General features: G+C 70.4%; 48 protein-coding genes (1 of these 48 running past the window's edge). 18 read left to right on the plus strand and 30 right to left on the minus strand.

Annotation, left to right across the window (positions count from 1 at the left end; genetic code table 11):
• Positions 1-205 precede the first annotated feature (205 nt).
• The 6 genes from ABEA43_RS58400 to ABEA43_RS58425 form a co-directional block, all read right to left on the minus strand.
• Positions 206-1984 (minus strand): hypothetical protein, encoded by a 1779-nt coding sequence (locus ABEA43_RS58400; RefSeq protein ID WP_345576498.1) that lies wholly within the window; start codon positions 1982-1984, stop codon positions 206-208.
• A gap of 139 nt (positions 1985-2123) precedes the next feature.
• A complete protein-coding gene (locus ABEA43_RS58405) occupies positions 2124-3056 on the minus strand; it encodes a hypothetical protein (protein ID WP_345576500.1) in 933 nt (310 codons plus the stop codon).
• 274 nt (positions 3057-3330) lie between these two features.
• Positions 3331-3522, minus strand: coding sequence for a hypothetical protein (locus ABEA43_RS58410; RefSeq protein ID WP_345576502.1), 192 nt, complete (start codon positions 3520-3522; stop codon positions 3331-3333).
• A gap of 788 nt (positions 3523-4310) precedes the next feature.
• Entirely contained in the window at positions 4311-5501 is a 1191-nt protein-coding gene (locus ABEA43_RS58415; protein WP_345576504.1) for an NsdA family TPR-like regulatory protein, read from the minus strand.
• 32 nt (positions 5502-5533) lie between these two features.
• Positions 5534-6073, minus strand: coding sequence for an RNA polymerase sigma factor (locus ABEA43_RS58420; RefSeq protein ID WP_345576506.1), 540 nt, complete (start codon positions 6071-6073; stop codon positions 5534-5536).
• Positions 6060-6296, minus strand: coding sequence for a hypothetical protein (locus ABEA43_RS58425; RefSeq protein WP_345576508.1), 237 nt, complete (start codon positions 6294-6296; stop codon positions 6060-6062). Before ABEA43_RS58425 ends, ABEA43_RS58420 begins: the two co-directional genes overlap by 14 nt.
• A 925-nt stretch (positions 6297-7221) precedes the next feature.
• Between ABEA43_RS58425 and ABEA43_RS58430 the strand changes: the two genes are divergently transcribed.
• On the plus strand, positions 7222-9213 hold the full coding sequence (locus ABEA43_RS58430) for an FHA domain-containing protein (RefSeq protein WP_345576510.1): 1992 nt from the start codon (positions 7222-7224) through the stop codon (positions 9211-9213).
• Positions 9214-9292: 79 nt separating this feature from the next.
• Entirely contained in the window at positions 9293-10684 is a 1392-nt protein-coding gene (locus ABEA43_RS58435) for an FAD-dependent oxidoreductase (protein ID WP_345576512.1), read from the plus strand.
• A gap of 1 nt (position 10685) precedes the next feature.
• Here the strand turns inward: ABEA43_RS58435 and ABEA43_RS58440 are convergent, their stop codons facing one another.
• From ABEA43_RS58440 to ABEA43_RS58455, 4 genes are all read right to left on the minus strand, one after another.
• Positions 10686-11501: an alpha/beta hydrolase fold domain-containing protein gene (locus ABEA43_RS58440; RefSeq protein WP_345576515.1), complete on the minus strand. Its 816-nt coding sequence runs from the start codon at positions 11499-11501 to the stop codon at positions 10686-10688.
• Positions 11498-12772: an amidohydrolase family protein gene (locus ABEA43_RS58445; protein ID WP_345576517.1), complete on the minus strand. Its 1275-nt coding sequence runs from the start codon at positions 12770-12772 to the stop codon at positions 11498-11500. Before ABEA43_RS58445 ends, ABEA43_RS58440 begins: the two co-directional genes overlap by 4 nt.
• A gap of 115 nt (positions 12773-12887) precedes the next feature.
• Complete coding sequence (locus tag ABEA43_RS58450; protein ID WP_345576519.1) at positions 12888-13712, minus strand: IclR family transcriptional regulator; 825 nt, start codon at positions 13710-13712, stop codon at positions 12888-12890.
• Between the two features lie 94 nt (positions 13713-13806).
• Positions 13807-14394, minus strand: a complete 588-nt coding sequence (locus ABEA43_RS58455) for a PadR family transcriptional regulator (protein WP_345576521.1) — start codon at positions 14392-14394, stop codon at positions 13807-13809.
• 206 nt (positions 14395-14600) lie between these two features.
• On the opposite strand from ABEA43_RS58455, the gene ABEA43_RS58460 reads away from it, so the two are divergent.
• From ABEA43_RS58460 to ABEA43_RS58475, 4 genes are read left to right on the plus strand one after another with little or no spacing between them, the layout of a single operon-like run.
• Positions 14601-15356 carry an SDR family NAD(P)-dependent oxidoreductase gene (locus ABEA43_RS58460; RefSeq protein ID WP_345576523.1) on the plus strand — a complete coding sequence of 252 codons (756 nt, stop codon included), beginning with the start codon at positions 14601-14603 and terminating at the stop codon, positions 15354-15356.
• Between the two features lie 49 nt (positions 15357-15405).
• On the plus strand, positions 15406-16278 hold the full coding sequence (locus ABEA43_RS58465; RefSeq protein ID WP_345576525.1) for a fumarylacetoacetate hydrolase family protein: 873 nt from the start codon (positions 15406-15408) through the stop codon (positions 16276-16278).
• Positions 16275-17102 (plus strand): fumarylacetoacetate hydrolase family protein, encoded by an 828-nt coding sequence (locus ABEA43_RS58470; protein WP_345576527.1) that lies wholly within the window; start codon positions 16275-16277, stop codon positions 17100-17102. Before ABEA43_RS58465 ends, ABEA43_RS58470 begins: the two co-directional genes overlap by 4 nt.
• Before the next feature lie 17 nt (positions 17103-17119).
• Entirely contained in the window at positions 17120-17905 is a 786-nt protein-coding gene (locus ABEA43_RS58475) for an SDR family NAD(P)-dependent oxidoreductase (protein ID WP_345576529.1), read from the plus strand.
• A gap of 64 nt (positions 17906-17969) precedes the next feature.
• Here the strand turns inward: ABEA43_RS58475 and ABEA43_RS58480 are convergent, their stop codons facing one another.
• The gene (locus ABEA43_RS58480; protein ID WP_345576531.1) at positions 17970-19823 is read right to left on the minus strand and encodes a glycoside hydrolase family 3 protein; all 1854 of its coding nucleotides are present in this window, start codon (positions 19821-19823) and stop codon (positions 17970-17972) included.
• Positions 19824-19901: 78 nt separating this feature from the next.
• Positions 19902-20642, minus strand: a complete 741-nt coding sequence (locus ABEA43_RS58485) for an IclR family transcriptional regulator (RefSeq protein WP_345576533.1) — start codon at positions 20640-20642, stop codon at positions 19902-19904.
• Positions 20643-20887: 245 nt separating this feature from the next.
• On the opposite strand from ABEA43_RS58485, the gene ABEA43_RS58490 reads away from it, so the two are divergent.
• From ABEA43_RS58490 to ABEA43_RS58505, 4 genes are all read left to right on the plus strand, one after another.
• Positions 20888-22204 carry an MFS transporter gene (locus ABEA43_RS58490; protein WP_345576535.1) on the plus strand — a complete coding sequence of 439 codons (1317 nt, stop codon included), beginning with the start codon at positions 20888-20890 and terminating at the stop codon, positions 22202-22204.
• 57 nt (positions 22205-22261) lie between these two features.
• A complete protein-coding gene (locus ABEA43_RS58495; RefSeq protein ID WP_345576537.1) occupies positions 22262-24871 on the plus strand; it encodes a family 78 glycoside hydrolase catalytic domain in 2610 nt (869 codons plus the stop codon).
• 107 nt (positions 24872-24978) lie between these two features.
• Entirely contained in the window at positions 24979-26577 is a 1599-nt protein-coding gene (locus tag ABEA43_RS58500; RefSeq protein ID WP_345576539.1) for an ATP-binding protein, read from the plus strand.
• A 347-nt stretch (positions 26578-26924) separates the two neighbouring features.
• Complete coding sequence (locus tag ABEA43_RS58505; protein ID WP_345576541.1) at positions 26925-27449, plus strand: MauE/DoxX family redox-associated membrane protein; 525 nt, start codon at positions 26925-26927, stop codon at positions 27447-27449.
• 9 nt (positions 27450-27458) lie between these two features.
• On the opposite strand, the gene ABEA43_RS58510 is transcribed toward ABEA43_RS58505, so the two are convergent.
• Both ABEA43_RS58510 and ABEA43_RS58515 read right to left on the minus strand, forming a co-directional pair.
• Entirely contained in the window at positions 27459-27908 is a 450-nt protein-coding gene (locus ABEA43_RS58510; RefSeq protein ID WP_345576543.1) for a hypothetical protein, read from the minus strand.
• 37 nt (positions 27909-27945) lie between these two features.
• A complete protein-coding gene (locus ABEA43_RS58515) occupies positions 27946-28314 on the minus strand; it encodes a hypothetical protein (RefSeq protein ID WP_345576545.1) in 369 nt (122 codons plus the stop codon).
• 211 nt (positions 28315-28525) lie between these two features.
• On the opposite strand from ABEA43_RS58515, the gene ABEA43_RS58520 reads away from it, so the two are divergent.
• The 5 genes from ABEA43_RS58520 to ABEA43_RS58540 all read left to right on the plus strand — a co-directional run bounded on the left by ABEA43_RS58520 (position 28526) and on the right by ABEA43_RS58540 (position 38111).
• Positions 28526-31726 (plus strand): AfsR/SARP family transcriptional regulator, encoded by a 3201-nt coding sequence (locus tag ABEA43_RS58520; RefSeq protein ID WP_345576547.1) that lies wholly within the window; start codon positions 28526-28528, stop codon positions 31724-31726.
• Positions 31727-32500: 774 nt separating this feature from the next.
• Positions 32501-34426 carry a multicopper oxidase family protein gene (locus tag ABEA43_RS58525; protein ID WP_345576549.1) on the plus strand — a complete coding sequence of 642 codons (1926 nt, stop codon included), beginning with the start codon at positions 32501-32503 and terminating at the stop codon, positions 34424-34426.
• A 207-nt stretch (positions 34427-34633) separates the two neighbouring features.
• Complete coding sequence (locus ABEA43_RS58530) at positions 34634-35191, plus strand: copper resistance CopC family protein (RefSeq protein ID WP_345576551.1); 558 nt, start codon at positions 34634-34636, stop codon at positions 35189-35191.
• Positions 35178-36299 carry a copper resistance D family protein gene (locus ABEA43_RS58535; protein WP_345576553.1) on the plus strand — a complete coding sequence of 374 codons (1122 nt, stop codon included), beginning with the start codon at positions 35178-35180 and terminating at the stop codon, positions 36297-36299. The genes ABEA43_RS58530 and ABEA43_RS58535 overlap by 14 nt, the downstream gene beginning before the upstream one ends.
• A 300-nt stretch (positions 36300-36599) precedes the next feature.
• Entirely contained in the window at positions 36600-38111 is a 1512-nt protein-coding gene (locus tag ABEA43_RS58540; RefSeq protein WP_345576555.1) for an arsenate reductase/protein-tyrosine-phosphatase family protein, read from the plus strand.
• Here the strand turns inward: ABEA43_RS58540 and ABEA43_RS58545 are convergent.
• Positions 38081-38779, minus strand: coding sequence for a nitroreductase (locus ABEA43_RS58545; protein ID WP_345576557.1), 699 nt, complete (start codon positions 38777-38779; stop codon positions 38081-38083). The genes ABEA43_RS58540 and ABEA43_RS58545 overlap by 31 nt on opposite strands.
• A gap of 68 nt (positions 38780-38847) precedes the next feature.
• Here ABEA43_RS58545 and ABEA43_RS58550 point away from each other — a divergent pair, with 68 nt between their 5' ends.
• Entirely contained in the window at positions 38848-40065 is a 1218-nt protein-coding gene (locus ABEA43_RS58550; protein WP_345576559.1) for an acyl-CoA dehydrogenase family protein, read from the plus strand.
• Positions 40066-40074: 9 nt separating this feature from the next.
• On the opposite strand, the gene ABEA43_RS58555 is transcribed toward ABEA43_RS58550, so the two are convergent.
• Genes ABEA43_RS58555 through ABEA43_RS58580 form a run of 6 tightly spaced genes read right to left on the minus strand, consistent with a single transcriptional unit; the run spans position 40075 to position 45898 of the window.
• Positions 40075-40959, minus strand: a complete 885-nt coding sequence (locus tag ABEA43_RS58555) for a hypothetical protein (protein WP_345576561.1) — start codon at positions 40957-40959, stop codon at positions 40075-40077.
• On the minus strand, positions 40956-41777 hold the full coding sequence (locus ABEA43_RS58560; RefSeq protein WP_345576563.1) for an LLM class flavin-dependent oxidoreductase: 822 nt from the start codon (positions 41775-41777) through the stop codon (positions 40956-40958). Before ABEA43_RS58560 ends, ABEA43_RS58555 begins: the two co-directional genes overlap by 4 nt.
• 2 nt (positions 41778-41779) lie before the next feature.
• Positions 41780-42559, minus strand: coding sequence for a hypothetical protein (locus ABEA43_RS58565; protein WP_345576565.1), 780 nt, complete (start codon positions 42557-42559; stop codon positions 41780-41782).
• A gap of 29 nt (positions 42560-42588) precedes the next feature.
• Positions 42589-43653, minus strand: coding sequence for an LLM class flavin-dependent oxidoreductase (locus tag ABEA43_RS58570; RefSeq protein ID WP_345576567.1), 1065 nt, complete (start codon positions 43651-43653; stop codon positions 42589-42591).
• Positions 43650-45206 carry a type I 3-dehydroquinate dehydratase gene (locus ABEA43_RS58575; protein WP_345576569.1) on the minus strand — a complete coding sequence of 519 codons (1557 nt, stop codon included), beginning with the start codon at positions 45204-45206 and terminating at the stop codon, positions 43650-43652. Before ABEA43_RS58575 ends, ABEA43_RS58570 begins: the two co-directional genes overlap by 4 nt.
• Positions 45194-45898 carry a class I SAM-dependent methyltransferase gene (locus ABEA43_RS58580; RefSeq protein ID WP_345576571.1) on the minus strand — a complete coding sequence of 235 codons (705 nt, stop codon included), beginning with the start codon at positions 45896-45898 and terminating at the stop codon, positions 45194-45196. Before ABEA43_RS58580 ends, ABEA43_RS58575 begins: the two co-directional genes overlap by 13 nt.
• 734 nt (positions 45899-46632) lie before the next feature.
• Here ABEA43_RS58580 and ABEA43_RS58585 point away from each other — a divergent pair.
• Entirely contained in the window at positions 46633-47094 is a 462-nt protein-coding gene (locus ABEA43_RS58585; protein WP_345576573.1) for a hypothetical protein, read from the plus strand.
• Between the two features lie 42 nt (positions 47095-47136).
• Here ABEA43_RS58585 and ABEA43_RS58590 read toward each other — a convergent pair whose 3' ends face one another.
• A complete protein-coding gene (locus ABEA43_RS58590; RefSeq protein WP_345576575.1) occupies positions 47137-48537 on the minus strand; it encodes a beta-propeller fold lactonase family protein in 1401 nt (466 codons plus the stop codon).
• A gap of 321 nt (positions 48538-48858) precedes the next feature.
• Here ABEA43_RS58590 and ABEA43_RS58595 point away from each other — a divergent pair, with 321 nt between their 5' ends.
• Positions 48859-49821 carry a golvesin C-terminal-like domain-containing protein gene (locus tag ABEA43_RS58595; RefSeq protein ID WP_345576577.1) on the plus strand — a complete coding sequence of 321 codons (963 nt, stop codon included), beginning with the start codon at positions 48859-48861 and terminating at the stop codon, positions 49819-49821.
• A gap of 253 nt (positions 49822-50074) precedes the next feature.
• On the opposite strand, the gene ABEA43_RS58600 is transcribed toward ABEA43_RS58595, so the two are convergent.
• The 8 genes from ABEA43_RS58600 to ABEA43_RS58635 form a co-directional block, all read right to left on the minus strand.
• Entirely contained in the window at positions 50075-51247 is a 1173-nt protein-coding gene (locus ABEA43_RS58600; protein ID WP_345576579.1) for an MFS transporter, read from the minus strand.
• Positions 51248-51314: 67 nt separating this feature from the next.
• Positions 51315-52625 carry a TfuA-like protein gene (locus tag ABEA43_RS58605; protein ID WP_345576581.1) on the minus strand — a complete coding sequence of 437 codons (1311 nt, stop codon included), beginning with the start codon at positions 52623-52625 and terminating at the stop codon, positions 51315-51317.
• A 1-nt stretch (position 52626) separates the two neighbouring features.
• Complete coding sequence (locus ABEA43_RS58610) at positions 52627-53769, minus strand: YcaO-like family protein (RefSeq protein ID WP_345576583.1); 1143 nt, start codon at positions 53767-53769, stop codon at positions 52627-52629.
• A complete protein-coding gene (locus tag ABEA43_RS58615; protein WP_345576585.1) occupies positions 53766-54815 on the minus strand; it encodes a SagB/ThcOx family dehydrogenase in 1050 nt (349 codons plus the stop codon). The genes ABEA43_RS58610 and ABEA43_RS58615 overlap by 4 nt, the downstream gene beginning before the upstream one ends.
• Positions 54816-54910: 95 nt before the next feature.
• Positions 54911-55039 (minus strand): hypothetical protein, encoded by a 129-nt coding sequence (locus ABEA43_RS58620; RefSeq protein WP_345576587.1) that lies wholly within the window; start codon positions 55037-55039, stop codon positions 54911-54913.
• Positions 55040-55168: 129 nt separating this feature from the next.
• Positions 55169-55561: an STAS domain-containing protein gene (locus ABEA43_RS58625; RefSeq protein ID WP_345576589.1), complete on the minus strand. Its 393-nt coding sequence runs from the start codon at positions 55559-55561 to the stop codon at positions 55169-55171.
• Positions 55562-56101: 540 nt separating this feature from the next.
• Positions 56102-56368 carry a hypothetical protein gene (locus tag ABEA43_RS58630; RefSeq protein WP_345576591.1) on the minus strand — a complete coding sequence of 89 codons (267 nt, stop codon included), beginning with the start codon at positions 56366-56368 and terminating at the stop codon, positions 56102-56104.
• Positions 56369-56499: 131 nt separating this feature from the next.
• On the minus strand, positions 56500-57671 hold the 3' portion of the coding sequence (locus tag ABEA43_RS58635; RefSeq protein WP_345576593.1) for a glycoside hydrolase family 130 protein. Its footprint extends 304 nt past the window's final position; the window shows 1172 of its 1476 coding nt (coding positions 305-1476); the start codon falls outside the window, past its right edge; it ends in the stop codon at positions 56500-56502.

Below are 57671 nucleotides of genomic sequence, written 5' to 3' on the forward strand. Positions count from 1 at the left end.
GGATGCGCCCGTCGGGGAACAGCTCACGGTTGTGGTGACCCCAGCGGACGGCGAGCGCCGTCTTGCCCACGCCCGCGGTGCCGCAGACGACCGCGATCCCCGGTGGGCGGCAGGCGTTCGCGGCGTCCAGCAGGGCCAGCTCGCCGGCGCGTCCGGTGAAGTCCGGCACCGGCGCCGGGAGCGGAGTGGGCTCCCCGCCACCCGCTCACGGCTTCAGCTTGACCCTCTTCCCCGACGCACCCGGGAACACGACGACCAGGTGCTGCTCCTCCCCCGCATCGTCGACCCGCACGTAGGCACGGAGCCGGTAGCGGCCCTTGCCCGCGATCGCCAGGTTCGGCATCGGGGCGCCCGCGCCCACCTCTCCGCCCTCGCCCATGTACGGCACGGTGAGCCGGCCGCTGCGGCTGACGATCGGCACCTCGTTGACCTGATCCCACCCGGCCGTCCGCCGTGGCGGCGCAGCACGGAAGGCCTTCACCGTCAGGCACAGATCGATGACGTCCGCGACATGCCCGACCAGCACCGCACTGCCGGCCACCCCGATGAGCGAGCTGTCGTCATAGACCTTGTCCATCGCCTGCTCCGCCAGCTCGTCGGCCGCCTCGTCCTCAGGGTCCTGGACCAGATAGCCGTGATCGCCGTCGGCGAACAGGAAGTATTTGGCCGTGGCCTGGACGACACCCTTCGTCCGGGGCCACGGGTCGCGGCACTTCGCGTTCTCCCCGGCGATGTAGGCGGTGTACGCCGCCTCCGTCTCCGCGGCCGACCGCAGCAGCTCGGGATGGGTCGCGCCGACGATCTCCGGGCAGACGTACACGAGGTCCCATGGGCCCGCGGCCCCGGCGGACCGCTTACTCCCGGCCCGCGCCAGAATCGCCTCCTGCTCGTCGCTGTCCTTCGCCCGGCACAGCGCCCGCCCATACGCGAGGATCGCCTGGTCCGACACGCTGTCCGGGAACATGGGCGAGCCTCCGCCCTCTCTGCTGCGCGCCCGGCACAGGAACGCGGCGTCGCGTTCCGCGGGTTTCAGGTCGCCGAAGCTGGGCCGGGCATAGCAGTCCGTCGACCCGTGGGTGTAGGTGAGGTGCGCGGCCTCCTCCGGGTGGATCATCGCGATGACCGGCAGTACGGCCACGGCCGCCACCGCGACGCGGATCACGCGCCGCCGCGCTGGAGGAGGGTCCGCCGGGCGGCCCTCGACCGGCAGTTCGCGGGCGGTCGCCGCGATCCACACGGTGCTGACGAGCCCCACCGCGTCCATCATGACCAGCATCGCCAGATGGCCGCTGTAAATCCTTCCGCTGAGCAGGTTGAGCGCGATCACCAGCGCGTAGACGCCCACCGACAACCATCCGGCGGCCAGCGTGCCGCGGCTCCACCGGCCGTCGCGCCACTGCCCGACGACCGTGAGGATGGTCGCCGCCACTCCGCTCGCCATCAAGCCCCATACGACGACATCGCTTGAGCCAAGCTCTGGGAGGTCGAGTTCGTCGAGCAGCTCGTTGGCCATCCCGGCCAGCTCGACCGCGAACACCGCTCCGGCCACCGCGCGCAGCAGGCGGGACCGCCAGCGGATGACGAGCAGGTAGAGGACATCGATCGCGGTCCACAACGTGAGCTGGAATGCCGCGTCGACCGCGTCGGGGAGCAGCGCGATCGGATACCACAGCACGAGGCTGTTGGCCACCACCAGATACAGCAGCCGGCGCAGCGCCTTCGCCCGGCGGTCCAGCGGTCCCGGCGCGGGGGCACGCAGGATCAGCCACAGGAGCGCGGCCTTCGCCAGAGCGGCCCCGAGCAGCGCCACAACCGTCGGGGTGTCGAACCCGTCGCGCGCGTAGAACTCCATATGAGCCAGCGGCGACCATTCGACGGCCACCCAGAGCCAGGCGTCGCCGAGCACCAGGCCCGCGACCGCCGCCGACAGAACCAGACCTACTGCTCCAAGCCTGATAATCCGCCATAAACCATCCGGAAGCATGGGACGCGATCTTAGCGCGGCACCGCAGGACCGGCGGAACGAGCGGTCCCGCCCGCGGAAGGCAGGCGGTGAAGCAACCCGGCGGCGCGCAATAGCGAGACCGCTACCTGAACGGCTTTGGCCTGCGGAGATCAGGTACTCACCGGACCGGATGTCTCGCGGCGGTTCGCGGGACCCAGCCGACGAAGACGCCCTCGGGGCTGTACGTCGACAGCGCCGCCGCGATCGAGCCGTGCAGGGTGGCGTCGTCGGGCAGCCTGAGGTGGTGCTCGTCCGGCTGGTCGTAGAACGACAGGTCGAGCCGCGCCGACGGGTATCTGCTGATTCCGTCCACGACCGCCGCTTCGCCCTTGTACGACAGGGCGACCGAGCGAAGCCTGGACCAGGGGTGCTCGTTGATGTGCCGCTCGGTGATGGTCAGCACGCCCATCGCCCCAGCCTGGCTGTTTATCTTGATATATCCGGCTATGCCGATGAGCACCACCACCACTACGCCGACCATGAAGGCGACGTAGTCCGGGGCATCCGTCCCCCGGTCCGCGGGCAGCGTCGCGCCGATGACACCGACCACGAGCAGCATGAGCACGGCGACGACGATCATCAGGCAGCCGAACAAACCCTTGCTTCGGCGGAGCGCGGCAGAACGCAGGTCGAAGGCGGTTCCGTCGGACGGCTGGCGGACCGTACGCACCGCGACGGTGGACAGGCTCCACCTCTTGACGTCCCCGCGGCTGAGCAGCACCCCGCCGGCGATCCCGCACAATGCGGCCGCGACCCCGACCAGCTGCGACGGATACACCGCGCCGTCGCTGATCCCGATGGCCACGGCGGTGCCGACGATCATGAGCGGGCAGATCCCGAAGAGCGCCTTGCGCATCAGCCCGATCGCCATCGGGCCGCCCAGCCAGATCCGGGCAAGCCAGAAATACCACACCAAGCTCCAGAACACCCCGACGAAGATCTCGAAGGGGGCGGCGTCGTCCCGCCAGACGAGCACGATGCCACCGACGAGACCGGGCCAGAGGACGGCCAGCAGGCCGACGGCCGACTTGTGGGCAAGGGGGCGACGCATGCGCGGAATCCTAGCCTTGATGATTCACGGGGTTGGGTGGCTTCGCCCAGGGTGACGGCTGCGTGATTTGTTGATCTCCGATTTGGTTTCTGGGCAGGGTGTTGAGCCGGCAAGATCACGCCGGTGGTGCCGGGTCCACGGGCCGGTGGGGTCTTTCCATGAGGGTCAGGGCGGGTCTGGTGCGCAGGTGAGGGCGGGCAGCATCAGGACGGATGCGATGGTGTCGTCGTTGGTAGGCCCAGAGCCAGGTGCCGGGGATCTTGATGGTGCGTCGTCATTGGCCGCGGACCAGGCGGGCGCTGGTGTGCAGCAGGGTGGCCGGTTCGGCGATCGCCAGCGCGGTCTCGCAGCATAGAAGGCGAAACCAGGTGAGCAGGTCCCAGCCGATCGCGGCGGCGATGGTCCAGGGCTGGTTGATGGCCAGCGACCAGGTGGCCAGCCTGTCGCCACCGGCCGACTGCCTCAACAGGCCCGTGTGCTCCGCGACACCCCGCGCCCTCCATGCCGCGGGCCTGGCCCTCGTCGTCGAGCACGCACGACCACGCATTGGTGAGCAGTGCGGTGATCGCGATCTGGGCGCGTTCATCGAGGTCGAAGCCGACCGAGTAGTGGGCCCGGCGGCTGCGCGTGTTCAGCATGGTGATGAAGGCCGGCAGCCGATCGTGGGCGCCGGCCCCGTCGCAGGTGATAAGGATCCGCCTGCGGTGCTTCGGCGGGATCCGCGCGACCGCGGCGGCCACAACCTCGAGATGATCGGCGATGGTGTTGGCGCCCACGTTGCCCGGGCGCAGCTCCATGGCCAGGCACTCGCCGGTGTTGTCGCACCACGCGGTCAGCGGGAACAGCCCGTAGCCGCCTTGAACGTCCCGACCGCGGCTTCCTTGTCTCCGTGGCAGAGCTGGAGATGGCATCCATCCGGATCACGATCCATTCTCCGAGGTCGCCGTACCAGGTCCGAGAAGCCGGAATGCCGGGCGGCGATCATCACGCCGAGATCCGTGAACACCTGGCCCGGTCGTGCCTCACCCAACGGCACCGGATCCGTAACGCGGCCATGAGTTCACGGGTCGGGCCGCTCTTGAACGCCGGTATGCGCAGCCCCGCCGTACCGACGTGAGAAACCACGCCGTGACCGTCAGCCTTGCATCCACTTCGGGATAGTCTGCACGCGAGGAGTGCTTCTCGCTCCGGAAGCTTGTCGCCATCGATCGTCGAGCGCAGCGCTACGCCCGCTGGCCTTCCCCACTGTGCCTGTCAATCGGGCGCGGATCCTGCGTCTCCCCTGGCGGGCAGGAGCGCGACCGCGGATTCGAGTTGGCGGACGCGACGCTGGACGATGTTCCAGCGATACTCCGGCGCCAGTTCGCGGGTGGCCTGCGTGGCCAGTCGGAGAGTCTCCTCCGGCTCGCCTCCAGCCACCCGGCAGAAGGCCCGATCGAGCTGTATCAGTGTACGGTCAAGCTGCTCGTGGTGATCGTAGAGTTTCAGTGCCTGGGTGAGGTAGACGTAACCGTCACGGAAGTAGCCCAGCTCGACCAGCGCCTCGCCCAGGTGAAAGAACATCTGTCTGTGCGTGTAGCCGAAGACCGGGTCGCTCCCGTTCACCGCCGCCAGCACCGTTTCCGCTCTGGTCCTGGCCTCTTCCGCGGCGGCCAGGACATCGTCGCGCGCGGAGAAGCTGGCGTCGCGTCCCTGCTGCGCCAGCCGTGCCTTGGCCCGGAGCTCGGCGACGGGCGCCATGGCCCTGACCGCGCACACCTGCTTGTCCGCAAGGTCGCCGGCCGCCCGCGCCAGCTTCAGGCTGTCGAGAGGGTCGCCGTAGTAGTGCGGCAGCATGGATTGGCGGAGCATGACCCAGGCTCTGAGCGCAGGTTCCTCCGTTTCCTCCGCTGCTCTGCGGGCGGTTTCGAAGAACGAGCGGGCCAGGTCCCACCGGCTCAGATTGATCAGCAGCATGCCGATGAGGCCCGCCAGCTTCGCCGTGATCCGGTGCAGGCGGCGATGACGATCAATCGGGTGGCGCTGCTCGCACAGGCGGCCGATTTCCTCGAAGTCCCCCAGAACGTCCGTGAGCAGCTCAAGTGGCGCTGTCGCGGTGATGTACCGCTCACCGTGGCGGATGGTGCGCGCCTCCCACTCGTCCAGGACGGCTTCCGGCAGCACCGTGCCGACCAACGTCGTGTCCATTCGCTGGCGGGCCAGATTCAGACGGCTGTAGAGCGTGACGCCCCGCTCCGAGCCCGGAGTGTGGCCTCCCTGCTCGGGCCAGAGCTCGTTCTCGGCGGCCGGAAGGGGGTCCTGGCAGGCCATGATTGCCAGGAGCGTGGCCGTGGGATCGGTGACGCCACGAAGGTGGTCCAAAAGATCCTGAGCGGCGCGAGCCAGCACGATATCCAGTTCCTCGTCGGACAACTCGTCTCGGTGGGCTTCGTCGTCGGTGCTCATTGAGGTGCACCTCCCTCCATTGCACGTGCTGGCTAGAGCCGTGCCTTCAGAGCCTTGCGCGCCTTCTTCAGTAAGTCGCGCACTTTCTGGGCGCTTATGCCGAGCTGCTCGGCTATCTCGACAGAGGTATAGCCGTCCATGCAAAGGGCCATCACGATCCTGCTGTTGTCGTCCAGTTCACGGAGCACGGCCAGCACGTCCAGAAACTCAGCGGCCGGCCCAGCATGGTCGGGAACAGGACGGTCCGGAGGTTCTCCCATGGAGATCGGGAACGGCTGGCGGCGAGGGCCATGGGGTCGCAGGTACCTGCGGTATGCCACCTTGCGCAGGTAAAGCGAAGGCTTCTTGATTTCGCCCTGGCCCCGTCCCCAGCGAGCCCACACCTCCACAAAGGCCTGCTGAGTGGCGTCCTCGGCGTCGATCCTCGGGGCGCCGCAGTACATCAGAAATCTCACCAGTAGGTGATATTCGCGATCGTAGAAGTCGAGGAACTCCGTGCGTGCGACGACACCGTCTTCGGTTGAACCGGGAAGGTGCTCCACCGGAACGGGTAGGTGATCATCGGTCGCCATCGTCTGAAACCTTTGGGTTGGTGACAGGACCGAACTCGATCAGCATGCCGCGCTTGCCCAGGTCAAGGATGCGGCTCCCCGTGGGGAGGCGACGTACGAGGTCACGCCGTGCCACGTCCCTGTTCCTCTCGCGCCTGACGACGCTGCGCAGCCACGCTCCGACAATCGTGACACCGGCGACCAGCACGGCCGACACGATCGCGCCGACTTGGACGGGATCCATGGTTTGCCTCCCTTGCGGGCGGTTGAAGGGGTTTTACCCGAAGTCCCGCTCTTTGCCTATAAGTGGCCGCGAGAAGCATTGATCGGGAGGTGTATGCGTGATTGGTTTACACCGGCCTCCGAAGGTGTATCCAATTCTGCGGTCCTGGTCCTACCGGAGCACTCCTTGTAGGTCAGCCGGGCGGCGGGCGCACGGCCTTCATGCCGACCGCGTGCCGCTCGAAACTCGAACCTGGGTGTGAGCTGGGCTTCGGGAGCAGGTGTGTGACCAACCTTGCGAGGCGTGGCCCCTCGCTTACATGATCGTGCGGCGCATGTTGAGCTGATCGTCGTGCTGGTTCGCAACGAGAGCTCCAAGAACGCTGAGTTGCGGGTGTTGCGGCACGAGAACGCGGTGCTCCGCCGTCACATCACCCGTCCCCCGCCACGACCCCGCCGATCGATTATGGTTCTCGGCCCTGTCCCGGCTGATTCCCCGAGCCGGCTGGGCCAGCAGGTCTTCCAGCCGTTGTCCTGCACGCGTACGAGCGGCGCTGCGCGATCACAGGCGACAAGGTCCGACCAGTTCTTCAAGCGGCCCATATTCACCCTGTCTCGGCGGGCGGCGAGCATCCCCCTGGTGAGGGTGCCGTCAGGATCGCGTCCATGCTCAGGACGCGCTTGGCCCTGAAGCAGGCCAGACCGTTGCGGGCGCTACACAATCTTCGGCATCCACTCATGCGGAACGCTCGAAGATCGCGGGTTCGATGAAGAGCGCACCGGGCCAACGGCCAGCATCCCCTACCGGGTGAAATCGATGCGATCCGCAAGACTGGGCCACACATCGCCGATAAGCGTACTTTTCTCTTACGTGGCTACTTTTGGTCGCACATGATGGACTTGAACTCATTGATGATCAGCGCTCTTGTCACGATAAGGAAGGCATCATGCCCCCTGTCATCGTCGGACACGACGGCCCCCTCACCGACCGCCGCTTCCCGCTCGGTGACACGCCGGCCACCTTCGGCCGGAGGCAAGACTGCAGCGTGGTGATCGCCAGCGGACGAGCTTCGCGCCTCCACGCGGAGATACGCCACGAGGACGGGCAGTACATCCTGAACGACCTGGGAAGCCGCAACGGAACGCTGGTCAACGGCAGGCGCGTCACCTCACACGTGCTCCAGCCGGGCGACCTGATCTCGATCGGCGACGAGCAGTTCCGCTTCCTGCCCTCCGACGACGACGCGACGGTCTTCGGCGGCGCCGGATCTCCGCAGGCGAGCGGATCCGCGCCGCCGGCCGGCCCGGGACCGGTGCTCCGGGTGACCGTTTCCGGCGGCGGGCCCGTCGGGCTGAGCCTCGCGCTCCTCCTGGAGCACCTCATGGGCCCGCGGGTCGCCGTCACCGTCTACGACGGCCGCTGGACCCATGACGGCTCCCGGGTGGTGTGGAAGGGCCAAGATCTGGGCAATGTACGGCGCCAGCAGGTCGTCACGGTCCAGAGCCGCCAGTACCTGAACCTCCCGGGCCCGGTGCAGGCTCGGCTGTTCAAGCCCGGGGCGTACTCCGAGATGTGGCCGCCCGGCCCCGACTCCATCCGCGGCCACGCTCCGCGCAACCTCCGCATCGCCTACATCGAGGACACGCTGCTGGAGATTGCCGGCGAGAAGTCCGACAGCATCCGGCTCGTCCCCACCCGCTTCAATCCCGACGAGGATGGCGACAGCGCGAAGCAGGACCACGTGCTCGCCATCTGCGAGGGCGGCCGTTCGCGCACGCGGGAGCACTTCACCGGCAAGTTCGGCACCGCCGACAGCTCGATCTACTCCCTGAACGGCGAGCACCTGCTGGATGTCGTGCTGGGCTTACGCGTCAAGTCCGACCTGCCGGACGCCATGTCGGTCCTGCTGACCGTGGCCCAGAACCGCTACCTGCTCAACGCCCTGGGCGGCGAGGGCTTCCTCAACATGCGGCTCACCGACGAGGAGGCCGCGGAGGTCATCGGCATCGATCCCGTCCGCCGCGTGTTCGAGGAGTGTGTCGCCGCCAACCCGTGCATGATGGGCCGTACCGACGACGGCGACTTCCACTGCTCCACCCACGGCACCCTGTTCCTGCCCTCCCTGATCAAGGGGTCTGCCCTGTGGCGGCGGGTGCAGGAAGGGCTGGCGATGTTCGGCGTGGCCGACTACAACCTCAGCGCCGTCACCGCCTTCCGGCTCGACATGGTGCAGCGGCCGCGCTTCACCGCGCGCCTGCACGCCCCGACGTCCACCACCCCGGGCACCTACGGTTTCCTGCTCGGGGACGCCGCCAACGCCATCCATTTCTGGCCCGGTCGCGGGCTCAACAGCGGGCTGGCCTCGGTCATCTCCCTGGCCCGCTCGCTCAGCCAGGCCTGGCGCGGGCGAGCCTTCCGCGACGCGGACTTCATCCGCCACGAGGCGGCCATGGCGATGCTCCAGTACCGGCACAAGAGCCGTGCCTGGCAGGCGATGGTCACCACCGACGAGGACGGCGTCACCCGGGCCATCAAGGACAACATCGCCAAGGGCTGCGCCGGCCCGCAGTCCGCCCCGAGCTCCGACGCGCAGGCCGCGGCGGACATCGACACGCTGATGGACCGGCTCGTGCTCATCCGGGGCCGTCTGTCGCAGCGCGTCTCCGGCCTGCCCGACGACGTCTCCCTGCGCGCCCACCTCGGCCGGCTGTCGGCCGAGACCCTGCGCATCCTGGTCATCAGCGACGCGTGGGACACGGTGGTCATGGGCGGCGAGGAGGTCGACATCGACATCTTCTACCGCGAGGAGCCTGCGGCCGCTCCGGATGGGGAGCCCGTGTGGGCTCCGCAACTCGCCAGCGAGCGCGAACAGCACACCCGGGTGATCTCCAGATCGACCGGCCGGTCGCCACGGCCGGCGGCGCAGGCCCCCCGGTAGATCCCCCTGCCCGGCCACACCCGCATCTCCGTCCCGAGCTAGGTAGGCTCCAAGCCGTGCCCTCGATTGACGTGACTCGGTGAGCGCCACCCGTCTGCTGGTCATCGGAGCCGATGCAGCGGGGATGAGTGCCGCGCACCAGGCGATCCGGGCGGCCGAGGCGGCCGGGACCAAGCTGGCCGTGACCGCGCTGGAGGCGACCGGCGACACGTCGTACTCCGCGTGTGGCATCCCCTACTGGGTCGCCGGCGACGTGTCCGGCGGCGACGCCCTGGTGGCCCGCACCGCCGAGGAGCACCGGGCGGCCGGGATCGACCTGCGGCTCGGCGCCACCGCGACCGGGATCGACCGGCAGGCCCGCACCGTCACCTACCGGGAGGCCGGCGGCGAGCAGGTGCTGGGCTACGACGAGCTGGTGATCGCGACCGGTGCCTCGGCCGTGGTGCGGGGCTGGGCCATCGACCCCGGCACCGGGCAGCGGTATGCCGGCGTCGCGCCGGTCAAGACGCTCACCGACGGCGCCGTCTGGCTGGACCTGCTCGCGGGGCTGCCCGAGGGCCCTGGCCGGGTGGTGGTCGCCGGTGGCGGCTACATCGGCGTCGAGATGGCCGAGGCCGCCAGGAGGCGTGGCCACGAGGTCACCGTGATCACCCGCGCCCGGGTGCTGAGTCCCTTGGACCCGGACATGTCCGCCCGGGTCGAGAAGGGGATGCGCGAGGCGGGCGTCCGGGTCGTGGCCGGCTCACCGGTCGTGCGGCTGGACGTGGCGGACGGACGCGTACGTGGCGTCTATTCGGCGGACGGCGAGCGCTATCCGGCGGACCTGGTCGTGCTGGCTCTGGGGATCGCACCGAACACCGGTTTCCTCGACCTCGGCAAGCTGCCGAGCGGCCCGAGCGGCGGTTTGCGGCCCGGGCCGGACGGGAGACTGGCCGACGGGATCTGGGCCGCCGGTGATTGCTGCGAGGTCCGCCATCGGCTCACCGGCACGTGGACCTACGTGCCGCTCGGCACCCACGCCAACAAACAGGGCCGGATCGTCGGCACGAACCTCGTCACGCCGGGCGCGCTGCGCTTCGGCGGCGTGCTGGGCACCGCGATCACCCGATTCGCCGTCGGCGCGACCTACCTGGAGATCGCCCGCACCGGTCTGAACGAGCGTGAGGCCGCCGCCGCCGGCGTCGAGGTGACGTCCCTGGTCACCGAAGGCAGCACGGCCAGCGGCTACATGAGCGAGGCCGACCCGGTCGCGGTGAAGGTGCTGGCGGCGCGGTCGGATCGCCGGCTGATGGGCGCGCAGATCGTCGGCGGGCGTGGCGCGGGCAAGCGCATCGACACCGTCGCCACCGCGTTGTGGCACGGCGCGACCGTTGACGACCTGGCCTGGTCCGACTTGTCCTACGCGCCGCCGTTCGCCACCGCGTGGGACATCGTGCAGGTCGCGGCCCGGCGGCTGGCCGAGAGGCTGTGAGTCACCGGGCCGGCGCGCGGCTGGGGCCGGCGCGGCGTACGAGCCAGCCGGCCGATCGCTCGGCCAGCCGCCACTGTGCGCCGGGGTCGAGCTCGGGGAACATGTGCCCCGCGCCGGGAATCTCCTCGACCTGAACGTCGCCGCCCACTGCCCGGAGCGCCTGCGCGAGCCGGTGGCTCTGCCTGCGGGGGACGGCGGTGTCCTTGTCGCCGTGCAGCAGCAGGAACGGAGGCGCGCCGGGCCGCACGGCGTGCACCGGGCTCGCCGCTCGTGCCAGGTCGGGGCGTTCCGCGGCGGTCGCGCCGAGCAGCAGCGCCTCCCTGGAGCCGGGTCCGCGGTCGGGCTCTCCCCCGGCGTCCTCGATGTCGTCCGGCATCTGGAGCAGGTCGGTCGGCGGGTACCAGCAGACGACCGCGGACACCGCGGCCGGCTCGGTCAGCGCGTGGAGGGCGGCCAGGTGGCCGCCGGCCGAAACTCCCCAGCTCACCGTGGTGTCCGTGGTGATCCCGTGGTCGCCGCGGTGCTCGGCGAGGTAGCGCGCCGCGCTGGTCAGGTCCTCCAGCGGGGCGGGGAATCGCGCCTCGCCGCTGAGCCGGTACTCGATGCTCGCCACGGCGAGGCCCAGCCCGGCGATGCGCTCGAAGAACGACGGACTGGCGACGGGCGGCTGTGTGCGGTGGCCGACTCGCCAGCCGCCGCCGTGCACGTACAGGCACAAGGCAGCGGGAGCGGGCGGCACGTAGAGGTCCAGGGAGAGCGGGCGGAAGCCGGGTGGCTGCGCGTAGACGATCTCCCGGTGGACGGCCACCTCGGTCACGACGCGGCGGCCTCGATCAGGGGCTCCTTGTGGAAGCGGCCGCCCTGCATGATCGCCGTGATGTTCCGCTGATCCTGCAGGATCGTGACGTCCTGCGCCGGGTTCCCCCGCACCATGAGGAGGTCGGCCAGGTAGCCGGGGGCCAGCAGGCCGAGCTCGTCGCCCATGCCCATGACCTGGCCGCCGTACTGTGTGGCGGCGCGCAGGGCCTCCAGCGGGGTGTAGCCGAGCAGCTCGACGAAGAGCTGCAGGTCGCGGGCGTTCCTGCCGATGGGGTTGTTGGGGAATCCGTAGTCGCCGCCGGGCAGGGCGCGGATGCCGCGGGCGCGGATCTCCGGGTAGATGGCGGCCATGCCCTCCAGGGCGGCGACCGAGCCCATCTTCTCCGCCACGCCGCGGTCGATGCCGAACTCCGCGCCCTCGTGGACGTTGGCGTAGATGATGCCCGGCGCCGGCGAGACGAAGACCTCGTCCTTGACCGACTCCAGCAGGTCGAGGGCCTCCTCGTCCGCGTAGGTGCAGTGGTAGATCGAGCGGAAGCCGGCGCGTACGGCGATCTTCACCGATTCCGCGGACTGCGCGTGACAGTTGAGCCACACCCCGCACTCGCGGGCCGCCTCGCCGGCGGCGGTGGCCTCCTCCTGGCTGTACTGGGTGATCTGGGAGCCACCGGGGATGAAGACGTCGTCGTTGCTGAGCAGGAACTTGACGCTGTCGAAACCCATGGCGGCCTGTTCGCGGACGAAGGCACGGCAGGCGTCGGGGCCCTGCCAATCGGGCTCGACGTGGCCGTCCGGCCGCACGGGGTGGTTGTCGCGCTCCATGCTGGCCGCGCGCAGGCGCGGGCCCGGCACCGCCCCCGCCGCGATCTTGCCGCGCAGGATCACCTCGGTCGGCATGGGCAGGAGGGAGCCCGCCGAGTAGGCCGCGGTGAAACCGGCGTCCAGCAGGATCGCCGCGTTGCGCTCGGCCCTGGCGAGCTCCGCCTCCAGGCCCTCGATCCGGCCGAAGAAGCTGACGTCCAGCGGCGGGTTGAAGCCCGGGTCGATGTGGCCGACCGCGGAGGGGAAGGTGAGGTGCGCGTGCGACTCGATCAGGCCGGGCATGACCGTGCAGCCGCGGGCGTCGATCACCCGGTCCTCGCCGTGCTCGTCCTGCCAGCGGCTGCGGACCTCCACCACACGGTCACCCTCGACGACCACTTCGCCGGGCTCGGGGGACGACCCCGTTCCGTCGAAGACCAGGCCGTTGGTGAAGACGATTCGCTCCATGGTGCACGCTCCCGGCGCGGCATTCTCGCTCAGTGAGAATGGGTTTTGTTAAGCACTCTCGAGAAAGAGTGGCCGTGGATCCGGCCGGCTGTCAATGCCCGCCGGTGCGGCAGGGTCACTCCGGGGAGCAGCCGAGCAGGGTGGAGATCTCTTGAGCCGTACGCGCCGCCTGCGGGCGAAGCTCCCTGATGAGCCGCTGTGCCGACCAGTCACGGGCCTGCACCGCGACGTTCAGGCCGGCGATCACCCGGCCCGAGGCGTCACGCACGGGAACGGCGATCGAGCGCAGCCCGAAGGCGAGCTCCTCGTCCTGGACGGCACTGCCGTCCTTGCGGATGGCGGCGAGCTCGTCGCGGAGCTCGTCCAGGGACAGCTTGGCGTTGGGGCCGTGCGGCGGCAGGAAGGACCCGGCGGTGACGCGGGTCGCGAGCTCGTCGTCGCTCAGATGGGCCAGCAGCAGCTTGCCGATCGAGGTGAACACCGCCGGAAGCGTCGAGCCGACCTGGATGTTCGCGGTCACCAGGTCGGAGTTCCGGATCCGGACCAGGTAGAGCACCCGGTCTCCCGTGAGCACGCACAGGTTGACGGTCTCCCCCGTGGCCTCGGCCAGCGCCTTCAGCTCCGGGGTCGCGAGCTCGACGAGGTCCATGCTGCGCAGCGCGGCGCTGCCCAGCGTGAGCACGCGGACCCCGGGCCGGTAGTCGCCGTTCGGCAGGTGGACGAGATAGCCCTCCGCCGTCAGCGTCATGACCATCCGGTAGACCGTCGGGAGCGGGACGCCGGTGGCGGCGGCCATGTCGCTGACGCGCCAGGCCGGGTGCTGCTCGGTGAACAGCGCCAGCAGCCTGAGGCCCTTGGCCAGCGCCTCGATGCGGTATTCGGGCCGGGGAGCGGACTCGGCCGGCGCGGCGGTCTGGGCCGGCCTCCGTCTGGCGGGCATGCCACACGCCTCGCTCTCTCACGCCCTACCTGTGAAACCCATGTTCGAGGCGCGAGACTATCATGAGCGCCGCCGGCCAGCGGATCGGCCGTTCTCACCGCGGATCCTCCTCGCTCTCGAGCCAGGCCAGAGCGTCCTCGGCCCAGGCGATCTCCGCCCTGGCGCGGGCGATGTTGCCCTGCATGGCCAGCACCTTGAGCCCGGTGATGAGCCCGTGCTCGCTGCGCGGGCGGCGGGCCAGCCGCTTGACCAGCCGGGGGAAGACCCCGCGCCGCAGTTCGCGCAGTTGCCGGAGGTAGACGGCCAGCAGGTCCTCGTGGTGCCGGCGGTGCGTGCTCAGGTGCTCGCGGATCACTTCCACCGGGGCGGTGTCGAGGAACATCAGCTTGACCCGTTCGGCGTCGCGGACGGGCGGGTAGTCCACCGGCTGCGCCAGCCACTCCCGCAACTCGGCGGCCCCCCGCTCGGTGAGCTGGTAGGTCCGCTTCGGCTTGCCCGGATTGTCGTCGGTCATGCTGCTGGTCACGAGCCCCTCGCTCTCCAGCCGCCGCAACTCCGGATAGATCTGGGTGTGCGAGGCGTACCAGAACCACCCCAGCGACTCGCCGAACTCGCGCGCGAGATCGTAGCCGGAGGTCGGCTCGGTGCTGAGGAATCCCAGCAGGGCGTATTTCAGGGACATCCGACCGTCTTTCGCGCTCCGGGGCCACAGGACCTATGTCAATCTTTACATACGTCCGCCAACCCGAAGCCCTGGAAGGTCCGAGCACGTGAAAGGAGAGATTGACATAGGGAGAGGGGCCGCCGGACATGGACATCCGCATCGGCGCATGGCTAGCATCCGTCAGGATGAAATCGACTTTCGCTGGATGAACTTGGAGGCCGGTCATGGATTGGCTCGGTCTGAGCGGGCGCAAGGCGCTCGTCATGGGTGCGGGCGGCCTCGGCGCCGCCTGCGCCAAGGGCCTCGCGCAGGCGGGGGCGGCCGTGACCGTCGTGGACGTGGACGCGGCCAGGCTGAAGGAGCTGCAGGCCGACCCGCACCTCGGCGCCGCCGGCATCCGCGTCATCCGCGCCGACCTGGCCGCCGCCGCGGCGTGCGAGGCGGCGGTGACGAGCGCCGCCGCCGAGCTCGGCGGGCTCGACGTGCTCGTGCACGCCGTCGGGGTCAACGACCGGCGGCCCGTGGTCGACACCCCCGACGAGGTGTGGGACCGCATCGTCACCCTGAACCTGTCCACCGCCTTCTGGGCCGGGCGGGCCGCCGGCCGGCTGATGCGGGAGGCCGGCCGGGGCAGCATGGTCTTCTTCTCCTCGGTCTCCTCGCAGCTCGCGCATCTCCACCACGGCCCCTATGCGGCCAGCAAGGGCGGCCTGGACCAGCTGGTCAAGGTGATGGCCAGGGAGTGGGCGGCCGACCAGGTGACCGTCAACGCGGTGGCGCCCGGCTACACCGAGACCGAGCTGACCCGCGACTACCTGGCCAGACCCGGGATGCGGGAGGAGATGACCAGGCTGGTCCCCGCGGGACGTCTGGGGACGCCGGAGGACGTGGTGGGCGCGGTCCTGTTCCTCCTGTCGCGGCGGGCCTGCTTCATCACCGGCCAGGTGCTGTACGTCGACGGCGGCAGGACGCTCGTATGACCGCGCCGCCGCGCCAGGAGCCGGACCGGCCACTTCAGGGAGAGGGAACATGAAGCTGATCACCTTTGACGACGGCCGCGTAGGGCGGCTGGAGCTGGAAGAACGCCTGGTCATCCCGTTGCGGGTGCCCTCCACCAGGGCGTACTTCGAAGGCGGCGGCCACGCCCCGGAAACCGGCGAACGCCTGCGCCTGGACGACGTACGGCTGCGCGCCCCGATCGTGCCGAAGAAGTTCTTCCACACCTCGGGCAACTTCCGCGAGCACGAGGACGAGTCGAAGAGCGTGGACTGGTCGCACCCGATCCACAAGGGCATCGTGTTCTTCCAGAACGTCGATGCCATCGTGGGCCCGGACGAGCCGGTCATCTACCCCGAGCACCTGACCGGCGAGCTGGACTACGAGCTGGAGATCGCGGTCGTGATCGGCAAGCCCGGCAAGTTCTTCGGCGTGGACGACGCCCCCTGTCACATCGCCGGTTACGTGGTCTACAACGACATCACCGCCCGCGACATCCAGCGCAGGGAGATGGCCTCCGGCGTGTTCTCCTTCTGCAAGGCGATCGACACGTTCAACCCGCTCGGACCGTACATCGTCACCGCGGACGAGATCCCGGACGCCCAGAACCTCGACATGGAGCTGCGGGTCAACGGCCGGGTCCGGCAGAAGTCCAACACCAGCCGCATGTCGGTGTCGATCCCGCACCTGGTGGCCTACCACTCGCCGCAGGGCTACAGCGCGGGCGACCTGATCTCCACCGGCACCATCCAGGGCGTGGCCGGTTTCAGCGGCGATCCCAGCCTCTACCTCAGGCCGGGCGACGTGATCGAGGCCGAGGTCGAGCGGCTCGGCGTGCTGCGCACTCCCGTCGTGAGCTGGGAGCAGGGGCACGGGACCCCGGTGCCGGAGAAGGTGGACTGGTGAGGGCCGGCGTCCTGGACGGCCGGGCCGTGCTGATCCGCGGCGAGCTGGCCGCGGACGTGGCCCGCCGCGGGTTGCCCGGCGAGCCGATGGCGCTGCTCGAACGGTGGGCGGAGCTGCGGGAGCTGGCGGCCGGCCTGCCGGACGACGCCTTCGACCTGCCGCTCGGCCAGGCCGTCTGGCAGGCGCCGGTGCCGGTGCCGCGACAGGTGTTCGCCGTCGCCCTGAACTACCCGCCGCACGCCGCCGAGGCCGGCTTCGCCCCGCCGGACGATCCGCTGGTGTTCACCAAGTTCCCGGCCTGCCTGACCGGGCCGTGCTCCACCGTCACGCTGCCCGAGGGCAAGGTGGACTGGGAGGCGGAGCTGGTCGCGGTGATCGGGCGCCACGCCTACCGCGTCGGCGAGGAGCGCGCGTGGGAGCACGTGGCCGCGCTCACCGCGGGCCAGGACCTCTCCGAACGCGTCACCCAGAGCAGGGGCGTGCCCGCCCAGTTCAGCCTGGGCAAGTCCTTCCCCGGTTTCGGCCCGATCGGCCCGGTCCTGGTCACGCCGGACGAGCTGGCCGACCCGGACGACCTGGAGATCACCTGCCTGCTCAACGGCGAGGTGGTCCAGCACGACCGCACCAAGTCGATGATCTTCCCGGTGCCGGAGCTGGTGGCCAGGATCTCGGCCGTGGTGCCGTTGCTGCCGGGCGACCTGATCTTCACCGGCACCCCGGCCGGCGTCGGCAACCGCCGTACCCCGCCCCGCTACCTGAGCGCCGGCGACGAGCTCGTCACCCGCATCGAGGGCATCGGCGAGTTGCGCCAGACCTTCCAATGACGACAGGAGAACGTCGCGTGTCAGAGCAGTCCATCCCCCGGCGCTTCGTCGGCAAGAGCGTGCTGGTGACCGGCGCGGGCACCGGTTACGGGGCCGAGATCGCCGTCCGCGCCGCCCAGGAGGGCGCCCGGGTGGCGGTGCACTACAACACCTCGGCCGCCGGAGCAGAGCGTACCGTCGCCAGGATCGAGGAGCTGGGCGGTGCGGCGTTCACCGTCCAGGCCGACATCAGCCGGCACGACGACATCCGCCGGATGGCCGGAGAGGTCTTCACCCGCTTCGGCGGCCTGGACGTGCTGGTCAACAACGTCGGTGACGTGGCGCCGGAGCAGATGTCCTGGCGCGACCTCACCGAGGAGTCGATCGACCGGGTGCTCGCGGTCGACGTGAAGGGCACCATGCTGTGCACGCACGAGCTCGGCTCACGCATGCTGGAGCAGGGCCACGGTGCGATCATCAACATCGGCTCCACGGTCATCGTGCGCGGCAGCCCCCGCGCTCCGCAGTACGCCGCCGCCAAGTACGGCATCCTCGGCATCACCAAGTCCTACGCCGCCGCCTTCGCCCCGACGGTGCGGGTCAACACCTTCGCGCCCGGGTTCATCGAGACCGAGGCCACGCTGAGCCGGCACGACTGGCAGAGCGGCCGTCGCGAGGAGCTGATCTCCCGCACCCCGATGAGCCGCGTCCCCGGGCCGGCCGAGCTGGCCGGAACCGCGCTGTTCCTGGCCACGGACGACGCCGCGCACATGACCGGCGTCTATCTCAACGCCGACGGCGGCTACAACATGATCGGCGCTTGAGAGCGCCGAACAAGGGCCGTACGAGCGCCGCCTGGTCGTGGATGCCACGCCCAGGCGGCGGGCGTCAGGCGCCTTCGCCGCGCGGATGCCAGGCGTGCGTCTCGGCGGCGTGGCCGAGGGGGAAGACCGGGTCCGCGGTGCCGCCCGGCAGGTCCTCCGGATGGGCCTCGACGGCGGCCATGGATCGGGGCAGCTCGAACGGGAGCCGCCCCTCCGGGCGCGCGTGCCCGAACACGACGTCGAGCACGGCGTCGTCGCCGGCCCCGAAGTCGGCGACCAGCGCGGCGGCGCATGCGGCGAGCTCCGGGATGACGGCGGGGCGGTCGAGGAAGACGTCGATCACGGTCGGCACGGTGGCGGCCAGCGCGCACAGGTGCTCGCGCTGCCGGTCGGGAAGGTCGAGCCGGCCCTGGTGGAAGAACGCCTCCGGCAGCCCGGACCGGGGCTCGTACGGGGCCCCGATGCGCACCAGCGCGACGTCGGCGTCCTCCGGCCGGTTCACCACGGTCGCGTACGCGGCGGCGGCGCCGGGGTCGATGCCCTCGACGTAGAGCCGGATCCCGGAGGCGAGCGGCAGCAGGCGGGAGTCGTTGCTCAGCAGCGTCATCGCCCGCCGCTGCGCCGCCGCGCCGGCCGCCGCGAAATCCGCCCGGCCCACGGTGGCCACCGCGCGCTCCTCGTCCACGTACGGGTCCTCGAACAGGCCCAGCTGGAACAGCACGGTCAGCACGCGCCGTACCGACTCGTCGATCCGCGCCTCGCCGACCCGGCCGGCGGCGACCAGCTCGGTGATCACCTCAGGGCACCACTCCCCGCCGAGCTGGTCGACGCCGGCGTCCAGCAGGAGCAGCGCGCGCCCGGCCCGGTCGAGGTGCTCCACGCCCCACGCACGGGCCGGCCACACGCTGCCGTCGGGCAGCACGGCGGCGGTGAGCAGGCCGAAGTCGGTGCACACGACGCCGTCGTAGCCCTCGTCGCGGCGCAGCAGCCCGGCCACCACCTCCCGGTCGAAGGCGAACCCGACCTCGCTGAGCCCCGGCACCCCCACCGGGCGGCCGTAGTACGGCATCACGGCGGCGGCCCCCGCGCGCAGGGACGGGCGGAACTGCTCACGGTGCAGCTCGAACAGCCCCGCCGGATAGACCTGGTCCCGGCCGTTCGCGAAGTGCGCGTCCTCGCCGCCGGCCTGCGGGCCCGCGCCCGGCCAGTGCTTGACCATGCCGGCGACGGAGCCGGGGCCGAGCCGCGCTCCCTGCAGCCCCTCGACGTAGGCGCCGGCCAGGCGGCCCACCACGTCCGGGTCGGCGCCGAACGTGCCGGCGGCGCGGCACCAGCGCGGCTCGCTGGCCAGATCGGCCATCGGGTGGATCGCCATCCGGATGCCCACCGCGGCGTACTCCGCGCGGATGACCCGCGCGAACGCGCGTACCAGCTCCGCATCGCCGATCGCGCCGAACCCGAGCGGTTCCGGCCAGCGCGAACAGCCGCCGGAGGGGACCGAGGTCAGCGGGTTCTCATTCGCCGAGTGGCGCGGATCCGAGGAGACCAGCACCGGGATGCCCAGCCGGCTGTTCGCGGCCAGGTCCTGCAGCCGGTTGTGCCAGCGGGCCAAGGGCCCGGCGGCGACCGGCGCCATCAGGGTCAGGCAGCGCAGGTGCAGGTCGCGTACGGCGTGGGTGGTCGGAGCGACGGGCAACGGGCCCGCCGATTCCTCGGCCAGGCCGCCGTCGGGCCGGGCCGCGACCGGCGCGTGGCACATCAGCCCGGCCTTCTCGGCCGGCGTCATCCGGCTGATCAGGTCGCTCACCCGCTGCTCGATCGGGCGGTTCGGATCTTCGTACGGGGCCATCACGCCGTCGCCGTCCAGGTCACGGAAGGCGACGCCATCGTGGATGAGCCGTGGTTCGATGCGTGACACAGGCCTGAGCATGACGGCGGGTGACGCCGGTCACCTATCGCCATGCCATTCATTGGCAGGACTGTCGATGCCGCCGGCTCAGAGATGGGACGAACGGCGCGCGCCCAGTTCGCGCGAGATGCTCCGCGCGGCGGTCTGCACCGCCAGTCCGAGCAGCCGTGGCTGCGCGACCCGCTTCGGCACCAGGACCCCCAGGACGCCCACCGCCGTCTCGTCCTGGCCGAAGACCGGCGCGGCGATCGAGACGATGGTCTCGGACTCGTCCTCACGGCGGAACACCGCCAGCCGCTTCAGCCGCACGTCGGCCAGGGTGCGGCGGAGGGTGTCGGCGGGGATGAGCCGGTTGTCCGGCTCGCTGTAGATCGGCTTGGCCAGCAGCTCCTCCTGGACCTCCTGGGGCGCGAAGGCCAGCAGGACCAGCCCGACCCCGGTCGAGTGCAGGGGAAGCCGGCCGCCGGTCCGATATTCCACCGACGCCGCCTGGCGGGCGGACAGCCGCTCCACGAGCATCGCCTGCATCCCGTCACGGACGGCGAGCTGCACATGCTGACGGGTGACCTCGGCCAGGTCGTGCATGAAAGGCAGGGCGAGCTCGCGGAGCCCGTGCCCGCGCGGCGCCAGCGTGGCGACCTCCAGCAGCCGGAGGCCGATGCAGTAGCGGCCCGCGCCGTCCCGTTCGAGCGCGCCCCAGCTCACCAGCCGCGTCGCCAGACGCAGGGCGGAGCTCAGCGGGATCGCGCTGCGGCGGCTCAGCTCGGCCAGCGTCAGTACGCGGTGATCGGCGTCGAACGCCGCGAGCAGGGAAAGGGCGCGGTCCACGACGGGCTCGCCGTGCGGGGGCCGGCGTCCGCGCGCCGGTGCGGAGGCCGTCCGGGTCGCCCGCACATCAGGTTGGCCGGATTGTGATGACCCGGGCCTTTCATTGATTGGCATCTCGGCTTAACGGTACAGCGCCACGGCGTCATTCTTCCGGGCAAGCCAGGCGCGGAACGGGTCGGCGGCCTTCGACAAGCCCTCGCAACCATCGCCGCCGATGGCTGACCGCTCGGCGAAAGGTGTCCACGATGAGCAACTCTGACCTGCAGGGCGGGAGTCTGCCGGACCCGGCGGGCCTCGGCTCGGCCGACCGCGGCACTCCTCCGGAGGGCTGGCCCAACCCGCGCCACGGCTTCCTGCTCTTCCTCGGCCTCGCCGCGATCGGCGCCGCGATGGCCAACCTCGTGCCCGCCGTCCTGACGCTGTCGATCAAGGCGACCGTGATCGCGCCGGATGACGCCGCCACCGTGGTCTCCATCGTCACCAGCATCAGCGCCTTGTGCTCGCTCATCGTGTTCCCCGTGTTCGGCAGGCTCAGCGACCGCACCACCGGCCGGCTTGGCCGGCGGCGGCCGTACCTGCTGCTGGGCGCGCTGCTGTTCGCGGCCGGCGCGCTCACCATGCTGGCGGGTGACACCACGCTGGTGCTGACGGCCGCGGGCATCGTCACGGCGGTGGGGTTCAGCTCGGCCACCGTCGCGCTCACGGCGGTCGTCGCCGACCAGTTCGCGCCGGAGCGGCGGGGACCGGCCTCGGCCGTCATCGGGCTGAGCCTGCCGGTCGGCGCGGTCGTGGGCCTGTTCATCGCGCAGTCGGTCGCGCCGAATCTGGCGGCGATGATCCTGCTCCCGGCGGGGGTCGCGGCGCTCGGCTGCGCCCTGTTCGCGGTCATGCTCAAGGACAGGGAGCTGTCGCCGGCCGAACGTCCGCCGTTCGGCTGGGGTGAGGTGCTCGGCACGTTCTGGGTGAACCCCGCGCGCAGCCCCAGCTTCGGCTGGGCCTGGCTGAGCCGCTTCCTGGTCTTCCTCGGCGTGGCGGCGATCCAGGCGTACCAGGTCTTCTACCTGATGAACGTCCTGGGCTTCGCGCCCACGGAGGTCGCGGGGGCCGTCTTCCTGTCGACGCTGGTCCTCACCGCCGCCGCCCTCGTCTTCGCCCCGATCGCCAGCAAGATCTCCGACCGGGTCAGGCGGCGCAAGCCGTTCGTCATCGCCTCGGCGCTCATCTTCGGGGTCGGCCTCCTGCTCGCCGCCTTCGCGAACTCCTTCCCCTTCTTCCTGTTCGCGATCGGCGTCGTCGGGCTCGGCCAGGGCGTCTACTTCGCGGTCGACATCGCGCTCGTGACGGAGATCCTGCCCGACCCGGCCAACCCGGCGAAGGACCTCGGCATCATGAACCTCGCCAGCAGCCTCCCGGCCTCGATCCTGCCGGCCATGGCTCCCGCGATCCTCTCGATCGGCGCCTCGGCGGCGGCCCCGCAGAACTTCTCGGCGTTGTTCCTGTTCGGGGCGGTCGCGGGGCTGCTGGGTGCGGCCCTGATCCTGCCCATTCGGACGGTCAGATAGCGTGCCAGGAGGTCCAGGTGCGCGCGCACCGCACCGGCGCGAGGCAGAAAGTCCCTCATGACCGCACCCACCCACCTTCGCGTCGAGCACCTCGACGAGCCGCTCGGCATCGGCACGCCGCGCCCACGCCTGTCGTGGTGGCTGCCGGCGGGCAGTTCACGTCAGCTCGCGTACCGGATCCAGGCGGACGGGTGGGACTCCGGCGCCATCAGCTCGGCGGCCAGCGTCCTGGTCCCCTACGAAGGGCCGTCCCCCCGGTCGGGGCAGCGCGTGACCTGGCGGGTCAAGGTGTGGACGGACGCCGGGGAGAGCGGCTGGTCCCGGTCGTCCTGGTGGGAGCCCGGCCTGCTGGAGCCGGACGACTGGACCGCGGCCTGGATCAGCCCGGCCGATCCGCGGACGCCCGGGCCCGGCGATCGTCCCGCCTACCTCCTGCGTACCACGTTCACCCTGGACAAGCCGGTGGTCAGGGCCCGCGCGCACGCGACCGCGCGCGGCCTGTACGAGCTCCACTGCAACGGCAGCCGGGTGAGCGACCTTGAGCTGCTGCCCGGGTTCACCTCGTACCGGACGCGGCTGCAGGTGCAGACCTTCGACGTCACACCGCTGCTGGGGCAGGGACCCGGCGTGCTCGGCGCGGTGCTCTCGGACGGCTGGTACCGCGGCCGGCACGGCTTCCTGCGGCTGCCCGATCAGTGGGGCGAGGAGGTCGCCCTGCTCGTTCAGCTCGTCGCCGACCACCCGGACGGCAGCAGGACGGTGATCGGGACGGGCCAGGACTGGCGGTGGGCCACCGGCGCGATCCTGTCCGCCGACCTCATGGACGGCCAGCGCGTCGATCTGCGCGAGGACCTGCCCGGCTGGTCACGGCCAGGACCGTGCGGCGGCGTCTGGAGCGACGTGGCGATCGCCGAGCCGGGGCAGGCCCGGCTGGTCGCCTCCCCCGCCCCGCCCGTACGGGCGGTGGAGACCCTGCGCCCGGTCGGCGTGACCACGGTGCGTCCCGGCGTCCAGGTGATCGACCTGGGACAGAACATCAACGGCCGGCTACGGCTGACCGGACTCGGCCCGGCGGGCACGACGCTGACGCTGACCCATGGGGAGGCGCTCACCCCTGACGGCGACGTGACCACCGAGAACCTGCGTGCCTTCGACTTCGTCACCCGCACGCCGCTCCCGGCCGGCCAGACGGACCGGGTGACGGCGGCGGGCCTGGACGGAGAGACCTTCGAGCCCCGGCACACCACCCACGGCTTCCGCTACGTGCGGGTGGAAGGCCACCCGGGTGGCTTGGTGCCCGGCGACGTGGCCGGCGTCGTCGTCCACACCGACCTGCGCCGCACCGGCTGGTTCCGGTGCGGCGACGAGCGCCTGAACCGGCTGCACGAGGCGGCGCTCTGGAGCTTCCGCGGGAACGCGTGCGACATCCCGACCGACTGCCCGCAGCGGGAACGGGCCGGATGGACCGGCGACTACCAGCTGTTCGCGCCGGCCGCCGCGTTTCTCTTCGACGTCGCGGGCTTCACCTGGAAGTGGCTGCGCGACGTGGCGGCAGAACAGTGGCCGGACGGCCGCGTCCCGAACTACTCCCCCGGTCAGCCGCCCTTCCTCGTCAGCCCGGCCGAGGCCGGCATGACCGGCTCGGCGGGCTGGGGTGACGCGATGGTGAACGTCCCGTGGGAGATGTGGCGCGCGTACGGCGACCGCGACCTCCTCGCCGAGTTCTACCCGGCGATGCTGCGCTGGGTGGAGTACGGCGCCGCCCGCGCCCGGGAACACAGCCACCCCGGCCGGGTGCCCGGGCCCCACGACCGCTACCTGTGGGACACCGGCTTCCACTGGGGCGAATGGCTCCAGCCGGACGGTCCGCGACATCCGGCGCCCGACCGCGACCACAGCGTGGTCGCCACCGCCTACCTGCACCGTTCCGCCCGTCTGGTGGCCGACATCGCCCGGCTGCTCGGCCACCAGGACGACGCCGCCCGCATGGACGAGCTGGCCGCGGGGACGCTGACGGCCTGGCGGCACGCGTTCGTCCGCCCGGACGGCGGCCTGGCCGTGGACGACCAGGCCACGCACGTGCGGGCGCTCGCGTTCGACCTGGTACCGCCCGGGCACCGGTCCCTGGCGGCGGCGCGCCTGGCCGAGCTCGTCCGCAGGGCCGGGACCCATCTGACGACCGGCTTCCTGGCCACCCCTCATCTGCTGCCGGTGCTGGCCGGCAACGGTCACCTGGACGTGGCGTACGAGCTGCTGCTGCGCGACACCGCCCCGTCCTGGCTGCACATGATCGAGCAGGGCGCGACCACGATCTGGGAGCACTGGGAGGCCGTCGGCGGCGACGGCACGGTGCAGGGCTCGCTCAACCATTACAGCAAGGGCGCCGTGATCTCCTTCCTGCACACCCACGTGGCCGGAATCCGCCCGCTGCGGCCGGGCTACCGCCACTTCGCCGTCGCGCCCCAGCCGGGCGGCGGCCTGAGCTGGGCGGAGGCCGAGCTGCACAGCCCGTACGGGCGGATCCTGTCGTCGTGGCGCGTCACCGGAGGCGCGCTGGAGCTGCGCATCGAGGTGCCGCCCGGCACGACGGCCGACGTGCGGCTGCCCGGGACCGGAGGGCTCGTGACCGCCGATCCCGGCACCCATACCTACCGCACGATGCTCTGACCTGCGCCGTGACGGCGAGGTCGCCTGGCCGTTCCGCCCTGCCCGCGGGCAGGGCACGGAGGCGCCTTTCTCCGACAGCCGACCAGGAGCGGTGGCAGAATGTGACCATGCGGCCACCCCGAGCGAAATACTTCAACACCACCGGCCCGTGCGGCCCCCAGCACCACTACATGCTGCCCCCCACGCAGCGGCTCCCCCAGGCGCGCGAGCTCATCGAGATGGACCGCTACTTCGTGCTGCACGCGCCCCGGCAGACCGGGAAGACGACCGTCCTGGACGCCTTGGCCTCCGGCCTGACCGCCGAGGGAGACATCGCCGCCCTGTCGTTCTCCTGCGAGCGCGCCAAGTCGGCCGGCGACGACGTCGAGTGGGCAGAGTCGCTTCTGCTGGATTCCCTCCGCGAGGCCGCCGACCTGTCGAGCTGGCCTGAGGAGCTGCTGCCACCGGATCCCTGGCCGCAGGTCACGCCGGGCAGCCGGTTCGGTGCGGCGCTGCGGGAGTGGTGCCGGCGCTGTCCGCGCCGGGTGGTGCTGTTCCTCGACGAGATCGACGCCCTGCAGGGCAACAGCCTGGTCAGCATCCTCAGCCAGCTCCGCGACGGTCACAACAGGCGATCGAAGGGCTATCCGTTCCCCGCGTCGATGGTGCTGTGCGGGCTGCGCGACCTGCGCGACTACAAGGTCGCCTCGGGCGGCGAACTCGGCCGTTCCAACCCGGCCAGCCCGTTCAACATCGTCACCGAGTCGCTACGCCTGGGCGACTTCACCGCCGACGAAATCGCCGAGCTGTACGACCAGCACACCCAGGCGACCGGCCAGGAGTTCACCAAGGACGCGGTGGACCGGGTCTTCGAGCTGACGCAGGGACAACCATGGTTGGTCAACGCCCTCGCCTTTGAGATCATCCTCCAGATAGGAGAGACTGCCGCCATCACCACCGGACAGGTGGAGGACGCCAAGGAACGGTTGATCCGGAAGCGGGCCACCCACCTGGACTCCCTCGTGGCGCGGCTGCGCGAACCACGGGTGGAACGGGTGATCGAACCGATCCTGGCAGGAACGTGGCCGGACACGGACTCTTCATTCGACGATGACGTCTCCTATGTTCACGACCTGGGCCTCATCCGGGCGACCAGGGAACTCGAGATCGCCAACCCGATCTATCGAGAGGTCCTGCTACGGATCCTGGGCCAGCGTACGGAGCGGTTCGTGCTGGCCGATCCGCACAGCTTCGTGCTTCCGGACGGCCGGTTCGACCTGCCGCGCCTGCTGCGGGAGTTCGTCGTGTTCTGGCGCGAGCACGGCGAAGTACTCATCTGCCAGGAGGGCTACCACGAGGCCGCCTGCCAGATCATCCTCATGGCCTTCCTGCACCGGCTGGTCAACGGCGGCGGCCAGTGCGACCGGGAGTACGCCGCGGGCACCAAGCGCCTGGACGTGCTGGTCCGCTGGCCTTACACCAGCCCCGAAGGCGAGCGGCTGGTGCAGCGGGAGGCCATGGAGCTGAAGGTCTGGCGGGCAGGCGAAACCGACCCGACGCCCGATGGCCTCGCCCAGCTCGACCGCTACCTGGACCGCCTCACCCTTCACACCGGCGCGCTGGTGATCTTCGACCGGCGCCCCGAGGCCCTGCCCTGGAAGGAACGAGGCGGCTTCGAGCAGGCGGCCACCCCGTCCGGCCGCCAGGTCACCGTCCTGCGCGTGTGACGGCTACCCGGCCTTGCGCAGCACCACGCCGAGCAGGCGGTCCGTCGCCAGATATCCGGAGTGGCGAGAGTCGTGCGAGCGGTCCGCGTTGTCCCCAGCACGACCAGGTGGCCGGCCGGCACGTGGGTGCCTGGCGCGGTCCGCAAGGCGGACACGGTGTCCCGGGATATCGGGTCGCCCGGAATGGCCGTGACCCGCTTGATGGCACCGAATCGGCACGACGGTCTCCCCTACTCGATGATCTTCGAGCGTAACGAACCCCTCCGCACGTGTAGGTGATATCTCCGCGAAGCACCCGGACCCGAGTGCTCTTGCTGGCCGCGCGTACGCGTGGCTAGGTTGTGATCATGCAGTACGTCGATGTGGCGAGCAGACTGCTACTGCTCACGGTGTTCGCGCTCGCACTGGTGAGCAAGGTCTCCAGCCGCAGGGCCTGGGGCGAATTCGCCGAGTCGCTCAGGGCGATGGCGGTGGTCGGCGACACGAAGGTCCCGGTGGCCGCGGCGGGTGCGGCGGCGGCCGAGGGCGGTGTCATCGTGCTGGCCGCGGTGCCGCTTCGCTGGGCCGGATCAGCGGCGTTCATCCTCGCCGCCGGGCTGCTCGGGTGTCTCACCGTCGCTGTCGTCATGGTCGTACGGAGGGGGAACGCCGTCGCCTGCCGCTGCTTCGGCGCCTCCCAGACGCCCTTGGGCCTATCGCACGTGGTCCGTAATGTGGTTCTCGTCGTGATAGCTCTGCTCGGGCTGGCGGGATCCTTGGCGAACGGCTCCTTCGATCCGGCTCTCAGCGCGATCGCCGGCGTCTTCGGCGCCGTTCTGGGGTTGCTCATCACCCGATGGGATGATCTCGCCTCGTTGCTCGTATCACCTTGAGTGAGCTGGTCAGTTGAACTCGTCCGAGGACCTGCAAGTCATGAGCCCGTCCAGGCTCAGGCCCCCGGTCAGCAGGCCTGCTACGTACCCGCATCCTGCTATGTAGCTACCTCGCCTGGCGATCGCGGCGAAGACCGCTCCGGAGAACAACTGCCGGCCGGCCGGATTGGAGATCCGTGGCTGGACGCTGCACCTGGTGGCGTTGTTGCAGGTCTTCGTCTTGCGCGCGGTTCTCAACGGGATGGTGTGGCGGTTGACGTCCGCCGAGACGATGATGCGGTTCTGGACCCGGTTGCAGATGACGACGTACGAGGCGACGACGGCAGAGCCGCTCTTGTAGATGCTGGAGACGAGCCCGCGGCAGCCGTCGCGATTGGCGGCGTGGGCCGGCAGCGCTCCGACGAGCATGGTTCCTGCGGCGACCGTTGCCACGAGGGCGACCCTCATGCCTTTGTTCATGGGAGATCCTTGGCTATCAGGGGGAAGTGGCTGAGCGTCAGGTCCCGAACGAGAACGTCCCGCGCAGGATGGTGCCTCGTCCGCTCCAGTAGCTCTTGTAGTCGGCTCGGTAGGTGACGTCTTCGAAGGCGGTGAGCACTTCGCAGGTGGCGCCCGGGTGCCGGATGTTGTCGTCTCTGATGACAAGGGGTTTTCCGATCACACCCGGGCGGGTCAGGGTCACCTCGACCCAGGCCGTCCCCGTGGTGTCATCCGCCCGGACGCACAGCTCGTTGGCAGGGTCGGCGTAACGGACGATCCCGTCTCCGACGTCCCGTTGGAAGCTCGCCGCCAAGGCCGGTGGTGCGAAAACGACGCTCGCCACCGCGGCGGCGACGCCGGCGGTGATCATTTTGAGCGGGTTCATGCTCCTCCTTCTGACGAGGCTTTGTCAGGCTGGATCGTTGCACGCGTCGGCAGCACCCTGGAATACGCGGGGAATACGCCTGGTCACCCGGCTTTGCTTGGCCGAACGGGTGCGGCGGCACCGGGCGAGAATATTCGCAATCGTTTCTTGACCCAGTGGATCAACGAAACAGACCGCCGGGGTTTACAGTGCGTCCAGCCAAGGGGGCGCGATGGAGTTCGGGATACTGGGTCCGCTGACGGCATGGCGAGAGGGCCAGCAGCTCGATCTGGGCACGCCTAAGGCGCAGGTGCTGCTGGCGGTCCTGCTGTGCCAGGCGGGTTACCCTGTTTCGGAAGATCAACTCGTCGTGGCGCTCTGGGGGAACGCCCCTCCGAAGAGCGCCACCAAGAACGTGCAGACCTACGCCCACCGGCTCCGGCGGCACCTGGGCGACCCGGCTCTCGTGGTGCGGCAGGGCTCCGGCTATCTGATGCCGGTGGCCGGGGACGAGCTGGATGCGGCGAGGTTCGAGAGCCTGGCCGGCTCAGGGCAGGCGGTGGAGGCCGCCGGTGCGCCGGAGGAGGCGACCCACCGCCTGCACGAGGCGCTGAGCCTCTGGCGCGGGCCCGCGTTCGTCGGCATGACCGATGTCCCGATGCTGGCCGCGGAGGCCTCGCGGCTGGACGAGGTCCGCCTGTCGGTCCTGCAGTCGCGGATCGCCGTGGACCTGAGGCTGGGACGCCATGCCGGCCTGCTGGGCGAGCTGACCGCGCTCACCGGCGAGTACCCCCTGCGGGAGCGGCTGCGCGCGCAGCTGATGCTGGCGCTGTACCGCTGTGGCCGGCGGGCGGACGCGCTCGCCGAGTACGCGCGTGCCCGCAAGACCCTGATCGAGGAGACCGGCCTGGACCCGGCCGAAGAGCTGCACGACATGCATCAGCGAATCCTCACTCAGGACCCCTCGCTCGACCTCGTTCCCCGCGGGAAGGCGACGATCGCGGGTCCCCCTGCGGAGGCCTCACGAGCCCGCCGTGAACGTGCCGCCCGCCTGCCGGATGAGCGGGGGAAAGTGCGGCACGCCCTGTCCGCCGACGGTCCCGTCCATGCCCCGGCCCCGATGCCCGAGCCTCAAGCGGCCCCCACTCCCGCCGAGTTGCCGCCGGACATCGCGGATTTCACCGGCAGGGACGACGAGGTGGCCGGCCTCACCGAGGTCCTCACCAAGCCGCGGCCGGGCACCGTCGCCCTGGCCAGCATCGCGGGTCTGGGGGGCCTGGGTAAGACGACGCTCGCCGTGCACGTCGCGCACCGGATCGCGGATCGCTTTCCCGACGGCCAGCTCTACGCGGACCTGCGCGGCGCCTCCGCGGATCCGGCCCGACCGGAGGACGTGCTCAGCCGGCTCCTGTTCGCGCTGGGCGTCAGCCCCACCGGCATACCCGAATCCCTGGAAGAACGCGTGGCGCTTTACCGGAGCTGCCTGGCCGGGCGCAGGATTCTCATCCTGCTCGACAACGTCGCCGGGGAGAAGCAGGTGCGGCCGCTCCTGCCTGGGGCCTCGGGCACGGCCGTGCTCCTCACCGGACGTGTCCGGCTGGTCGGTCTCGAGGGCGCGAGCCTGCTGGAGCTCGACGTCCTGCCGTCGGGCCAGGCCATGGACCTGCTGAGAAGGATCGTCGGCGACGAACGCGTCCAGGACGACCCGGACGCGGCGCTGCAGATCATCCGGCTGTGCGGCCGGGTCCCGCTGGCGGTCCGCATCTCGGCGGCCAGGCTCCTCGGCAGAAGGCAATGGAGTCTGGCCCACCTCGCCGGCGTCCTCGGGGAGGAGCGGCACCGGCTGGACGAACTGGTGGCGGGCGACCTCGACGTCCGCGCGGGATTCGAGATGAGTTACCGGATGCTGCCCGCGGGCGCGCAGCGGGCCTTCCGGCTGGCCGGGCTGCTCGACGCGCCCGATTTCGCCTCCTGGGCGGTGGCGGCCCTCCTGGACGTGCCGGTACGGCAGGCGGAACGTGAGATCGAGACCCTGGTCGACGCCCACCTGCTGAACCTCACCGGAACGGACGAGACGGGCAGGCTCAGGTATCGCTTCCACGACCTGATCCGGTTGTACGCGCGTGAGCGGGCGCAGCGCGAGGAGTCCGAACCCGGGCGCCAGGCCGCGCTCCAGCGAGCCCTGGGTGCGTGGCTGGCGCTGGCGGAGGTCGCGGCGGAGCACGTCCCGGGCCCCTGTTACGCACTCATGCACAGCCGTGCGCCGCGCTGGCGGCTGCCCGCGGCGGTCGCCGGCCCGCTGCTGGCCGACCCGATGGCCTGGTTCGGCGCGGAGCACGCCGCGCTGATGGCCGGGGTCGCCCAAGCGTGCGAGGCACGCCTGACCCCACTCGCGTGGGACCTCGCGGGGTCCACCGAGACGTACCTCAACGTGCGCGGCTTGTACGACGGCTGGCAGCGCATGCACGAACAGGCGATCGCGCTCTGCCGTGAGACCGGCGACCAGCGCGGCGAGGCCGTGCTGATGCGCGGCCTCCTGGAGGTCACCACCTGGAACTCACCGCCGGGCCCCGGACCGGCGATGACACGGATGCGGGCCGACGCTTCGCGGCTCCTCGACCTGTTCACCCTGCTGGACGATCCGGTCGGGATGGCCGACGCCCTGGCCACCCTGGCCTGGAGCCTGACGGCCGACGGGAACGGCAGCGCGCAGGCGCTCGCCCTGGCGCGGCGCGCTCTGCGGACGGCCGCCGACGCGGACTACCTCGGCGGCCAGGCGCGGGCCTATCACGTGATGGCGATCATCCACGGCGAGGACGACCCTCAGGCGGCGCACACGGTCCTGGAGCAGGCGGCGAAGGTGGCCGAGGCGCTCGGCAACGTTCACTACACCACGACGATCACCCAGTTCCTCGGCGCGGCGAAGGCGTTCAGCGGTGACAGCGCGGGCGGCCAGGAACTGCTGGAGAGGTCCCTGGGAATGGCACGGCGGCTGAACTACCGCTATCTGGAGGCGTTCTCGCTGCTCTACCTCTCGAAGCTGTTCGCCATGGCCGGGGACGAGCGGGCCAGGGCGACCGCCGAGCTGACGCTGGCCTACAGCGAGGACGGCAACTTCGGCCACTATATCGCCGACTCGCTCAGCGTTCTCGGGCAGTTGGACCTGGCCGCAGGAGACCTGCCCGCCGCCATCGCCACCCTCGAACGCTCGGTCCGGGTGTGGCTGACCCGCGGCTCGATCCCCTATTTGGCACCGACGCTCCGCGCCCTCGGCGACGCCCACGGCGCCGCCGGCGACCACCGCACGGCCAGGGCCGTCTGGGAAGAGGCCCGCGAGCTGTTCCGCTCGATCTCGCACGAGGACGGCGTGCGAACGCTGGACGCCCGGCTCGCGCGTGAAGGGCGGCCAGGCTCGCCGCCGCCCGCCGGATGATCCCTGGAACGCTGAGGGCGCCGCCGGTTCAGGGAAAGCCGGAACGTGGATATGGGGCATAGATCAGGAGCTACCGGGTCACCCGCCGTCCTCCGCGGAAGCCTGCGCAGCCGATGTAAGAGCAAGTCAGCAGCCCTTCAACGACGAGCGGCGCCCCCGGCACCGAAACCCCGGCAGGGAATCCGGTAACGGCGGTGATGTTGCCTGACTGACTCTGATGATGAACCATTACATCGAACTTGACGGTATCTCATATTTCCCCAGGAACGGCTCTCCGGCCACTGAGCCAATGCCCGCGGCTCGGTGGTCATGGCGAGGAGAGCTGCGAAGCCGACCCGCCTCGTAACGTTCCTCTCGAGATGCGGAGCGAGATCAATCATGCCAGCGCGACACGAAGGCGAGTTCCCGCGGCGGACCTGACCACGGGCCAAGCCGCCGGGAGACGAAGTTTGGCGGCTCACTGGACCGAAGCCCCCTCGTCCGCTCGTGAGATCTCCGCTCGTCGCCGTGCGTTCATGCGCCGTCGCGGCGCGACTCGGCTGCCTCCTCAGGCGATCAAACGACGCCTCGCCCTGTGATGCCCTCCGCCGTCTGTCACGGGCGACGCTCATCGGGCCGTTCTGTCCCGGTGCGCGGCGTTCCTGTCGTCCTTACCCAGCAGCCCGCGCTTCGCCTGCCCTGACGTCCCGTGCGAGCCGACGTGCACTCCTGTGCCGTCCGCCCGGTGCCGCGGCTGGTTGTCACCCTCGTGCCCGACAGGAGGTCGGCACTACCATGACCACCCGTAGACAGTTACTCAAGGGCGGTGTCGTCGCAGGCGCCGCCGCCGCGATCGGCGGCCCCCGGCTACTTCTCGGCAGCAGCAGCGCCGCCGCCGCGGTCATCAACCCCAACTCCATCCCGAAGTACGTGACCCCCCTGTTCATCCTGCCTGCCATGCCGCCGACGGCCGTCCGCTCCGACCGTCTGGAGTACCAGGTCGCGCAGCGCCGCATCGCGCAGCAAGTACTGCCTCCCGGCTTCCCGCGGACCACGGTCAACGGTTACGGCCACCCCGGCAGCGGCGGCACCTTCCATTCCCCCGGCTACACGATCGAGAACAGGGTGAACCGGCAGACCCGGGTCACCTGGATGAACCAGCTCGTCGACTCCGCCGGCAACTACCTGCCCCCGCTGAACACCGTGGACCCGACCATCCACTGGGCGAACCCGCCGGGCGGCAACGGTGGCCGCGACTCCACGCCGACGTTCACCAGCACCCCGCCGCCGTACACCGGGCCGCAGCCGATGGTCGTCCACCTGCATGGCGCGCACGTCTTCGAGGAGAGCGACGGGCTGCCCCAAACCTGGTACCTGCCCAACGCGCGCAACATCCCGAGCGGCTACGCCAGGGTCGGCACCGACTACGAGCCGTTCCGGCAGGAGGCGCTGGCCCGCTGGGGCGTGAACTGGGCGACGGGCACCCTGACCTCGGTCTACCCCAACGACCAGCGCGCCGCCACGCTCTGGTACCACGACCATGTCCTGGGCATGACCCGGGCCGACGTCAACACCGGCCTCGTCGGGTTCTACATCCTCAGCGGCGGCAGCGCCGACCTGCCCGCCGGCACGGTCCCCGGGCCCAGACCGGCGCCCGGCGACCCGGCGGGCCGGAGATACTACGACATCGCGCTGGTGCTGCAGGACAAGACCTTCAACGACGACGGCTCGCTCTTCTTCCCCGGCACCAGTGACCTGACCGGCCCCTACATCCCGGCCTCCGACATCCCGCCCTACTGGAACTCCAGCTTCCAGGGCACCGCCTCCACGGTGAACGGCACGACCTGGCCCATGCTGGAGGTGGAGCCGCGCCGCTACCGATTCCGGCTGCTGAACGCCGACAACTTCCGCACGATGTCGCTGAAGATCGTCCGCGACCCGGCCGCGCGTCCGGGGACGATCGCCGTGCCGACCTGGGTGATCGGCGCGGACGGCGGCTTCCTGCCGCAGGCACAACCGCTGCACGCCACCAACACCGCCGTCATGATGTTCACCTCGGAGCGCGTCGACCTCGTCGTCGACTTCACCGGCATCCCGGTGGGCAGCGAGTTCTACCTGATCAACGACCTCGTCACCGGGACGTTGGGCATCAACGACGTCAGCAACGTCGGCCAGATCATGAAGTTCCGCGTCGTCCCGCTGCAGGGCACCGACACGACCCTGCCGCCGGACCAGCTCCCGCTGCCCGCGAGGCGTAACTTCGGCGCCATCCGCGAGACCCACCGGGTCAGCATGAACGTGCTGGAGAACCAGTTCGCCACCGGCCAGCAGAAGCGGTTCCAGATGGGCGTGATCGACGGCGCCGGCGCCAACCGCCTGGAGCTGTGGACGGATCCCATCTCCCAGACGGTGACGAGGGGCAACAGCGCACTCTGGGAGGTCTGGAACATGCCGGGCGTCGGCGGCGGCCACGCCTTCCACATCCACCTCGTCGAGTTCCAGATCGTCGAGCGGGAGGACCTGGACGCCAACGGCCAGCCGACCGGGGTCAAACGCCCGCCGGCCCCCTGGGAGACGGGCGAGAAGGACACCTGCTTCGCGCCCGCGCGGCAGATCACCCGGTTCGTCGCGCCGTTCGACCTCTCCAGCAGGTACATCTACCACTGCCACCTGGTCGAGCACGAAGATCACGAGATGATGCGCTTCTTCCGCGTCAGCTGATCGCGATGGCGGGGCCGCTCCGGCGACGAGGCCGGGGCGGTCATCTCGCGGCGGCGCGTGCCGCCGCGGGCCGCCGTCTCCCAGCCGACGTCCAAGCCCGCCTGCCCCCTCCGCGGCAGGTTGAGAGGAGGTGCACCGGTGTCGCACGCCCCACGATGGCCGGCCGGTGCCGTTCGTCCGATCCTCGGTGCGATCGTCTGCGTGACGGTGAGCGCCGTTCTCCTGACCGCGCCGGTCCCATCGGCCGCGGCCCGCTCCGCCGCGCCGGCCCTGCGGGCCGTCGCGCACACGTCGTTGAAGGCCAGCAGCCCGCAGGACGGCGGGCGCCTCGGCATGGCGCCCAGCCACCTCGTGCTGGAGTTCACCGGCCGCCTCGTCACCTTCGGCTACCGCGTCGAGGTGCGCGGCCCCGACGGCCGGGCCTACCAGTCGGGACCGCCACGAGTCGTCAGGGACACCTTGACGCAGCCGATGATGCCGCTCGGCCCGCCCGGCGAGTATCGGGTCGCCTTCCGCGTCGTGGCCGCGGACGGGCATCCCCTGGCCGGCGGGATCCGGTTCACCCTCACCGTGCCGGGACCGGCGGCCGGCGGCGTCATGGCTGTGGAGGCGCCCGCCCCGCTCGCCCTCGTACCACCGGCGTCTCTGGCGGACTCGGTGAACAACGCGCCTGCCTGGGCGTCCTGGCTCGCCGGGGTACTGTCCCTGGCGCTGGTGCTCGGCACCGCACTGCTCGGCAGGAGGATGACCCGTGACCTCGACTAGCACCCGCCCGCCGGTCCTGTGGCGGAGCATCGGCCTGCCCGCCCCGTGGCGCAGGCGGCCCATCGCCTACGTCGCGACAGCGGTCGCCGCGGCCGCCGCCGCGCTCGCCCTCGGCATGTGGCTCGGCGGCAACCTCACCCCGTCCCAGATCAACGGGCTGCTCATCGGTGGCACCGGAGGGCTCACCGGCTGGGGTCTGGCGGCCGCCAAGCTGGCGACGGAGCTGTCGTCGATCGGCGTCGTCGGGCTGCTGCTGGCCCGCCTGCTGCTGCCCGAGCACGATCCACGGGCGGGCGTCACCGCCATGCGCTGCGCGCGCGCCGCCGCCCGGCTGGCCCTGGGCTGGGCCCTGTGCAGCGCCGCGCTCCTGCTGTTCAGCTGGGCGAACGTGCTGTCGGCTCCCGTGACGGAGTTGCCGATCGGCAAGCTGTTCACCGACCCGGCCCGGACGTTCCCCGACGCTCCCGAGTTCGTCGCCACCACCGCTCTGGCGCTGGTGATCGCGGCGGGGCTGCGTCTCACGCGGACTCGGCTGGGCGCGGTGACCATGCTGCTGCTGGCGGTCTACAACGTGGTGCCCATGGCCTTGCAGGGCCACGCGGCGCACGGCGACGTGCTCAAGTACAGCCTGATCGTGCATGTCGTCGCCATGACGCTGTGGGTCGGCGGCCTCGCCGCGCTCCTCACGCACGTGCGCAAGGAGCCGGCCTTGCTGGCCGTCGCGGTGCCGCGCTTCAGCACCGTCGCGCTGCTCTGCTATGCCGTGATCGCGGCCACCGGCGCCCTGGCCGCCTGGAACCTGCTCGGGTCGGTGCCGGCGGTGTGGGGGTCGCGGTACGGGGTACTGGTGATGCTCAAGGTGGCGGCGCTGGTCGCACTCGGCGTGCTCGGCTGGTGGCACCGCCGGCACACGGTCCGCCGCGTCAGGGCCGGCGAGGGTGAGCGCTCGCGTCGCGCGTTCGTCCGGCTCGCCGCGGCCGAGGTCGTCGTGATGGTGGTCGCCGTCGCGCTGGCCGTGGCGCTGTCGCGCAGCGCGTCGCCGGACACGATCCTGCAGCACAGCGACCGCGAGCCGCCCGCGCCGGCGGTCGTGTCCGGCGGTACGTGACTCGCGGGCATCGGAACCTCGGCTCGCCAGGGCCGCCGCCGGGGTTCCTCTGACGCCGTTCTCACAGCCTGGGCGACTGGGAGCGCGGCGGGGCAAAGGCCGGGGATGTACAAGGGTCGGCTCATCCCCGGCCTTCGCTTCCGAACGGCATCGAGCGCGCGTTCTGTGGGCTTTCCTGTTGCTTGCTGATTGACGGTTGGCATGACAAACTGTCATTAATGCCGACCCCCATTGCTCGCTGAGCCCGCGCGGCCGCCCTTTCCGCGCTTTCCCGGCTCGGCGGCAGACCTGGGAGGTGGCATGGCCAAGCGGCGCTTCGTCCTGTTCGGAATGTTCGGTCTCGGACTCGGATATTTCCTGTGGTATTCGCCCTACAGCGCTCTGGCCAAAGGCGTCTCCGGCGGCCTGCTCCCCGGGATCGACCGTCCGGTAGGCGGGTTGGTGCTGCTCCCGGCGACCGTGCTCGGCCAGCTCGTGGCCATGCCGGTCTTCGTGCTCGCCAGCGGGTGGTGGCGTTATGCGGGACGCCGCACGATAGCCGGGCGGGAGATTCCCTTCCCCGCCCGCCACACGCTGGAATCCGCTTTCTGGATGTCCCTCATCGTGGGCTCCACGACGCTCAACTTCACCTTTCCGAACGCCTCGATCGTGTTCATGCTCATCCTCATGCGGATCAGCACGTTGCTCATCGCACCGGGCATGGACATCGTGCGGCGCAGGAAGATCCACTGGTATTCGGCGGCGGCCGTCGTCGTGGCGCTGACGTCCGCCGCCATCGCCCTGACCGACATCGACAACTACACCCTGACGGCCGGAGCGGTGCTGAGCCTGGCCCTTTACGCGGTGGGCTACGCCAACCGGTTCCGGATCATGGGCGTTCATGCGAAGAAGGGCGACCCGCTCATCGACCGCCGTTATCTCATCGAGGAGCACATGGCCACGCCCGTCGTGTTGCTCCTGCTCGTGGCGATCCCGGCGCTGGTGGGGCTGGGGTCGTGGATGCAGGCGCTGCGCACGGGCTTCGCCTGGATCGTGGCGGAGCCGGCGGTGTCCCTGCCCGCGATGCTGATCGGGGTGTGCTACGAGGGGCTGTTCATCATGACGACCCTGATCTACCTCGACCGGCGCGAGTTCTCGTTCGGCATGCCGGTCCACGTCTCCTCCAGCCTGCTGGCCGGAGTCGTCTCCTCGATCGGCCTGTACGCCCTCTTCGGCGCGGCCCTGCCCAGCCCGGCCCAGTACGTCGCGGCCAGCATGGCGATCCTCGTGGCGATCCTGCTGAGTTACCCGGCGCTCATGGCCCGGCTCCGGGTCCGGCGTGCCCGGCGCACACTGCGCGATGAGCTGCTGTTCGTCTGCGGGGGCAACACCTCGCGCTCGCCCATGGCCGCCGCGATCGCGACCGCCGAGATCGCCGCCGACCCGAGTCTGCCGCCGTGGCGCGCAGAGAGCGCCGGCCTGTCGGTCCGGACGCCGGGGGCACCGCTGAGCCGCGAGGCCGCCGCCGCGCTCGCCGAGCTGCGGATCGACCAGCCGCCTGAGCACCGATCCCGGCAGCTCACCCGGGAGATCTGCGCCGGCACCCAGGCCGTCTACTGCATGACCCGCACCCAGCGCGACCAGGTGGTCGCCATGGCGCCCGAGGCCGCGGAGCGGGTCTTCTGCCTGGACTCCGATGCCGACCTCCCCGACCCGGCCGGCCAGCCTCTGGAGAGCTACCGCGCGTGCGTGGCGCGGCTGCGCCCGCTGGTCCGCGAGCGGCTGCGCGAGCAGCGGGAGCGCTACGCGCTGTCCGGGGCGGAGTTCGGATGAGCGTGCCACTGGGTGAACTCCCCGAGCGGGGCGCGATCGGGACTGAAGGCGTTGATCGGCGCCGTCTCGTCCACGTGGCCGACGCAGAGCGTGCACACGACCAGGCGCTCCGGGCCGAGGCCGAGGACGGCGCGGATCACCTCTCCGTAGCGGGCCACGCTGTACTGCGGGCAGCTGCCGAGCCCGCACGCGACCAGCCCGAGCATGACGTTCTGCAGGAAGAAGCCCATTTCCAGGAACGTGCCGGCAACCGCGTTGCGCGGCAGATGGCACACCATCACGACCGGGGCGTCATAGAAGCACAGGTTGCGCCGTTCGAACGCGCGGCGGGCGCGCTCGTCGCCCCGGTCGACGCCCATCGCGCCGTAGAACGCCTCGCCCCAGGCGAAGGAGCGCCGCTCGTACGGCTCGCCCATCGGGTCGGGCCGGTTGCCGTAGTCCGGCTCGTACGGCCGTCCCGAGTCCGCGGCGGAGCACAGGCGGCGCGACAGCTCCGCGCGTGCCTCACCCGTTACCACCGCGACCTGCCAGAACTGGGTGTTGCGCGGCGAAGGCGCATGGGCGGCGGCGGTGAGCACCCGCTCCAGGGTCCGGCGCGGCACCGGGCGGGCGAGGAAGGCCCGCTTGCAGTGCCGGCTGGTGATGATCGAGAGGAAGGCGTCGTTCATGGGCCCTTCAGGCAATCGCAAGCCCCTGCCGACGGCAGAGGTACGTCGTACGGATCCGAGGTGAGGCCGTGACCACCGCCCTGCCCGCCGGCCTGGCGTCGGCGGGCCTCGATGCCGACAAACAGGAGCTGCTCCACCGGGCCGGGCAGATCGCCCGCACCTGTGCGGAGCGGGCAGACCACTACGACCGCACGGCGCAGTTCCCCGCGGACGACTTCGACGACCTGTTCGCCGCCGGCCTGAACGCGCCGACCGTGCCGCGCGAGCACGGCGGGCTGGGGCTCGGTCCGCTGTCCCGCGACACGCTGACGTTGTGGCTGGTCACCAAGGAGCTGGCCAAGGCCGATCTGTCCCTGGGCCGCTGCTGGGAGGGGCACGCCAACGCGCTGGTACTCGTCGACGCGCTGGCCTCCGCCGAACAGAAGCGCAGATGGTTCGACGGCGTGGTCAGCCGCGGCGAGAAGTGGGTCGGCTGGAGCGGCGAGCCGCAGGCGCCCAAGCCCGGGGAGAAGAGGCGGTTCGGCACCAGCGTCGTCAGGGACGACGGGGCCTGGGTGGTGACCGGCAGCAAGGTCTTCGCCACCAGCGCCACCGGCGCGCAGTGGGCGATCCTGCTGGTCGACACCGAGGGACCGGGCGGCGCCCGGCACGCGCCGGACGGCCGGGACTCGCTGCTGATGCTGGCCTGCGACCTGTCCGACCCGTCCGTCTCCGTCGACGACTCGTGGTGGGACCCGATCGGCATGCGCGCGACGGTCAGCCACCTGGTCAGGTTCGACGGCACCCGGCTGCCCGACGCGAACGTCATCGGAGCGCCCGGGGCCTACCTGCGAGAAGGCTGGCAGACCGCGTTCATCCCGCACTACGCGGCCAGCTTCCTCGGCGCCGCCGAGGCCGCCTACGAGTACGCGCTGAAGTACGTCATCCGGCAGGACAAGGTCGCCGACCCCTACGTCCAGCACCGGGTGGGATCCATGGCGGTGGACGTGGAGTCGGCGTATCTGTGGCTGCGCCACGTCGCCACCCTGTGGGACACCGGCAACCGCGAGGAGGCCCGGCTGGCCGGCAGCAGGGCGCGTCACGTGGTCGAGCACCTGGCGCTGCGCACAGTGGACAACTGCGTGCGCGTGTGCGGGGCGCGCAGCCTCATCCGGCCCAGCCCCGTGGAGCGGATCCTGCGGGATCTGACGTTCTACGTCCGGCACGACAACGACGACCAGGTCCTGGCCACGATCGGCCGGGCACTGCTGGGTCAGGAACACGACGCGTCCTTCTACAAGCCGTGACCGGCGTGGTCAGCGCCGGTAGCACTCGCGGATGAAGTAGTCCGGGCGGCCGCTGCCGTCGGTGAACTCGGTGTACTCGCCGACCACGAGGACACCGCGGTTCACCCGGGCCTGGAGGTGCACCCGCATGTAGGCGTGTTCGAACGTGGCGAGGAACGCCGGCGGGTTGTCCAGGTAGTGCGCGTCGGCGTACAGGCGGGCCGGCGCCCAGCCCCACTCGACCGGCCCGCGCGTCCCCACGCCGTGGGCCCGGACGACCAGGCCATGCCCGGCCCGCACGCACTCCAGCGTCGCGATGCTCTTCGTGGCCGCGGGGGCCAGGCCGTGCCAGACGCCGAGCAGGGGCTCCGGGTCGTTGCCGCCCGTCGGCGGGCCGGGGGGCATCGCCGCGTCAGAATCCGCGCCTGGATCGTCCAGGGCGCCCGGATCGTCCGCGGCGCCCGCGGCGCCCGGGGCATCCGGGGCATCCGGGGCATCCGCGGGGACGTAGAACTCGCGGGTGAAGTAGTCGCGGCGCCCTGAATCGTCGGTGTAGCGGTGGAAGGCGTGCACGACGAGCACGCCGAGCCCCTGGTAGGTCTCCAGCCGGCTGCTGACCCGCGCTCCGTCGAAGACCGCGGCGAAGGCGTAGCCTGCGCGGGAGTGCAGCGCGTTCGCGAAGACGTCCGCCTCGATCTCCCCCCACGCGCCCGGCCGGGGGCCACCGCGCCCACGCGCCGCCACGGACAGGGACCCGTCACGCGCTCGCGTCCGCACGCGGGCGATCCCCCCGGTCAGGCCGGTGACGCTGACCCAGTCGCCGGTCACGGGGTTGAGGTCGAGCGCCGTGTCGGTGATGCGGATCTCGCCGTCCGCCACGCGGTCGGCCTCGCGCGCGTAGCACTGCACCGTCATGGTCGGGTGTCTCCTTTCCGCGGCTGACCTGCGTCATTGTGCACGGCAGAGCGGATGCGGGGCAGGATCTCCGCGCCGAACCACCGCAGCCGATCGATGTCGCCGCACAGCAGGAACCGCGTCGCCCCCGCCGCCCGGCCGCGACCGATCACCGCCGCGGCCTCGTCCGCGCTGCCGTGCGGCGGCACGGCCAGCCCGGCCCGCAGACCGCTGCCGAGCACGGCCGCGACCTGCTCCTCGGGGTCGTCGGCCTGGACGAACACGCAGTCCGCGTGCCGGGAGGCGAACGCCAGGGCCGGCGGGAACGGACCGGTGACGGAGATCTCCGGCCGCGTACGCGTGCCGTCCGAGACGAAGCGGGCGTTCACCGTCGCGCTGTCGATCTGGTAATGCCGCCCGGCCAGGCTCACCGGTTCCGTCCCGTGCCACAGGCCGTGGCAGACCTGCCAGAACTCGTCGAGGCGCGCGTACCAGCCGTCGGACCGGATCCCGTCGCCGTACCCGAGCTGGCGCACCGGCTCCCACCCGGCCGCGACGACGACGCCGACCCGCCCGCCGAGCACCGCCGCCAGGGTGTTGGCCTGCTGCGTCCAGTACGTCGGGGACGAGACGCCGGCCAGGCATTCCAGGAGAAAGCCGATCCTGCCGGTGCGCCGGCCGAGCGCCGCCGCCCAGGCGAACGGATCCGGCCCGGCCGGGTCGAAGGGGACCAGCGCCGCATGGATGCCGAGCCGTTCGGCCTCGCGGCACAGCGCCACGTGGCCGTCCAGGTCGGCTGCGGGGCCGGGCAGCGTCCAGTACAGCAGGGTGGGCTCCACCGTCAGCTCCTGCGCAGGCCGGCCTGGTCGGCGACCAGGCAGTGGTGGCGCTCGGGCGGCACCGGGGGCATGATCCGCGCGGCCGGGAAGAGCCGCTGCATGTACTCCGGCGTGCAGAACGTGATGTAGGCGCGTTGCGGCTTGTCCTGCGACAGGCCGTCGTCGTCGGGGTCGAGGATCAGCTCGTCGTCGTTGACCAGAGTGACCCAGGTGAGCTCGGTGTCACGGGCTCGGGCGAGCAGCGCGGGCACGTCCATCTCCGGCTTGGTCTCGCGGCGGGCCTCCAGCCGCCAGCTCAGGTTGGACATCCCGGGCGACTCGTTGTCGCGGACCCAGCCCGGCGGCGGCGTCCACCACGGGTCGAGGAAGGTGAGCGCGGCCCGGCTCCCGGTGCTCATCAGGTCGGCGAGCCGGGCCGTCAGCTCCAGGGTCTCGGCCTTGCCGATGTGGGTGAGGATCGACCAGCCCACGACGAAGTCGAACCTCACCCCCGGGTCGGGGATGGGCAGCCCGGGGGTCCCCGCCGGGTTGTACTCGAAGTTGTAGCGGTCGTAGAACAGGAAGTGCCCCGCGGGGTGACGTCGCCGGCCCTCGCAGATCGCATCCCGGGACACGTCGATCGACCAGTAGTTCTCCGGCTCTATCCGGCAGTTCGGATCGAGCAGGATGTTGCCCACGTTGCCGGCGAAGTCGAGCACCTGTTTGCCGGTCCAGCCGGGGTGCCCCAACTGGCGGTCGAAGTACGCGAATTGGCCGGTACGGGTGGAGATCCAGGTCGCCATCGCTGCTGCAATTCCTTCCGGTCGGGGCGTCAGCGGCGTTCCCGCTCCCGTACGAGGGGGAGCACGTCGCGGCCGAACGCCGTCATGGTCTCCAGGTCGGGACGTCCCTGGAACACGAACTGACTGATCCCCGCGCAGGCGAACTCCGCCAGCCCGTCGGCGATGTCGCCGGGCGCGCCGACCAGCGACATCGCCGGCGGCCCGAGGTAGGGGACGGCGCCGTTCCACAAGTGGCGGGTGAGCCAGCCCTCATCGCTCCCGGCCGCCGCCTGCGCCTCGGCGAAGCCCACGGAGTCGGAGCGGGCGGTGAACTGCCGCTGCGCCCGCCTCGCCTGCTCGCCTGCTCGCTCCACCAGCTCGTACGCGGCCCGGACCGCCTCGTCCCTGGTGGGCCGCACGATGATGGACACCACGATCCCGGTCTCGGTCCCGCTCTCCAGCATCCGGGTGGCCAGCGGGGCGAGGTCGTCCGGGGCGGCCGCGAACCGCAGATGGCAGTCGGCCTGAGTACGCGCGACCCGTTCGGCCTGCGCGGAGTTCCCCCCGACGTAGATCTCTGGACGACCGCGCCCGCCGCCGAACGGCACGCCGGGCCGTGCCCCGCGCAGGCGGTAGTAGTCGCCGTCGAAGTCCACCGGTTCTTCCGCGGCCCAGAGCGCATGGCAGATCGTCCAGAACTCTTCGGCCCGCCGGTAGCGCTCGTCGTGGGACAGCGTGTCTCCGTAGAAGCGCTGCTCGGCCGGGGAGTGACCGGCCACCGAATTGATCGAGACGCGGCCCCCGGTCAGCAGCGCGAGCGTGTTGACCTGCTGGACGAAATAGGTGGGCGAGACGATCCCCGGGCGCGCGGCGAGCATGAATGTCACCTGGCTCGTCTCCGCACCCATGACCGCGGCCATCGTCACGGGGTCGGCCCGGTAGTGACCGATGGGCACCAGGACGGAGTCCATCCCCGCCTCCTCGGCCCGCTGGGCGAACTCCACGTGCAAGCCGGCGTCGGGGAGCGCGCTCGTCCGGGCCCTGGCCGTGGCCCCGCGCACGTCCGTGCCCGAGCCCGGCACACTCCAGTGGAACCGCAACGGCCGCGCGTTCATGATCGCTCTCCCTGCGGGACGGGCAAGCCGAGGGCGGCACGCACGTCGGCGGCGGGCATACGCCGACCGGTCATCAGGCGGAACTGCCGGGCCAGCTCGACCAGCAGCAGTTGCCTGCCGTCGATCGTCACGTGTCCGGCAGCCCGGCCGGCCGCGACGAGCGGCGTGTCCTCGGCCCGGTAGTTCAGGTCGAACACCACCGTCCCCGGCGCGAGCCCGCCGACGGGGAACGGCACGGCATCGGTCACGGGCGTGGCGTGCACCAGCACGGCGTACGGCCGCGGGTCGAAGTCACACAGCGGCACGAACGGCAGGCCGAGCAGCCGGGCGGCGCGCAGACCGCCGGCGGTGCCCCGGTTGACCAGCGTCACCTCGGCACCCGCCTGGGCGAGGCCGGCCGCGGCGGCACGGCCCGCGCCGCCGCACCCGACCACCGCGACCCGCCGGCCCGCCACCGTCACCGTCCGTCCGGCCAGGGTGGCGACCACGCCGGCGGCCTCGGTGTCGGCCCGCCAGCCCTGCCGGGTCCTGATGAGCAGGCTCGCCGCGGCGGCGCGCCGGGCCAACCGGCTGGCCCGCGAGGCGAGGGCGAAGGCGGCGTCCTTGTGCGGGGCGACGACGGTGGCGCCGGCCAGGGGCAGCCCGAGCCGGTCGAGCCCCGGTACCAGCTCGGCCAGCGCGCGGGGCAGGTCGGTGGTACTGATGGGAACGTAGAGCGCGGGCAGGCCGAGGCGGTGGTAGGCGGTGTTGTACACCAGGGGGGCCAGCGAGCGCGTGGTCTCGGCTCCGATGATCGCGTACAGCCGCTGCGCGCCGGTCAGGAGTTGAGGGGGGTAGTCCGCCAGCAGCCGGTCCAGCGGCGGCTGGTCGTCAATCGGACCGCTGGACCGATCACCGGGCCGATCACTGGGCCGACTGTCGCGCTGACCGTCGCGCTGATCGTCGCGCTGACCGGGTGTCGCCGTCGGGGCGTCGTCCAGGCGGCCGAAGATCACGGGGGCGCCGAAGCGGGCCGCCACCATCCGGGTCCACATCCCTGCCGGGCCGGTGGCGTAGGCCGTGACGTCGGCGCGGCCGAGTGATTTCAGCAGCAGCAGCGGCACCACGGCCGCGGCCGGGGAATCGGCGCGCGCGCCGAGCCGGTAGCAGCCCGCGGGCACGGCGGACAGAGCCTGGAACCTGCGGCGCAGGCCGGTCAGCCCGATGGCCGGGCCGTGCCAGGAGATCACGCGGCGTTCGGGAGGGATGCGGTGCCGCAGGTCCAGGTCGCGGTCGGCCTCGAGGTCGATGAGGTCGTAGCGGTCGGCGGCCGCGAGCAGCCGCGCCCTGCGCAGGTCCGGCGGGTCGGCGCAGCGGCCGCCCTCCGCGACGCTGCGCAAGGTGTAGAGCAGGGGGCCGGGGAAGTCCTCGCGCAACGGCGCCGGGTCCAGATCGCCGGCCAGATCGGCGCGCACCTCCAAGCACCGCACCGCTCGGCCGAACCCGGACGGGACCGCCGACGGGCCGGAGAGGGTGGCCACCACGGACACCGTTCCGGCGGTCAGGAGTCCCATGCTCGTCCCAGCCGACGCTCACCTGTCCTGGCGGTGACGATGACGCGCTCGCGCGGCCCTGAGGTCGGGCGGCGGTACGTGAACACGCAGCTCGACACGTCGTCGAAGCCGCATTCCTTCGCCTGGCGGCACAGGTAGGCACTGGACATCCAGGCGAACCCGGGCACCTCGGGGTGAGACTCCACCTCGGCGTCGGTACGCGGGCCGTCGTTGGAGATCAACAGCGTTCCACCCTGAGCAGGCAGCCAGGACCGGAAACGCCTCAGTGCGACGTGCACGCCGGCGCCGGGCTGGTGGAGGTGCCCGAGCAGACCGTCGGCGTAGATCACAGGCCACGGGCGGGCGGGTGGCGTCCAGGTGAGGACGTCCGCGCACACCGCGTCCACGCCTTTCGCACGGGCCAGGGCGACCGCCTCGTCCAGCATGTCCACGCCGAGCACGAGATGGCCGGCGGCGGCGAGCTCCGCCTCCACCGCAGCGTTGCCGCAGCCCAGGCCGAGCAGTGCCGGGGAAGCGTGCTCGGCGAGCAGCTCGCGCAGGCGCTCGACCATCCAGCGGCGGTAGGCGGCGCTGTAGGTCGACGGGGTGACCGAATCGCCCTTGGCCTTTCCCTCCTCCCAGACGTGGAAAATGCTCTGCGCGCTGCCATCAGCGTTCAGGTAGAAGGCGCGAAGCGGCCCGTCGCCGGACATGGGGAACTCCTTCACTCCCTTGGGCGGACACTGCGGATGACCGGGCTTTCCCTTCCGCGGCGAATCCGGGCACGGCCGGAAGCGGACGGGAAACCCGCTGCATTGACGCATGCCGCTACCGGAAAGGCGCGCAGGAATAACGCCGGCAGGCCTCTTCGAGGCGCGGCTGCGCAGGTCGGCTTGGGATGTGCGGAGAATGGCGCGATGATCGCGAAAGAAGTGTTACTTCCTTTCGTGCGCGGTCGGGCGAGGCCGAAGGTCCGGAGCGGAAGCCTGGGCGGGGGCCGGCCTTCGAGAGTCGCAGGTAGAGCGACTTCGGAGGCACCGCGCTCGGTCCGGGAGCATCGGGCGAAACTGCTCCCGATTCATTCTTATCCCTGGGTAAACTCATAGTCAATAGAATCGTTCGACCCAGTCGAGACAGCCCGGTGCACGAGTATTTCACTGAGCCGCGTGGGTCGTGTCTCTGCTGAGGTTTCCGAGCAGAACTCGTGTCAATTACTGGGATTCATCTTCAGCAATGAGCCAGCGCCGCCTCGGATAAGTCCTCTTGCAAAACAGCGACAGTGGGAATCGAATCGTTGTGGGAAATCACGACCCGATCGCGCGGGAGATCCTGAGCGGCTCGCCCGCGCCGCGTCCATCTGAGAAGAGGGCCGTCCATGCCCGTACCGCGCATCCGATCAGACCGCACGCCTCGTACGGGACTGAATGTTCCACGGCAGGAATGCCTCGTGTACAAGGACGGGCTCGCGCTCCGATTCGTGCCGCTGCTCATCGACGAGGCGGTGGCCGACGCACAGTGCGGCTGCTGTCACCTCGACGCCATCACCCTGCGCTTCTCCGAGGCCGACTTCGTCATGAAGCTGGCCCGGCTCACCGCGGACCGGCTGCAGGTCGCGTTCGAGGCCAGCTTCCGTCTCCCCGAAGGCAGTGACGTCCGGATGCTGCGCTGGGAGCTGATGCTGTCGGGCAGGCCGGGCACGGCCCGGCAGCGCGCCGCGATCCTGCGCGAGATCAGGAACGCACGCCGCGATCACGCGCGAGGCGGACCCTCGCGGATACGCACCACCTGGAACCTCATCGCCCGGCGGCTCCGCGGCCGCCGACGATTCCGTCCGTGCAGTGTGCGAGCACTCGTGGAGTACGCCGCCGAGCCGGTCTCAGGCACACCATCGACCGGGCGGGACGGGTGACGCTCCCCTCCAGAAGCGTCCTCTCGCCGCACGGCGTCCGGACTACCGGACGGTGACGCTCTGCCGCGCGCGTGCCCGGCCCGAGCCGTTGCACTGGGTGGAGGCTCCGGTGAAGACCTGGTCGGTGGAGCAGCCCTCGTCGTCGGTGACGACCACGGTGACCTGGTACGTGCCGGCCGCACGGAAACGGTGTGCGGGTTCCGGCCCGCCGTTCTCGAGCACGGTTCCGTCGCCGAAGCTCCAGTCGTAGCGGACGACGCGGCCGTCCGGGTCCGCGGAGGCCGAGGCGTCGAAGCGGGCCACGAGCCCGGTCGTCCCACCGGCGGTCAGCGCCGCCTGCGGGCCTTGGTCCGGCAGCACGGCGAGCGACTGGAACGCGGGCCGCATGCCTCCGGTGGGGAACGGGCTGCCGTCGAGCTCCTCCAGGTAGCCGCCCGGTTTGATGCGGAACGCCGAGACCTTGCTGGTGTCGAGGTTCGACACGTACAGCCATCGGCCGTCCGGCGTGGGCGCCAGCGACACCGGGCTCTCGTCCGCATCGACGTCCGCGAGGTGGTCGAGGGAACCGTTGTCGCGGATGGCGTAGGCCGACACCTTCGTGCTGCCGCTGTCGATCAGGCCGCCGTCCGCCACGTACAGGTTGCGGGCGTCTGGGGTGACGGCGGCCGCGATCGGGACGCCGGGCGCGCGGAACGGCGAGCCGGGCACCGGCGCCAGGCCGCCGTCCGGGCCGACGCGGAAGACGAACACCTCACGCGACGCCGAGCACGGCACGAACAGGAACCTGCCGTCGGGCGTCAGGGCCATCGCACCGCCCGCCGCGCCGATCGGCGTCGTGCCGAGCCGCGTGAGCGTGCCATCGCCTTCGACCCTGAACCTGACCAGCACATCTGGTACGGTGTCCGCCAGCGGGTCGCCGGTGCTCACGAACAGGAACCTGCCGTCGGGGGTCATGGCGATCCCCCGGGGATTCTCGCCCAGCACCGGGAAGGACGTTCCGGGCGTCGTGAGCCTGCCGTCGCCCGCTATCGGGAACATCGTCACCATCGCGGCGCTGCGGCTGATGACGTACAGCCGCTGCCCGCCGGGCGACACGACGGCGTCGTCCGGGTCCTCCGGGGTGGGGGTGGACGGCGGCAGGGCCTCCAGGCCACCGTCGGCGGCGACCCGGTAGGTCGTGATCGTGCTGTCCTCGCCGTTGGCGACATAGACCGTGCGCGCGTCGGGTGAGATCTCGATTCCACGGGGAGCCGCGCCGGTATCCGTGAGCTCGGCGTCCGCTGCCAGGCCACCGTCCTGCTGGATCGCGAACCTCGTGATGTCGCTGGAGAGAATGTTCGTGACGTACACGGAGCGCGGGGCCGGGGCCTCGTGCGAGACGGTGGGCGTGATGGCCAGAGACAGCCCGATCAGGGCTCCCAGCAGGCCTGACTTCGCAAGCACGACAAGAGTTCCTCTCACTGCCAGAAGGGGACGGGCCGGTCATCCGACGATCACGGACCTGGTCGTCCCGGCGGCTCGCGATCCGTCGCACAGGGCTGTCTGGCATAAGTTCATCCCCGAAGCCCCCTTCGGTGTCGCGACACTCAGGGCGGAATCTATGCGGTCACGCCTTCAGATCTGCTTCACGAGACGGTGCCCTGTCGACCGACCTGGGAGTCCGGGCCAAGATACCGATCGGTGTAAATATCTTTCAATGACGCTCGCATATTGGTTAGATACTTTCGCCCGTGCTTCCCCTCAACCCCCCGGAGGGATCAGCTCGTGAAACTCATCACTCGTTTATCGGCCGCCGTCGTAGCAGCCTCTCTGGTTCTGCTCGGCAATGTGGCGCCCGCGTCCGCCGCGACCACCACGGTCGACAACGCCACCGCCGGCCAGTTCACCGCCGACGCCGACTGGGGCACGTCGGCATGGTCCGCGCAGCGGTACGGCGCGGACTACCGGTTCGCGACACCGAACACCGCCACGAGCGGCGCCGCCTGGTTCAAGGCGTCGATCGCGGCGGCCGGAGCCCACCTGGTCGAGGTCTGGTACCCAGCGGACGCCGGCTACAACAGCGCCACCCCCTTCCTGGTGGCGACCCCCGACGGCACACGCACCGTGGTCATCGACCAGCGCGCCAACGGTGGCCGCTGGGTCAGTCTCGGCACGTTCACCCTGGCCGCCGGCGACTACAACGTGGTCGGCGTCAGCCGCTGGACCAGCCAGCCCGGCTACGTCGTCGCCGACGCGGTCCGGATCACCTCGTCCACCGGAGGGAGCTCGTTCTCGCTCCCCCTTCCGCGCACCGCACTGCCGCGCAGCGAGTACGACGACCCGCACCACGACTATCCCGCGATCGACCTCCCGGTCGGCACCGGCACCCCGGCGTACGCGGCGCGCGCCGGCACGGTGACGATCATCGACGACAGCCTGTGCGGGCAGGGCATCAACCTGACCGGAACCGACGGGGCCATCTACACGTACTGCCACTTCTCGTCGTGGTCGGTCGCCAACGGCGCGTCGGTCGGCGTCGGGCAACAGATCGGGCTGACCGGCAACACCGGCAACTCGACCGGTCCGCATCTGCACTTCGGCATCCGCACCGGCAGCACCCGGCGGTGCCCGCAGAACTTCCTGCTGGCCGTCTACGACGGGACCACCCCGCCGGCGGCGAGCAGCTTGCCCACCACGGGCTGCTTCTACGCCAGCCGGTCGGCTGAGCCGGTCATTCCGCTCGGCTGAGCCGGTCATTCCGTTCGGCTGAGGGCGTCAACGGCAGGCCCGCCAGCCCCAGACCCCACCAGCCCCAGACCCCACCAGCCCCAGACCCTCGCCACAGACGCGAACCGATGAGGTTCGCGGTGCTGCCGGCGCTGCTCGGCCTCGCCGCCGAGCGGCGCCGGCCGTGCCATGCCGGCGCGCACCGGCCCGGCGCCCGCTTCCCCAAAGGCGTGACCTGGAACGGGCGCACCACCGTGGCCGCCGCCTGCTGCGATCACCCGACAGGCTGGAACTCGAACTTCCGCCCCACGACGAGCACCATCGACGCCAGAAGGCCCGTCGCCGCGGCGAGGACCAGCCAGCCGAGCACGCCCCCGGACGAGACGACCAGGCCGAGCACCGCTGGTGCGGCGGCCGCCGCCAGGCCGTGCATCGTCCCGAAAGCCGCGCTGTACTGACCCTGCATCTCCCCCGGCACCACCCTGAACTGCAGGTCGATGGCCCCGGCCGCAAGCACGATCTCGCCGAGCGAGTAGATGACGACGAACCCCAGCACGAGGATGACCGCGGTGACGAGGGGAGCCTGGGCCATCCAGGCGAAGACGAGGTACGACGCCCCGATGGTCACCCCGCCCAGGAGGAACGACAGGAGGGCGCCGCGCCCGGAGCTCACCCGGCCGTTCGCGTGGATCTGCAGCACCACGCCCAGCACGGTGTTGATCACCATGGCGATGCCCGCCAGCCAGGTCAGCTGCGGATGGGTGATCGCCAGCCAGAGCGGCACGGCGAAGGGCAGGACGTGATTGTGCACCGAGATGAGCGCGGAGATGACCGCGAACGCCATGAACCGGACATCGCGATAGACGTGGAACAACCCGGCCGGCCGCTGGAGGCCGTTCGCGGGGCTGCTCGGCACGTCGAGGCTGCCGGTCAGCAGCGCGCACCACAGAAAGGTGACGAGGTTGACCGCGATGGCGAACAGGTAGGCCTCCGGCGCCCGCACCGCGAGCACTCCCGCGCCGATGAGGCCGCCGAGGGCGAGGCCGGCGGTCAGAAAGGTACGCAGCGTCGCGCGCGCCATCACGGCGTCGGCGCCGGCCGCGCGGCGGATGAGCGCCACGTTCGACGACATGCAGAGCCCTTGCCCGATGCCGGCGAGCAGCCCCGCGATGACGAAGACGACGACCTGGCCCGCGGCGAGCATCGCCACCATGCCGGCGAGAGACACGACGAGCCCGGCCTGGAACACCTGGCGGGGGCCCTTGGTGTCGGCCAGGCGACCGCCGGCCAGATCGGCCGCCATGGCCAGCACCATCGCCGAGAAGAGCACCGCGGACACCAGGCCCAGCGAATGGCCGAGTACGGAGGTGAAGTACAACGCGCTGATCGTGGCATACAGGCCATTTCCGACGGCGTTCACGCCGGTGATGAGAGCCAGCAACGTCATGGCGCGGGAGCCGCGTACGATACGCCATGCGCGCGCATATGCAGATATCAGGGATGCCTCCGGGTCCTCACGAAATGTCCAGGGGAAGTGCCACGGTTTCCGGGTTGTATTTCGCCAGCAAGTAGTATGGCCGTAGCGCGGCTATCAGGGCGTCTGCGCCGGAAATCCCTCGCATTCTAGCGGCTGTTTCCAGCTCGTCCGGGCGGACACCATAGAGGTTGCTCGCCAATTGCGCCAAGCGATCGTCAGGGATGTGTTCGACGGAGAAACCGGGGAGCCGGGATTCCGCGTTCAGGTTGATCGCGGTGGCGAGCTCGTGCACTTCGCGCGCCCGGGCGTCGAGCCCCAGAGACCGCAGTCGCCGGCCGGCCTCGGCGTCCGGGGTGACGTCGGGCAGCATGCGGAACGCCCTGGTCACCGCCTTCTTGAGGAGCGTGAGGGGCGGCTCGCCGGAGCGCTCCGCCGCGGTCAGCCATGGACGCAGGCGTGGGAGAAGTGCGGTGTCGTCCGGTGCCAGGTAGCCCTCGTGGTGGGCGTGGTTGAGTATGGGGTCGGGGAATGCGGTGGAAGCGTTCGGCCCGCAGCGGGATATGCATTCCTCCCGTATCGCATCCTGGACGATACGCGCATGCAGCTCTTCGTAGCCGCGGCCGAAAAGCTGATAGATCCGGAGCGTATGCCCGCTGATCTCATGACCCAGTCGCCAGGCGTGGAGATAGATCGTGTCCGGAACGCTGCGGGATTCCGCGGTGATATCCGTTTTCTGGGACATCTCGTCGATCAGGCGAATGGCATCGTCTTTCTTCGCGTCGACCCATGCGGACTTAAGGGAGGCGAACAGCGCCTCGCCCCTTTCGCTGAGGCGGTTGAGCGTGCGGTCCGTGTAATGGAGGGCCCGCATGTCGTGGATCAGCTGTCCGGCTTCTTGTGGCGACATTCTGTCCAGCCCGACCAAGCGCTCCACCGTGTATCTCAGGGACACGAGCGGGAACGTGCGGCTGTGAAATCCGTGCTCGCGGTCGGTGTGAACCACCGCGACCTCGTCGTCCGCGGTCAGCCGGCCGGTGGCGAAGTCAGCAGCGATGCGCCCGATGCCGCGCATTCCGAACGGAGCCAGCTCGGCGGCCCGAAGGGCGCCCATGCTGGCCGCGCCGAGCACGGCGGCTCCGCACTGGAGGGCGTAGAGGATCTCCTTGTGCTGGACCGACCTGACCTGGTGGAACAACCCGTCGATGATCCCGATGACGTCGCCGGGCCGTGGTGCGAGCGCCGGCAGATCGCCGGCTCGGACGGGTGGGAGAACCCGGATGTCCTCCCCCTCGCCGACATACTTCCGGGGGTCGGGGAGGCTCGGGCCGACGAAGAGGAACCGGCGCACTCTAATGCTCCCTCCGCGCCGTGCCGGGGACGACGACGTGGACCACCGGGATCCCTACGTCGGGGCGCGTGTGGTCGACATAGATCGGCTCTGCCCGCGTCCGCGTGAGCAGGCGCGTCGCGACGAGGTCGATGTCCGCACGGACTGAGGTGCCGCTGTCGTCTCGACGCCCGTAAGGGGTCTTCGCGGCTGCTGCCCATCGGGCGGCCCTCGCGTCGATGCCGGCGTGAGAGATTCGCGCCGACGTGTAGATGGAGCCAGGGAGATCGTCCCTGGCGCCGGCTATCGCGGTGAGGCGAGATTGCGCCGCCTCGGTGAGCGCCCGGCTCAGTGCGACGTCGCTGTCCGTATGGCAGCCCGAGCCCCGGAAGACGACCGGGAAGTCGTGGCTCAGGATCAGCGCCTTGAAGCAGGGCAGGCGATAGACGTTGCCGATGTCCTCGATGCGGAGGCTGATGCCGGCGTCATGGAAGCGCTGCACCAGCTCACCGGGATAACCCCCGACCGACCCGGGAAGAATCGGCACCCGTTCGCCGTCCGACGCCAGCACGTCGCGCTCCACCACCTCCAGGAGTCCGTGGAGCAGGGCTTCTTCGAGGGTGTTGCCGCTGGCCAGCCCGTTCGTCGAGGGGCGGAAGAGGGGAACGGTCCAGCGGTCTCGCACGGTGCCGTCGAGACGGATGGCCTCGTACGGCAGCCATCGGGGGCGCTCATCGTCGCGGGGACCGGGAAGGACAGGCTTCGCGGGAGCCCAGTCGAGGCGCGTTCGCGCGGTCAGCAGGCTGCCGTATGCGAGCGGAAGTCGCCGGGGGTCGTAGGTGAGCTCCGATCCGAGGCCTTCGGCGGTGTCTCTTCGCACGCTTATGCCGGCGGTCTCCGCGTGCCAGAGTTCGATCGACTCCATGACCGCCGATGCCTTGGCCAAGGCGTCGGTGAGGCCCTTTCCCTGCGATACGGAAAGGGTGGTGGACATGGGTCTGCAGGCCTGCCAAACCGGTATGCCGATATGGTCGAGACCGGTGATGTCGGCTATTCGGGTGATGCCGATGCGCGGCAGGTGCGGGGCGACCCGGCTCAGCGTTTCGTCGGGCGGGACGGTCCGATGCGTGCCGGCTCTCACCGCCTTCTGCTGCCCGTGATTCATGTACGGTCCGCGCCGGGTCCGGTCCCTATCACCGCGCAGCCCATGACGAGCTCTGTGGCGCCGTCCAATTCCAGGAGCTGGGAAAGTGTTTCGTCGCGCAGCGCTGCGGTGAACGTACAGGAAAGCCCCATCGCCGCCGTGAGGAGATAGACCGTCTGGCTCAGATGCCCCACGTCGTAGTGCAGGATGCGGTAGGAGCGGGAGATTTTGTATTTCCATTTGTTCCGGGCGAACACACTGGTGAAGAAGATGTACGCGGACGCGTCGCGGGTCCAGGTCTGATCCGCGCACACCCGCACCAGCAGGTCGTCGGCGAGTGGTGCGGTCAGGCGGTCGAGCAGCCGGTTCTTGGCGTCGTAGTGGTAGAGCCCCTCCGGAACGCCGGCCACTCTGCGCGCGTAGACGTAGAGCTCGGTCGGATGCCTGCCGCCGCCGGACGGGCTCGTCTTGAGCGTCGTCTGGCTGAGCCCGCTGCTCCTGATGGGCGACGCGGTGATCGACAGGAGGGCCGCCAGCTTGTCGCGCGGGATGTCGTCGCCGGAGTAGGAGCGCACGCTGCGCCGGGTATAGAGCAGCGTCAGGAGATCGCGTTCGACGAGTGCGCCGGCAGCGGGGATGTCTGCGGCGAACGGGATGCTGTCGAGCGCGTTCTCGTGCTTCTTGAACGCCGGCGGAGGAGGCTCTGCCTCCAGCTTGCGCTGAAGCTGCTCGTCCTGCTCGGCTTCGGACAGGAACATGTTCGAGTCGAGGAACTGCGTCGAGTAGTGGAACGCCCTGGCGATGGGCGACCAGGGGGCCCACGCCGCGCTCATCCGGCTTTCGTGGAGGTCGCGAGGGGAGCCCAGCTCGACGAGGATGTCCGCGCCGATGAGTGCCCGGATGACGCGCTCGGCATGCTCGCGGCCCTTGGGATCGTCGTGCTCGGCGAGCGCCTGCGCTATTTCCTTCGGGCGTCTGAAGGCTGCCAGGAATTTTTCCGTGCCACTCGCCAGAGCGACTTGCCGATGACTCAGGTAATCGTCCCAGACGAGATATCCGTCGTCCACATAAAGGACGCCACAGGTTGAAGTCCGATACATCACTTTCCTCTGTCGAGGAGTTGGGGCGACGGGGCTGCCTGCCGCCCCAACAGGCTTTTCGGCTACTGCAGTTCGAAGCTCTTCCAGTTGGGGCTGTAAGAGTCGAGGGACTTCTCCGTCTGGGCGTAGCCGTCGGTCCTGGCCTCGAAAGCGAGGTCCGCGTCGGTGGGGAATGCGATCTGGCTGGGCATGGTGAATCCTTCCCGCGATCATCTTGCTTTGCCATGTGAATTTATCAAGATGCTGGAAGGGCCGTCAAAGTAATTAATAGCGGGCGCATTTAGCGAGAAATATCGCCATATTGTCCGGCGGGCATCGCCTTACATCACGGGCAGACTGCGGTCCAGGCCGGTGATGTGCAGCAGCTTGTACATGGCTGGGCGGGGCGCCGCCAGCGCCAGCGTGATGCCCATGAACCGGGCGCGACGCTGGATGCCGACGATGACGGCCAAGCCGGAGGCATCGCAGAAAGACACCGCGGACAAGTTCAGGACCAGCAGAGGCGTGCTGGATTTCAGAACGTCCTCCAGACGCGTGCGCAGGTTCGCGCTGGTGTACATGTCGATCTCGCCGGACAGGCCGACGGTGGTCGGCTTCGATCGGTCGGCCGTGCCGAGCGGGAAGGCGTCGGTGAGAGTCGTGCGACTCTGGGACCGGGGAAGGGACGTGGGAGGCCGCTGATCGACTTGACCGTTTCGGCGCGGGCCGCTCACAGCTGGTATGTCCTGATCGATGAGGTGTCCTCCCTCGTTCTCCCAGTCGGCGAAGGCGTCGGCCTTCGGTGCGCCGGTGACCAGCCGGAGGCGAGCCTTGGAGTCGGTCGCGCGCGGCGCACCAGGGGCGCCCAGCGGCGTGGGACGCGTAAGAAGTGTCATGATCGTTGGCCTGCCCGGCCCTGTCCACGAGCCGATCGTCTATCGCCGGGGGCGACGCCGACCTGAACGCCAACGCTCGAGAAATCCTCGGTAATTCCAGGGTAAGACCGGATGTCGAAACAGTATTTCTTCGGGAGGTAAAATACGGCTATTTTTTTCGAAACGTGCGAGCTCTCGGTTAATGTCCGCGAATGGCAACTGCCCTTTTATGTTGATTTCCAAGGCAACGTTGGCATTCAGGTCGGCGTCGCGTCCACGTGCAAGGACGCGCAGGCTGCTGCGCGTCAACGGCCTGGGCCACCGCTTCCTGATCATGGCGTGACCGGCACGGCGGCCATGCGCGTCATCCCAGGCCGGACGCGCGAACCCCGCGCGCCTTCAGCCTGTGGGCCCCAGCCTGGCGATGCGTTGCTCGCGCACGTCCTTCAGTGCCCGCAGATAGCCGATCTCCATGGCACGGCAGATCAGGTTGTTCATCTCGGCAGAGCCGTCGAGCCGTCCCCAGCTGGAGAACTCGTTGGACACCGCCTCATCGGCCGACCGCTCGTCGCCCGCATCACCGGGACGTGGCCCGTCGTAGCGGATCCGGCCGATGAACTCGCTCCACTCCTCCAGCTCAGCACGCGCGCCATCCTCGTTGCTCATACAGGCCATCGTGACCCATGATCACCCTCTTCGCGAGCCTCCCCGGCGTGCGCGGTGCTCGTTCGTTGTGCGTCCGGGGTCATGACGGCGCCGTTCGGTCAGCCGCCGGTCAAGGTGATCAGCGAGCCGCCTCAATCTGGTGGGCGCATCGCTTCGATGAGAGGGGTGAGCGGCACACGGGCGAACCCGATGCGCATGTCGCTCGCCCCGTACGGGAGCCACACGGCGTCATCGTGGATCAGGCCGCCGCAGGAGTACACGACGTTCGGCACATAACCGTCGCGTTCGGTGCCGTCGGCGGTGAGGAGGGGGCCTGGGAGCTCGGCGACGACACGGTGCGGCTGGCGGGAGTCGAGCAGCAGGGCTCCGATGGCATAGTCGCGCATGGGGCCGACCCCATGGATGAGGACGAGCCAGCCGAACCTGGTCTCCATGGGAGATCCGCAGTTGCCCGCCTGGATGAGCTCCCAGCCGCGACCGGGCAGGTGCAGCGGGACCGGTTGCTGCCACCGGTTGTGCCGGTCGAGGACGGTGAGACCGATGGTCTCGCCATCGGAGCGGCACAGCGCCAGACTGCGTCCGCCGACCGGGCGCGGGAACAGTGCCATCCCCTTGTTGGCGGAGGCCGGGCCGCGCATGGGGGTGATCTCGAAATGGCGCAGGTCATCGCTCGTGATCAGGTGAGAGCGGATGTTCCGCCCGTCGTAGGCGGTGTAGGTGGCGCGGTAGGACGGCCTGCCGTCCTCGTCGATGATCCGTACGAATCGTGCGTCCTCCATGCCGTTGCGCTCGGCCTCGGTCGCCGGCCAGAGCACCCGCCGATGCAGTGGCAGATCGGCGGGAAAGGCCACCGCGTACTCCGAGCGCGTCGCGCGGCGCAGCTCCTCCAAGGTTCGCTGCGTGGTGGTACGGGTGAGCAGGTCGGCGGGCAGTTGTGTGGTCGCGCGCTCGAAGTCGTCGTCGCTGAATCGCTCCGGCAGGGATCCCAGCATGGTGGCCGAAACCTCGGTGTCCCGGGCGTCGTCGGAGATTCCGGCGGCGAGCAGGTCTCTCCTGTGGTGGGTCGCGTGACGGCGTCCGACGGACAGGGGCCCGATGCGGTCGTTGATCGTCAGGTCGGAGCCCGGGCCGAGCACCGCCGCCGCGAAGCCGATGGATGACAGATGTCCCTCGCCGATCTGCCGCAGACTGATCGCCGCGCGGAGCTGTCCGGGGCGCAGGCCGGACTGGTCGGGGTGGGGGACGATCGACGGGTTGCACAGCGCCGCGCCCTCCACCGCGTATTCGTGGCTGAAGTAGGCGC

The organism is Nonomuraea rosea (assembly GCF_039539705.1).
Lineage (GTDB): Bacteria > Actinomycetota > Actinomycetes > Streptosporangiales > Streptosporangiaceae > Nonomuraea > Nonomuraea rosea.

Bases quoted from the DNA above. Each gene is read 5' to 3' on its own strand.
- ABEA43_RS58520 (WP_345576547.1), top strand. From the start codon at position 28,526: ATGGAGTTCGGGATACTGGGTCCGCTGACGGCATGGCGAGAGGGCCAG.
- ABEA43_RS58540 (WP_345576555.1), top strand. From the start codon at position 36,600: ATGGCCAAGCGGCGCTTCGTCCTGTTCGGAATGTTCGGTCTCGGACTC.
- ABEA43_RS58600 (WP_345576579.1), bottom strand. From the start codon at position 51,247: ATGACGTTGCTGGCTCTCATCACCGGCGTGAACGCCGTCGGAAATGGC.
- ABEA43_RS58405 (WP_345576500.1), bottom strand. From the start codon at position 3,056: ATGCGTCGCCCCCTTGCCCACAAGTCGGCCGTCGGCCTGCTGGCCGTC.
- ABEA43_RS58545 (WP_345576557.1), bottom strand. From the start codon at position 38,779: ATGAACGACGCCTTCCTCTCGATCATCACCAGCCGGCACTGCAAGCGG.
- ABEA43_RS58455 (WP_345576521.1), bottom strand. From the start codon at position 14,394: ATGTCCCTGAAATACGCCCTGCTGGGATTCCTCAGCACCGAGCCGACC.
- ABEA43_RS58630 (WP_345576591.1), bottom strand. From the start codon at position 56,368: ATGAGCAACGAGGATGGCGCGCGTGCTGAGCTGGAGGAGTGGAGCGAG.
- ABEA43_RS58460 (WP_345576523.1), top strand. From the start codon at position 14,601: ATGGATTGGCTCGGTCTGAGCGGGCGCAAGGCGCTCGTCATGGGTGCG.
- ABEA43_RS58610 (WP_345576583.1), bottom strand. From the start codon at position 53,769: ATGAATCACGGGCAGCAGAAGGCGGTGAGAGCCGGCACGCATCGGACC.
- ABEA43_RS58515 (WP_345576545.1), bottom strand. From the start codon at position 28,314: ATGAACCCGCTCAAAATGATCACCGCCGGCGTCGCCGCCGCGGTGGCG.
- ABEA43_RS58400 (WP_345576498.1), bottom strand. From the start codon at position 1,984: ATGCTTCCGGATGGTTTATGGCGGATTATCAGGCTTGGAGCAGTAGGT.
- ABEA43_RS58505 (WP_345576541.1), top strand. From the start codon at position 26,925: ATGCAGTACGTCGATGTGGCGAGCAGACTGCTACTGCTCACGGTGTTC.
- ABEA43_RS58500 (WP_345576539.1), top strand. From the start codon at position 24,979: ATGCGGCCACCCCGAGCGAAATACTTCAACACCACCGGCCCGTGCGGC.
- ABEA43_RS58580 (WP_345576571.1), bottom strand. From the start codon at position 45,898: ATGTCCGGCGACGGGCCGCTTCGCGCCTTCTACCTGAACGCTGATGGC.
- ABEA43_RS58430 (WP_345576510.1), top strand. From the start codon at position 7,222: ATGCCCCCTGTCATCGTCGGACACGACGGCCCCCTCACCGACCGCCGC.
- ABEA43_RS58575 (WP_345576569.1), bottom strand. From the start codon at position 45,206: ATGGGACTCCTGACCGCCGGAACGGTGTCCGTGGTGGCCACCCTCTCC.
- ABEA43_RS58555 (WP_345576561.1), bottom strand. From the start codon at position 40,959: ATGACGGTGCAGTGCTACGCGCGCGAGGCCGACCGCGTGGCGGACGGC.
- ABEA43_RS58415 (WP_345576504.1), bottom strand. From the start codon at position 5,501: ATGAGCACCGACGACGAAGCCCACCGAGACGAGTTGTCCGACGAGGAA.
- ABEA43_RS58570 (WP_345576567.1), bottom strand. From the start codon at position 43,653: ATGAACGCGCGGCCGTTGCGGTTCCACTGGAGTGTGCCGGGCTCGGGC.
- ABEA43_RS58450 (WP_345576519.1), bottom strand. From the start codon at position 13,712: ATGCCCGCCAGACGGAGGCCGGCCCAGACCGCCGCGCCGGCCGAGTCC.
- ABEA43_RS58445 (WP_345576517.1), bottom strand. From the start codon at position 12,772: ATGGAGCGAATCGTCTTCACCAACGGCCTGGTCTTCGACGGAACGGGG.
- ABEA43_RS58525 (WP_345576549.1), top strand. From the start codon at position 32,501: ATGACCACCCGTAGACAGTTACTCAAGGGCGGTGTCGTCGCAGGCGCC.
- ABEA43_RS58620 (WP_345576587.1), bottom strand. From the start codon at position 55,039: ATGCCCAGCCAGATCGCATTCCCCACCGACGCGGACCTCGCTTTCGAG.
- ABEA43_RS58490 (WP_345576535.1), top strand. From the start codon at position 20,888: ATGAGCAACTCTGACCTGCAGGGCGGGAGTCTGCCGGACCCGGCGGGC.
- ABEA43_RS58420 (WP_345576506.1), bottom strand. From the start codon at position 6,073: ATGGCGACCGATGATCACCTACCCGTTCCGGTGGAGCACCTTCCCGGT.
- ABEA43_RS58495 (WP_345576537.1), top strand. From the start codon at position 22,262: ATGACCGCACCCACCCACCTTCGCGTCGAGCACCTCGACGAGCCGCTC.
- ABEA43_RS58510 (WP_345576543.1), bottom strand. From the start codon at position 27,908: ATGAACAAAGGCATGAGGGTCGCCCTCGTGGCAACGGTCGCCGCAGGA.
- ABEA43_RS58425 (WP_345576508.1), bottom strand. From the start codon at position 6,296: ATGGATCCCGTCCAAGTCGGCGCGATCGTGTCGGCCGTGCTGGTCGCC.
- ABEA43_RS58465 (WP_345576525.1), top strand. From the start codon at position 15,406: ATGAAGCTGATCACCTTTGACGACGGCCGCGTAGGGCGGCTGGAGCTG.
- ABEA43_RS58565 (WP_345576565.1), bottom strand. From the start codon at position 42,559: ATGGCGACCTGGATCTCCACCCGTACCGGCCAATTCGCGTACTTCGAC.